45 protein-coding genes are annotated in these 57671 nt (G+C 70.7%); 24 read left to right on the plus strand and 21 right to left on the minus strand.

Annotated features, from left to right (window positions below; genetic code table 11):
* Window positions 1–481: 481 nt before the first annotated feature.
* Complete coding sequence (locus ACY0PA_RS19340) at window positions 482–787, minus strand: hypothetical protein (RefSeq protein ID WP_473085790.1); 306 nt, start codon at window positions 785–787, stop codon at window positions 482–484.
* A 1014-nt stretch (window positions 788–1801) separates the two neighbouring features.
* Here ACY0PA_RS19340 and ACY0PA_RS19345 point away from each other — a divergent pair.
* Entirely contained in the window at window positions 1802–2122 is a 321-nt protein-coding gene (locus tag ACY0PA_RS19345; RefSeq protein WP_473085791.1) for a GYD domain-containing protein, read from the plus strand.
* Window positions 2123–2304: 182 nt separating this feature from the next.
* On the opposite strand, the gene ACY0PA_RS19350 is transcribed toward ACY0PA_RS19345, so the two are convergent.
* Together ACY0PA_RS19350 and ACY0PA_RS19355 are read right to left on the minus strand one after the other, a co-directional pair.
* Window positions 2305–3321 carry a hypothetical protein gene (locus ACY0PA_RS19350; RefSeq protein WP_473085792.1) on the minus strand — a complete coding sequence of 339 codons (1017 nt, stop codon included), beginning with the start codon at window positions 3319–3321 and terminating at the stop codon, window positions 2305–2307.
* A 394-nt stretch (window positions 3322–3715) separates the two neighbouring features.
* Complete coding sequence (locus ACY0PA_RS19355) at window positions 3716–5071, minus strand: FAD-binding oxidoreductase (protein ID WP_473086365.1); 1356 nt, start codon at window positions 5069–5071, stop codon at window positions 3716–3718.
* 309 nt (window positions 5072–5380) lie between these two features.
* Here ACY0PA_RS19355 and ACY0PA_RS19360 point away from each other — a divergent pair, with 309 nt between their 5' ends.
* Window positions 5381–6514 carry a sulfite oxidase gene (locus tag ACY0PA_RS19360; RefSeq protein WP_473085793.1) on the plus strand — a complete coding sequence of 378 codons (1134 nt, stop codon included), beginning with the start codon at window positions 5381–5383 and terminating at the stop codon, window positions 6512–6514.
* Between the two features lie 45 nt (window positions 6515–6559).
* Here the strand turns inward: ACY0PA_RS19360 and ACY0PA_RS19365 are convergent, their stop codons facing one another.
* Complete coding sequence (locus tag ACY0PA_RS19365) at window positions 6560–7807, minus strand: globin domain-containing protein (protein WP_473085794.1); 1248 nt, start codon at window positions 7805–7807, stop codon at window positions 6560–6562.
* Window positions 7808–7934: 127 nt separating this feature from the next.
* Here ACY0PA_RS19365 and ACY0PA_RS19370 point away from each other — a divergent pair, with 127 nt between their 5' ends.
* From ACY0PA_RS19370 to ACY0PA_RS19385, 4 genes are all read left to right on the plus strand, one after another.
* Window positions 7935–10211, plus strand: a complete 2277-nt coding sequence (locus ACY0PA_RS19370) for a serine/threonine protein kinase (protein ID WP_473085795.1) — start codon at window positions 7935–7937, stop codon at window positions 10209–10211.
* Window positions 10208–11434: a hypothetical protein gene (locus ACY0PA_RS19375; RefSeq protein ID WP_473085796.1), complete on the plus strand. Its 1227-nt coding sequence runs from the start codon at window positions 10208–10210 to the stop codon at window positions 11432–11434. Before ACY0PA_RS19370 ends, ACY0PA_RS19375 begins: the two co-directional genes overlap by 4 nt.
* A complete protein-coding gene (locus ACY0PA_RS19380; protein ID WP_473085797.1) occupies window positions 11431–12735 on the plus strand; it encodes an extracellular solute-binding protein in 1305 nt (434 codons plus the stop codon). The genes ACY0PA_RS19375 and ACY0PA_RS19380 overlap by 4 nt, the downstream gene beginning before the upstream one ends.
* Before the next feature lie 127 nt (window positions 12736–12862).
* Window positions 12863–14569 (plus strand): hypothetical protein, encoded by a 1707-nt coding sequence (locus tag ACY0PA_RS19385; RefSeq protein ID WP_473085798.1) that lies wholly within the window; start codon window positions 12863–12865, stop codon window positions 14567–14569.
* Between the two features lie 100 nt (window positions 14570–14669).
* On the opposite strand, the gene ACY0PA_RS19390 is transcribed toward ACY0PA_RS19385, so the two are convergent.
* Window positions 14670–17117, minus strand: a complete 2448-nt coding sequence (locus ACY0PA_RS19390) for a D-alanyl-D-alanine carboxypeptidase (protein ID WP_473085799.1) — start codon at window positions 17115–17117, stop codon at window positions 14670–14672.
* A gap of 195 nt (window positions 17118–17312) precedes the next feature.
* Between ACY0PA_RS19390 and ACY0PA_RS19395 the strand changes: the two genes are divergently transcribed.
* The 3 genes from ACY0PA_RS19395 (at window position 17313) to ACY0PA_RS19405 (ending at window position 19723) form a co-directional block, all read left to right on the plus strand.
* A complete protein-coding gene (locus ACY0PA_RS19395) occupies window positions 17313–18044 on the plus strand; it encodes a GOLPH3/VPS74 family protein (RefSeq protein ID WP_473085800.1) in 732 nt (243 codons plus the stop codon).
* 354 nt (window positions 18045–18398) lie between these two features.
* Entirely contained in the window at window positions 18399–19268 is an 870-nt protein-coding gene (locus ACY0PA_RS19400; RefSeq protein ID WP_453455758.1) for a helix-turn-helix domain-containing protein, read from the plus strand.
* 245 nt (window positions 19269–19513) lie between these two features.
* Window positions 19514–19723 carry a DUF397 domain-containing protein gene (locus tag ACY0PA_RS19405; RefSeq protein ID WP_473085801.1) on the plus strand — a complete coding sequence of 70 codons (210 nt, stop codon included), beginning with the start codon at window positions 19514–19516 and terminating at the stop codon, window positions 19721–19723.
* 114 nt (window positions 19724–19837) lie between these two features.
* Here the strand turns inward: ACY0PA_RS19405 and ACY0PA_RS19410 are convergent, their stop codons facing one another.
* Window positions 19838–20677, minus strand: a complete 840-nt coding sequence (locus ACY0PA_RS19410) for a hypothetical protein (RefSeq protein ID WP_473085802.1) — start codon at window positions 20675–20677, stop codon at window positions 19838–19840.
* An 81-nt stretch (window positions 20678–20758) separates the two neighbouring features.
* On the opposite strand from ACY0PA_RS19410, the gene ACY0PA_RS19415 reads away from it, so the two are divergent.
* Both ACY0PA_RS19415 and ACY0PA_RS19420 read left to right on the plus strand, forming a co-directional pair.
* Entirely contained in the window at window positions 20759–21541 is a 783-nt protein-coding gene (locus tag ACY0PA_RS19415) for an SDR family oxidoreductase (protein ID WP_473085803.1), read from the plus strand.
* Window positions 21542–21774: 233 nt separating this feature from the next.
* A complete protein-coding gene (locus ACY0PA_RS19420; RefSeq protein ID WP_473085804.1) occupies window positions 21775–23358 on the plus strand; it encodes a sodium:solute symporter family protein in 1584 nt (527 codons plus the stop codon).
* 59 nt (window positions 23359–23417) lie between these two features.
* Here ACY0PA_RS19420 and ACY0PA_RS19425 read toward each other — a convergent pair whose 3' ends face one another.
* The gene (locus ACY0PA_RS19425) at window positions 23418–24557 is read right to left on the minus strand and encodes an ADP-ribosylglycohydrolase family protein (protein WP_473085805.1); all 1140 of its coding nucleotides are present in this window, start codon (window positions 24555–24557) and stop codon (window positions 23418–23420) included.
* Window positions 24558–24890: 333 nt separating this feature from the next.
* Between ACY0PA_RS19425 and ACY0PA_RS19430 the strand changes: the two genes are divergently transcribed.
* Window positions 24891–24989, plus strand: coding sequence for a DUF397 domain-containing protein (locus ACY0PA_RS19430; RefSeq protein WP_473086366.1), 99 nt, complete (start codon window positions 24891–24893; stop codon window positions 24987–24989).
* On the opposite strand, the gene ACY0PA_RS19435 is transcribed toward ACY0PA_RS19430, so the two are convergent.
* Window positions 24968–28696, minus strand: a complete 3729-nt coding sequence (locus ACY0PA_RS19435; RefSeq protein WP_473085806.1) for a tetratricopeptide repeat protein — start codon at window positions 28694–28696, stop codon at window positions 24968–24970. The two genes, ACY0PA_RS19430 and ACY0PA_RS19435, sit on opposite strands and share 22 nt — an antisense overlap.
* A gap of 188 nt (window positions 28697–28884) precedes the next feature.
* On the opposite strand from ACY0PA_RS19435, the gene ACY0PA_RS19440 reads away from it, so the two are divergent.
* Window positions 28885–30330 carry an FG-GAP-like repeat-containing protein gene (locus tag ACY0PA_RS19440; protein ID WP_473085807.1) on the plus strand — a complete coding sequence of 482 codons (1446 nt, stop codon included), beginning with the start codon at window positions 28885–28887 and terminating at the stop codon, window positions 30328–30330.
* Window positions 30331–30406: 76 nt separating this feature from the next.
* On the opposite strand, the gene ACY0PA_RS19445 is transcribed toward ACY0PA_RS19440, so the two are convergent.
* A complete protein-coding gene (locus ACY0PA_RS19445) occupies window positions 30407–33004 on the minus strand; it encodes a bifunctional FO biosynthesis protein CofGH (RefSeq protein ID WP_473085808.1) in 2598 nt (865 codons plus the stop codon).
* Between the two features lie 148 nt (window positions 33005–33152).
* Window positions 33153–33983: an LLM class F420-dependent oxidoreductase gene (locus tag ACY0PA_RS19450; RefSeq protein WP_473085809.1), complete on the minus strand. Its 831-nt coding sequence runs from the start codon at window positions 33981–33983 to the stop codon at window positions 33153–33155.
* 167 nt (window positions 33984–34150) lie between these two features.
* Between ACY0PA_RS19450 and ACY0PA_RS19455 the strand changes: the two genes are divergently transcribed.
* Complete coding sequence (locus ACY0PA_RS19455) at window positions 34151–35680, plus strand: CehA/McbA family metallohydrolase (RefSeq protein WP_473085810.1); 1530 nt, start codon at window positions 34151–34153, stop codon at window positions 35678–35680.
* 149 nt (window positions 35681–35829) lie between these two features.
* Window positions 35830–36600 carry a hypothetical protein gene (locus ACY0PA_RS19460; RefSeq protein WP_473085811.1) on the plus strand — a complete coding sequence of 257 codons (771 nt, stop codon included), beginning with the start codon at window positions 35830–35832 and terminating at the stop codon, window positions 36598–36600.
* Between the two features lie 19 nt (window positions 36601–36619).
* On the opposite strand, the gene ACY0PA_RS19465 is transcribed toward ACY0PA_RS19460, so the two are convergent.
* From ACY0PA_RS19465 to ACY0PA_RS19490, 6 genes are all read right to left on the minus strand, one after another.
* Window positions 36620–38098, minus strand: a complete 1479-nt coding sequence (locus tag ACY0PA_RS19465) for an aldehyde dehydrogenase family protein (RefSeq protein WP_473085812.1) — start codon at window positions 38096–38098, stop codon at window positions 36620–36622.
* Entirely contained in the window at window positions 38095–39834 is a 1740-nt protein-coding gene (locus tag ACY0PA_RS19470) for an N-acyl-D-amino-acid deacylase family protein (RefSeq protein WP_473085813.1), read from the minus strand. The genes ACY0PA_RS19465 and ACY0PA_RS19470 overlap by 4 nt, the downstream gene beginning before the upstream one ends.
* Window positions 39835–40115: 281 nt before the next feature.
* Complete coding sequence (locus tag ACY0PA_RS19475) at window positions 40116–41234, minus strand: LLM class flavin-dependent oxidoreductase (RefSeq protein ID WP_473085814.1); 1119 nt, start codon at window positions 41232–41234, stop codon at window positions 40116–40118.
* Window positions 41235–41407: 173 nt separating this feature from the next.
* Window positions 41408–42187 carry an SDR family NAD(P)-dependent oxidoreductase gene (locus tag ACY0PA_RS19480; RefSeq protein WP_473085815.1) on the minus strand — a complete coding sequence of 260 codons (780 nt, stop codon included), beginning with the start codon at window positions 42185–42187 and terminating at the stop codon, window positions 41408–41410.
* Between the two features lie 53 nt (window positions 42188–42240).
* The gene (locus tag ACY0PA_RS19485; protein ID WP_473085816.1) at window positions 42241–43182 is read right to left on the minus strand and encodes a TIGR03619 family F420-dependent LLM class oxidoreductase; all 942 of its coding nucleotides are present in this window, start codon (window positions 43180–43182) and stop codon (window positions 42241–42243) included.
* A gap of 4 nt (window positions 43183–43186) precedes the next feature.
* Window positions 43187–44443 (minus strand): amidohydrolase family protein, encoded by a 1257-nt coding sequence (locus ACY0PA_RS19490; protein ID WP_473085817.1) that lies wholly within the window; start codon window positions 44441–44443, stop codon window positions 43187–43189.
* 165 nt (window positions 44444–44608) lie between these two features.
* Between ACY0PA_RS19490 and afsR the strand changes: the two genes are divergently transcribed.
* Window positions 44609–47611 carry an SARP-family global regulator AfsR gene (gene afsR, locus ACY0PA_RS19495; RefSeq protein ID WP_473085818.1) on the plus strand — a complete coding sequence of 1001 codons (3003 nt, stop codon included), beginning with the start codon at window positions 44609–44611 and terminating at the stop codon, window positions 47609–47611.
* A gap of 194 nt (window positions 47612–47805) precedes the next feature.
* Window positions 47806–47988: a hypothetical protein gene (locus tag ACY0PA_RS19500; protein ID WP_473085819.1), complete on the plus strand. Its 183-nt coding sequence runs from the start codon at window positions 47806–47808 to the stop codon at window positions 47986–47988.
* Window positions 47989–48302: 314 nt separating this feature from the next.
* Here the strand turns inward: ACY0PA_RS19500 and ACY0PA_RS19505 are convergent, their stop codons facing one another.
* Genes ACY0PA_RS19505 through ACY0PA_RS19515 form a run of 3 tightly spaced genes read right to left on the minus strand, consistent with a single transcriptional unit; the run spans window position 48303 to window position 49833 of the window.
* Entirely contained in the window at window positions 48303–49145 is an 843-nt protein-coding gene (locus ACY0PA_RS19505; protein ID WP_473085820.1) for a DUF3626 domain-containing protein, read from the minus strand.
* A 23-nt stretch (window positions 49146–49168) separates the two neighbouring features.
* The gene (locus ACY0PA_RS19510; protein ID WP_473085821.1) at window positions 49169–49408 is read right to left on the minus strand and encodes a hypothetical protein; all 240 of its coding nucleotides are present in this window, start codon (window positions 49406–49408) and stop codon (window positions 49169–49171) included.
* A complete protein-coding gene (locus ACY0PA_RS19515; RefSeq protein ID WP_473085822.1) occupies window positions 49408–49833 on the minus strand; it encodes an ATP-binding protein in 426 nt (141 codons plus the stop codon). Before ACY0PA_RS19515 ends, ACY0PA_RS19510 begins: the two co-directional genes overlap by 1 nt.
* 139 nt (window positions 49834–49972) lie before the next feature.
* Between ACY0PA_RS19515 and ACY0PA_RS19520 the strand changes: the two genes are divergently transcribed.
* The 4 genes from ACY0PA_RS19520 (at window position 49973) to ACY0PA_RS19535 (ending at window position 52819) form a co-directional block, all read left to right on the plus strand.
* On the plus strand, window positions 49973–50869 hold the full coding sequence (locus tag ACY0PA_RS19520) for a helix-turn-helix domain-containing protein (RefSeq protein WP_473085823.1): 897 nt from the start codon (window positions 49973–49975) through the stop codon (window positions 50867–50869).
* The gene (locus ACY0PA_RS19525) at window positions 50820–51011 is read left to right on the plus strand and encodes a DUF397 domain-containing protein (RefSeq protein ID WP_473085824.1); all 192 of its coding nucleotides are present in this window, start codon (window positions 50820–50822) and stop codon (window positions 51009–51011) included. Before ACY0PA_RS19520 ends, ACY0PA_RS19525 begins: the two co-directional genes overlap by 50 nt.
* A 197-nt stretch (window positions 51012–51208) precedes the next feature.
* Window positions 51209–51682 carry a GNAT family N-acetyltransferase gene (locus ACY0PA_RS19530; protein ID WP_473085825.1) on the plus strand — a complete coding sequence of 158 codons (474 nt, stop codon included), beginning with the start codon at window positions 51209–51211 and terminating at the stop codon, window positions 51680–51682.
* A gap of 216 nt (window positions 51683–51898) precedes the next feature.
* Entirely contained in the window at window positions 51899–52819 is a 921-nt protein-coding gene (locus ACY0PA_RS19535; RefSeq protein WP_473085826.1) for a hypothetical protein, read from the plus strand.
* 27 nt (window positions 52820–52846) lie between these two features.
* On the opposite strand, the gene ACY0PA_RS19540 is transcribed toward ACY0PA_RS19535, so the two are convergent.
* Window positions 52847–54433, minus strand: coding sequence for a FadD3 family acyl-CoA ligase (locus tag ACY0PA_RS19540; protein WP_473085827.1), 1587 nt, complete (start codon window positions 54431–54433; stop codon window positions 52847–52849).
* Window positions 54434–54556: 123 nt separating this feature from the next.
* On the opposite strand from ACY0PA_RS19540, the gene ACY0PA_RS19545 reads away from it, so the two are divergent.
* The 3 genes from ACY0PA_RS19545 to ACY0PA_RS19555 all read left to right on the plus strand — a co-directional run bounded on the left by ACY0PA_RS19545 (window position 54557) and on the right by ACY0PA_RS19555 (window position 57054).
* Entirely contained in the window at window positions 54557–55708 is a 1152-nt protein-coding gene (locus ACY0PA_RS19545) for a lipid-transfer protein (protein ID WP_473085828.1), read from the plus strand.
* Between the two features lie 123 nt (window positions 55709–55831).
* Window positions 55832–56284, plus strand: coding sequence for a Zn-ribbon domain-containing OB-fold protein (locus tag ACY0PA_RS19550; protein ID WP_473085829.1), 453 nt, complete (start codon window positions 55832–55834; stop codon window positions 56282–56284).
* Window positions 56281–57054, plus strand: coding sequence for an enoyl-CoA hydratase/isomerase family protein (locus ACY0PA_RS19555; protein ID WP_473085830.1), 774 nt, complete (start codon window positions 56281–56283; stop codon window positions 57052–57054). Before ACY0PA_RS19550 ends, ACY0PA_RS19555 begins: the two co-directional genes overlap by 4 nt.
* 22 nt (window positions 57055–57076) lie before the next feature.
* Here the strand turns inward: ACY0PA_RS19555 and ACY0PA_RS19560 are convergent, their stop codons facing one another.
* Complete coding sequence (locus ACY0PA_RS19560; RefSeq protein ID WP_473085831.1) at window positions 57077–57670, minus strand: hypothetical protein; 594 nt, start codon at window positions 57668–57670, stop codon at window positions 57077–57079.
* Between the last annotated feature and the right edge of the window lies 1 nt (window position 57671).

Here is a 57671-nt window from a genome sequence, read left to right on the forward strand (position 1 = left end):
CAGCGAATCGGCGTCGCGCCTGCCGTGCGCGTGTGCGACTTTCCGCTCATCTGTCATGCGGGCCCTCTACGAGTCGAATGACGGCAGCCTCTGACGGCAACGACGTAGACCGGAGCGACCGCAAGACAGTGTCCGGCACGTTCGTGCGTTTGACCTTCACTCCTGCCTAGCATCAAGCGGCCCGGCTGGTGGTTGCCGACCAGCCGGGCCGCTTGATGCTCAGCCTCGCGGAGGCAGAGAGGGCGAACCCCCTCACCGGCACTCCGCATGGCCGTTCAACTATGCGGGCACCATCCCGATGCCGGAGCAAGCAAACCCCCGGATCAGGTCGAACCCGTACACCACTTCCCTGGACGCAACCGCGGACCATCCGGAGCCGCGAAGACGACATCACGGCGGCGGGCAGGGAGTTGAGTGGGCGTCAGCCACTGGCGGCGAACGTTGTCTGATGTGGCACTGGTTCGCCTCTCCCCGAGTTGGCTCAGAAGACGCCGTAGCCGCCGTAGCCGCCCACCACGACGATGGTTACGCCGCCGTAGCCGTTGTCGTAGCCATACCCGTTGTCGTAGCCGTAGCCGTAGCCGTAGCCATAACCGTACCCGTTGTCGTAGCCGTAGCCGTAGCAGTCATCCCGCCAGCCGCACCGGTCGTAGGAGTGGCTGGCCGCGGAGGTCGCGTGGGCAGGGGCGGCCGCAGCCGCGCCTGCGGCACCAACAGCGGCGCCACCACCCAGCATCAGACCGGCGGCGGCTACAGCGAGGGAACGCTTGATATGAGGTGCTCGCATGAGTCTCTACCTTTCCTTCCGCCACCGAAGATCGAAGGCGGGTGGCCACAGCGCATGCAACGCATACGGTGCGGTTCGCAGAGGTCACAGGTCCGAGCGGGAGCACGTCTCGCCGCTCATTGGTTCCGGTCGTTCCGGAATCTTGCCGCCCGGGCGTACCCCGGTTGCGACTCTCACAGGAATTACGTTAGTGGCACATACCCTCCCCAGCATCTTGAGGAGAAGTCTGCTCATTTCCGCAGGTCAGCGTTTCCGCGGTCAGGCCCGAGCCATGACATCCCCCTGGCGCCGTACCTCTTCGACGGTGATGCCCCAGAGGCCACACCACCCGCATGGAGTATGGGCAGCCAAGTGGGGTTGTCCCGGCCCTCGATGAAGCGAAGACCGCGGCGCGGGCGGCGGCCGGCTGGGCCGGGCGGCGGTGTGAAGCAGCTCCCGTTCGAGGGTGGCGAAGAACGACTCGGCGAGTGCGTTGACAGTCCCAGCACCGACCGGTGCGGCCGACCGAGAGTCGCACTCCCAACTCATCGGTGAGTACGGCGAATTGATGGCTGGTGTACTGCCCAGGACGTCCTCGATCCGAGTGGAAGATCACCGGACCGGTGGGGGCGACGCTGCCGGCAGGCGGCCGTGAGGGCATCGGCGACCAGATCGGTCGTCAGGTGGTCGGCCGTCGCCCAGCCCACTGTCAAGCGGTCAAGCGGTCAAGCGGTCAAGGCGCGGTCCCCAGACCGTGCCATTCTCGTGCCAGAACGGACGGGAACTCACGGGGACCCGGGGTCAGAGGTGAGTTCGACCCGCTCTACCCACGGTAGGGAACCCACTGGTCACGCACGCGATCGCCCAGCCTCGCTCCTGAAGCGGAAGCGGGTGTCGCAGGGCAGTTCATGATGCCGCTGTCAGCGGAAAAGTTCAGGTTCTATCGAGTGAACCCAGCCGTTCCGCGCGTAGCGGCCGATGTGACAGCGGGAAGGCCATTGCACACCGGACAAACGATGGGCAGGAAGCATCCCTATGCCGAAGTTCCTCATCCAGGCCACCTACACGCCCGAGGGCACCAAGGGGCTGCTCAAGGAAGGCGCGAGTAGCCGGCGTGCCGCCGTCGACCATGTCGTCACCAACCTCGGCGGGCAGGTCGAGGCCATGTACTTCACCTTCGGGGAGGACGACATCATGCTGATCGTCGACTTCCCCGACCCGGTATCCATGGCCGCCGTCAGCCTCACCGTCAAGGCCAGCGGAGCCCTCCACACCCGGGCCACCCCTCTCCTCACCCTCGACGAGATCGACGAGGCCGCCCGTCGGCAAGTCACCTTCCGCTCCCCCGGCACGTGAGCCGCGGAGCCCGGTGCCCGGCCCCGGTACCGGCACCGGCACCGGCACCGGCACCGGACTCTCCGCGCAGAGCGTGACGAGCGCGCGCTACTCAGCCTCCGGTGAGACGGCACAACTCGGACCTGGCCTCCCGCCGGCCCGCAGTGGCACGTCCGTGACACGGCCTTCACCTTGACCGTGGGTCAGGTGGTCACCCGAGTGCGCCGCCGCCTCAGATGGGGGCGCAGGCTCACCAGGACCGCGGCGATCACCGCCCACAGCGCGAGGGTGGCCAATGGCTGCACCGCCTGCGCGCCGTGGAAGTAGCTCAGGTCCGTCACGGCGCGGACGGCCGCGCCCGGCGGCAGCAGGGCGGAGACGGCGCGAGCGGCGGAAGGCAGGAGGTCCGGGCCGATGGTGGCTCCGCTGGTGGAGTTGCCGACCGTGAGCAGCAAAAGGGTGGCGACCGGCACGCCGACCGGGCCGAGGTAGGTGCCCAGCAGCTTGGTGGTGAACGCGGCTGCCGCGGCCAGCAGGGTCAAGCCGAACGCCAGCGGCATCACCGGCGCGGGCACCGCCCCGAGGATGGGTCCGGCGATGACGGTGGCGACGATGCCGATGGCCACAGAGGCGCCGGACAGCAGCCAGAACCGGTGGCGCAGGCGCAGATGGTTCGCGAGCCCGAGGGCGTTCTGGGCGAGGACGAAGCCGGCCAGCGTGACGCCGAACGCCACGTAGAACCCGGCCAGTCCACGGGAGTCGAAACGGGCGAACGGGACGACGTCCACCGTGGTCAGGTGCTGGCTCGACCCGTGGGCATAGGCGCCGATCAGGCTCCTGACGGCCGTCGTCGTCGACTGCCCGTTGGCCCCGCCGACCTCCAGGCGCAACCGGTCGGAGTCCGCACTGCCGCTGAGCGCGGCCACGACATCGCGGCGCTCCAGCTCAGCGCGCCCCTTGGCGGCGTCGGCGACAGGACGGACGTCGACGCTGTCACCGAGGACCTGGCGTATCTCGCCCGAGAGCTCCTGCCCGGCGACAGCCACCGGCACCCGGTGCGGCTGGGGGTCGCGCTGCAGACCGACATAGCAGCCCACGAAGGCCGCCACGAGGATCAGGGCGATCACGGCCGGCTGGAGCCAGAGCCGGACCGGTGGCGCGGTCGAGGAGGAGGCGGTGGTCAGGTCGGCTTCTGCGGCCGGGCCGAGGCGAGTGGCCATGCAATGTCTCCCGTGAAGGGGACGCGCCCTTGGATGAGAGGAGGGGAGCGCCCACAATAGATGATGCGGGTGATCTAAAGAGAAGCGTACGATAGATGTCGTACGACATCCAAAAAGGGGCGCCTTATGGGTCGCGTCTCACATGCACGGCACAGGCACAGGCACAGGCGAACCGGCGGCGGGTCGTGGAGCGGGCCTCGCATGTCTGAGATCCACCGCCGACATCAACGACACCGGACGGGGCACGCACCAGCGCCTACGTGGCGGCCGGACGCCCGTACGAGGCGAGCCGCGCGTTCCAGGCCGTACTCGACCTGCCCGATGGCCGTGCGCGGCGCGACGGTGGCCGGACGGCGGTGACGCAGGCCGTCACCGAGGGAGCGGTCCCGAGTTCCTACGCCGCCGGTTCGATGTTCTGGTTGGCGTGGAACAGGTTCTTCGGGTCGTACTTGCGCTTGACCTCCGCCAGGCGGTCGTAGTTGTGGCGGTACGTCGCCCGGACGCGGTCCTGGTGCTCGTCCTCGCCGATGAAGTTCACGTACGAACCGCCCATCGAATACGGGTGCAGGTCGTGCCAGTACGCCCTCGCCCACTGCTTGACCGCCTCCGCGTTCGCCGGGTCCGGGTCGATGCCTGCGATGACGCCCGACCAGACCGCGTCCCGGTAGCCCCAGGCCGTCGCGTCCTCGGAGACCCGGGACGCGGCCGCGTTCACCGGATAGAGGTGCATCGTCGACAGCGGTGTGGGGAGGTTCGCGGCGAACTTGGCGTGTACGTCGATCGCCTCGTCCGTGATGCGGTCGAAGAAGTCGCCGCGCCAGTACCACTGCAGGCCCTTGGGGAGCAGCTCGTCGAACATCGTCTGGAGTGCCGGGTACGGCATCGGTGCGGTGAACTGGAAGGCGGGCGGGCCCACTTCCGCCGCCGCCGCGATCGCCTCGTTCGTACTGCCCAGGTCTCCCGTCCAGCACCACACCACCCCGCACATCTTCCGGCCGTGGATCTCCTCGGGGAACGGTGGTCCCGGCGGCACGGTCAGCGCGGCGAAGAAGCCGTTCAGGTCCTCGGGCGCCCGGGGCAGGAACTCCCGGTACCACTCCAGGACTTCACGGGTCTTCTCGACCGGCCACAGCGTCAGCGCGACGCCCACCGCGTGCACCGGATGGAGCTCGAACTCGAACGCGGTGACGATGCCGAAGTTTCCGCCGCCGCCCCTCAACGCCCAGAAAAGGTCGGAGTGTTCGGTCTCGCTCGCCGTGACGAAGCTGCCGTCCGCGAGGACCATGTCCACGCTGCGGAGGCTGTCGATCGTCAGGCCGTACTTGCGCGTCAGGTGGCCGTGCCCGCCGCCGAGGGTCAGGCCCGCGATGCCGGTCGTCGACATGATTCCGGCGGGTACCGCCAGGCCGAACGCGTGCGCCGCGTGGTCCAGGTCGCCGAGTTGGCTGCCGCCGCCCACCCACGCCGTCTTCTGCGCGGGGTCGACGCGCACCCAGCGCATCGGTGACAGGTCGATCGTGATCGCGTCGTCGACGAGGCACAGGCCGCCGCCGCTGTGGCCACCGCCGCGTACGGCGAGTTCCAGTCCGTGGTCGCGGATGAAGTCGACCGCCGCCATGACGTCCGCCGCGTCCGAGCAGCGCACCATCGCGGCCGGCCGGCGGTCGATCATCCCGTTGTAGATCTTGCGCGCTTCGTCGTACTCGCGGTCGCCCCGCGCAATCACCGGGCCACGCAGCTCAGTTCGCATCAGACCGACGAGGTCCGTGGTGGCGGCGTCCGGGGCGATGGTGCCAGTGCCGGTATCGGTATCCGTGTCGGTGTCGGTGTCGTTCATGGCGCTCCTCGACGGGACGCATCGCTCCGCGGACCGCTGTCCCCCCGTCCCGTCCTTCCGCCTCCCGGCGGCGTCGGTGAGCGGTTTGTGCGCCGGCGTGCGGGCCCCCGTCAGCCACCGACACACCTCATCGAGCGCCGGCTGACACTTCCAGGATCCGCCCGCCCGGCAGGCCCCGCAATCGCGGAGCACCATGAAGACATGGAGGGATCGGACTGAGTCATGGACGAACCGGACCACGTCATGGAAGGGCCGGACGGCCTCGGCGGCGTCAGCCGTCCCGGCCGGCTCGCCGCCCTGGGCGAAGGCATCACCCCCGATGAACTCGCGCTCGCCGCGCGTAATCACGGCCTCCCGCTGGAAGCCCTTCGCTACGACGTCACCCCGCCCGGTCTGCACTACGTCCTCGTCCATTACGACATTCCGGCCGCAAGCGCCGACGACTGGCAGCTCAGGGTCGACGGCCTGGTCAGGACGCCGCTGACCCTCGGCCTTGCGGCCCTGCGGTCCCTGCCCGCCGTCACGCGCCGCGTCACGCTGGAGTGCGCGGGCAACGGCCGCGCCCTGCTCACGCCCCGGCCGATAAGCCAGCCCTGGCTGGTCGAGGCGGTCGGCACGGCGGACTGGACCGGAGTGCCGCTGCGCGTCCTCCTCGACGAGGCCGGGGTGGACCAGGGCGCCGTCGAGGCCGTCTTCACCGGCGCCGACCACGGTGTCGAGCGCGGTGTCGAGCAGGACTACCGGCGGAGCCTGCCCGTCGCGGTGGCCTGCGGTGACGTACTCGTCGCGTACGACATGAACGGCGCGCCCCTGCCGCCGCAGCACGGCTACCCGCTGCGGCTCGTCGTCCCCGGCTGGTACGGCATGGCGCATGTGAAGTGGCTGCGCGGGATCACGCTGGTCGACGCCCCGTTCGACGGGTTCCAGCAGGCGGTCGCCTACCGCTTCCGGTGGGACGCCGACGATCCCGGCGAGCCCGTCACCAAGATCCTGCCGCGCGCCCTGATGATCCCGCCCGGGTTCCCCGACTTCATGTCGCGGGCCCGCGTCGTCCGCCCCGGGGCCGTACTCCTCGAAGGCCGCGCCTGGTCCGGGCACGGCCCCGTGACCAGGGTCGACGTGACCACGGACGACGGCGCCACGTGGAGCGAGGCCGCGCTGGACGGGGCCCCGTCTCACCGGCAGGCGGCGGCCTGGCTGCGCTGGCAGGCCCCGTGGACCGCCGTGCCAGGCACCCATGTCCTCGGAGCCCGCGCCACCGACGCCACCGGCCGCACCCAGCCGCTCACGCAGCCGTGGAACCGCGGCGGCTTCGCCAACAACCTGGTCCAGCGCATCCCTGTCCACTGCCTCTGACCGCCGGTCCCGTCACGGACGAGGCCGGCGGCACGGACGAGGCCGTCACGGACGAGGCCTGATCCAAGGAACCTCACGCTTCATCAGGAACCACTCCGCCGCCGTCTCCGGGCGCTCCCCCGTGCCGTGGCGGACCAGCGGGTCGTGGTGGACGCGGTCGGGCGGTACGCGGTGCAGCACGGCCAGTTGGGTCTCCACCGCGTCGACCATGGCCGAGGGGCCGCTGACGTAGACGTGAGGCCACTCGGCGGGCGCGTGCCGCGGGCTCTGGGCGGTGGCGTATCGCGTCAACTCCCGCAGGAGCGTTGCGTCCGCGTCGGGCCCCTCGCGCCGAGGCAGCGCGCCCACCAGCCGCAGCCACGGGCGCGCGCCGCCGAGGAGTTCCAGGACACCGAGGTCGTACACGTCGTCTTCCGTGCGGGCGCCGATGAGCAGCGTGGCGGTCGCGGAGCCGCGGCGGACGGCGAACTCCTCGATCAGCGCCTTGATCTGCGCCCAGCCCGTCCCCCCGGCGACGAAGAGCAGCTCCCCCTCCGGCGCTTCGGGGAGCGTCGTCGTGCCCAGGGGCGGGCCGAGGCGGACCGACCCGCCCGGCGCGACCTCGTCGACCAGGGCGCTGCTCAGGAGGCCCCCGTCGACGCGGCGTATGTGGAAGTCGAGGGTGCCGTCGGCGCGCGGGGCGTTCGCGATCGAGTACGGGCGCCAGACCTGCGGTGCCTCGGGGGCCGTCAGCGTCGCGTACTGCCCGGGTATGAAGGGGTACGGCCGGCCGGGGCCGACCGTGAGGACGGCGATGTCCTCGGCGCGGCGCTCGTGGCGGAGCACCTCCGCGTCCCACCAGGCCGGTTCCGACTCCGGCACGGACTGCGCTCCGGCGATCATGATTTTGGAGATGAGTTCGTAGGCCGCGCGCCAGGCGGCCTCCGTCTTCGGCGTCCAGGCGCTGCCCGAGAAGAACCTGAGGGTCGCTATGAGGCTGTCCCCGACAGCCGGGTAGTGCTCGGCGCGGGCCCCGAACTTGCGGTGGTCGAAGCCGAGCGTACGCAGATGGTCGACGAGCGCGTCGGTGTCCTCGAGGTTCGAGATCGCCGTGGTCAGGGCGGCGAAGAGGCGGTCGCGCTGTTCCTCCATCCGCTCCGGGAACATGGCCCGTAAGCCGGGGTGGTGCTGGAACAGATGGGCGTAGAAGTACTTGGTCAGCGCCTCCGCCCGGCGTTCCACGACGGCGAGGCTGGAGCGGATCAGGGCAGGGTTGAGGGCGGCGTACCGTCTCGCGCCAGTACTCGTCGTCACTGGCCGGGGCCTCCATTTCACGATCAGGCCGGAGGCCTACACACGGGCGCCATCCGGACGCCGCGCCTCTATCCTGAGGCAGCATGCAGGGGGACGCGGGAGCAACCGGAGAATTCAGGGGCGGCCGATGACGGCGTCCTCGGGTCCGCTGTTCGTCATGCCGCCTCCGGACGGGCCGCGGGACGCCTGGGTCACGCTGCCCGACGAGGGGCCCGATCCGACGGCGCTCCCCGAGGTCAGACCGCGCGACGACCGGGGCCGGGCCGAGGGCCCCGGCGAATCCGCCCTGGAACAGGGCGAGTTACTGGCCGGCCAGTATCAGGTCGTACGGCGTCTCGGGCGCGGCGGCATGGGCGACGTGTATCTCGCGCTCGACAAGAAGGTCGACGACCGCGAGGTCGCCGTGAAGACCCTGCGGCCGGAACAACTCACCTCACGGCTCGGCTCGTTGGAGGACGAACGGCAGGCGTTCGCCGACCTCCACCACGACGGGATCATCCCCGTCTTCAACTACGGCCGCCACGCCCGCGTCGGCCCGTTCCTCGTCCTGCCGTACGTCGACGGGCTCAACCTCGACGAGATCCGGGCGCTCGCCCGGCACGACCCGGACCGGTTCGGCGGCGCCCGCTTCCACGAGTTCGTACTCGCGTACGGGCTGCGCATCCTGTCCGCGCTCGACCATCTGCACGCGCGGCCCGCACCTCGGAAGGTGTACGGCGACCTGAAGCCGCAGAACGTGATGCACGACGGCGCCACCACCAAGGTCATCGACGTGGGGTCCATCCGCGAGGAGGGCGCGCCCGGCCTGACCACCGAGGGCTTCCGTGCGCCGAACGTGCCCCTCGCCCCGCCCGCCCTGGCCGGCGCGTCGACGCCGCGCGACGACCTGTTCAGCCTGGGCGAGACGCTGCGCACGCTGAGCGGACTCGGCATCGGACCCCACTCGCCGGCCGAACTCGGCGCCCTGGACCGGATACACGAAGGCGATCCGGTGACGGCGCAGGCCGCCGCGCTGACCACCACCCCGGCGCCGGAGGGCCTCGGCCTCGTCTCGCTGGCGCGCGCCCTGCGCCGCGCCACCCGCCCCGAACCCGCCGACCGGTACGCGGACGCGGACGAGATGGCGGATCAACTGCGGGGAGTGTTCCGCGAGTTGAGGTCGCTGCGGACCGGGCAGGAGACGTTCGAGCCGTCGCCGCTGTTCCTGCAGTCGCCGTACGCCCTGGACGGGGCGCTCGGCGTCGCGCCGGTCCTGCCACGCTGGGCCACCCCCACCGGAGGCACCCCGCCCGCCCCGCTGCACGAGCCGCCGTCCGCCGCCGATGTCGCGGGCCGGCTGCCCGTGCCGCGCCCCGACCCGCACGACGCCCACCACGACAGCCTCAGCCGCCTGGCCGACGCCGACCCCGCCGCGCTCCTCCAGCACACCGGGGACTGGCGCGATTCCCCCGAGGTACGGCTCCTGCGGTGCAGGCTCCGGCTGCGCGTCGCCGTACGCGCCGAACGCGCGGAGGGCGAACGGCCGGACCTGGAGGCCGCCGCCGAGGAGCTGCGCGGCGCCGTCGACGGCATCGGGCGCGAACGGTCGAGGCACGACTGGCGCATCGACTGGCACCGCGGCCTCCTCGACCTCGCCAACGACGACGTGGCGTCCGCACGCGACTACTTCGACCAGGTCTACGGCGCGATCCCCGGCGAGTACGCGCCCAAGCTCGCCCTCGGCCACTGCGCCGAGCGGCTCGGCCACTGGCACGAGGCGCTGACCTTCTACGAGGCCGTACGGCTGCGCAACCCCTCGCTCGGCAGCGCGGCGTTCGGCGCGGCACGGGCCCGCCTCGCGCTCGGGGGCGCCACCCCCGACACCTACGCCATCGAGGCGCTCGACGCGGTGCCGCAGCACTCGCGGCACCGCACGGGGGCGCGGACCGCGACCGTGCGCATCGCCGTCGAGTACGCGACGGCGGCCGACGGCCTGCGCACCGCGCTCACCCGGCTCGCCCGGCTCTTCAACGAGCACGGGCTCACCGACGAGCAGGCCCGCGTACGGATGAAGGCCGAGGTGTGGGAGGCAGCGCAGCGCCTCGTGGCGCACGGGAAGGTGGACAAGGAGGCGCTCGCGCGGCTCTCGGAAGCGGCGGACCGGCGTGACAAAGACGCGCGGGACTCGGGCGGGCGGCTCGAATTCCCGTCTACGGAAGCCACGTTGAGGCGTCAGCTCTCGCAGTTCTACCGGGCACTCGCCCGGCAGGCCGCCCGCTCCGACAGCCCGCACGGCGAGGCAGTCGCCGAACGCCTCCTGGACCGCGCCTACTTGGTCAGGCCGCTCGCACTGTCGCACCGCCGCGACAGGACCTGGCCGACCCGCCTGCGGCTCACCGGGCGGCGACCGGCGGCGGACCGGTGACCCCCACGCCGAGGCGGGCGGGCGAGTGGGCCAGGCCCCTCGCGAGCGCCGCGCTCAAGGGCGTACGCGTGCTGTGGCGGTACGTGTGGGCCCCGCCCGCACGGGCCACGAAGCCCGCGGCGGCCCCGCCCCGTAACCGCGCCTACCTCCACGACCGCCTCGTCGCCCTCCCCCTCCTCGCCGCCGTCGCCTTCTGCGGACTCGGCTTCACCGTCACGTCCCTGCGCGACGACTCCGCCGCGATCCGCACGCACATCGCGCCCGCGCTCAGAGACCTGGCCGACGCGCGGATCTCGCTGCGGATCGCCCAGCGGGAGGCCGAGGTGAGCCTCGGCGCCGGGGACGCCGTCGAACTGAGCGGGCTCAGCCCCCGCTACGGCTCCCGGATCACCGGCGCCGCCCAGGACCTCAGCCAGGTCTCGCGCAGCGGCGCCCTGACCGCGGCCGAGCGCCAGGAGCTCGACGTCGTCTCCGGCCTCGTCGACGGCTACGAGCGCTGGATCGCCTGGGCCCAGACGAACGTCTCCGACGGGTCCCTGTACAGAGCCGGACTCTCCTACGCCCAGAGCATGCTCTGCTCGCCCGATCGCCACGATCCCTACGAACCCGCCACCGGCCGCTACGCCCCCTACCCCCGCTGCGCACCCGTCACCGGCAGCGAGGCGACGACCGTCGTCGACCGCATCTCGGATCTCGAACGCGCCCTGCGCCACCGCCTGGAGGCGCGCGCCACGCTCGGCCCCGCCGCCGTCACCGCCGCCGCCGTGTCGGCCGTCGCGTTCGTGCTCCTGACCGCCGGCCTGTGGCGCACCCTGCGCTTCCTGCGGATCCGCTTCCGCATCCTGGCCAGCCCGCCGCTGCTCGCCGCCGCGCTGCCGCTGCTCGCCGTGCCCGCGATCGCCCTCAACGGGCTGTACGCGTACGCCGCCCAGGAGGACACCGTGCCGATCGCCCGCCGCCTGTACGCGGTGACCTCGCCGTCCACGGAGGTCGCCTTCGAGGAACGCCGCACCGACCCGCTCGACCCGCACCACCACCGCGCCATCGTCACGCTCGCCGACTCGATGGACGACGTCCTGGACAACCGCCGGCTCGCCGCCCTCGACGCAGTGGCCCCCTGGGCGGCGCCCGCCGGCCTCCTCGTCGCCGTCGTCATCGGCGCCACCCTCCACGCCTACCGGCGCGAGTATCTGCTCGTGGGGCGCCCGGGGACCGCCGTATGAGGCGCCGGAGCAGGGTGCTGCGGCTCGCGCTCGCCGCCTGCCTGCTCGCCCTCACCGCGCTCACCGGCGGCTGCGCGGGCGGCGACACGCACCGGACCGTCGTCGTGCTCGGGCCGTGGACGGGCGACGAGGGCGCGGCGTTCGAGGCCGCCCTCGCCCGCCTGTCGCACCATAGCGGTGACCACTACGTCTACAAGGGCACCCGCTCCCTGCGCGAAACCCTCGTAGCGCAGTTGGAGGCCGGCGCCCCGCCCGATGTCGCGATCCTCAACAGCATCGGCGAGCTCACCGAGTACGCGGCCGACCGCAAACTCAAGCCGCTGTCCCCAAAAGCCGCCGAACGCGGCTACCCGCCCTGGTTCCCCACCCTCACGCTCGACGGCAGGCGCCGCACCTACTGGGTGCCGCTGCGCGTCAACCTCAAGAGCATCATGTGGAGCAAGCGCAGCACCGGGGCAAAGGCACCCAACTGGTGCGTGGGCCTGGCCGCGGACGCAACCTCCGGCTGGCCCGGCACCGACTGGATCGAGGACATCCTCCTCCACCAGGCGGGCCCCGGCACATACACGCAGTGGGCCACCGGCCGCCTCGACTGGTACAAGAACCCGGACGTGCGCCGGGCCTTCACGACCTGGTCCGAGATCCTCGGCCCACGGACGCCGGAGTCCGTCGAGGACTCCCTCACCATGTCGTTCGAGGGCACACCCGACCCGAAGGACCCGAAGGCCACCAAGCGCGGACTCCTCGGCGGCTCACTGCCGGGCTGCACCCACGAACACCAGGGCTCCTTCATCCGCTCCCTCTACCCGGGCGCCATGGGCGACCACACCCTGCGCGTGGAGCCGGCCGCCCGGTTCCTGCACGGGCAGCCCGCGTACGACAACGCGTACGAGGTGTCGGGCGACATGGCCGCCGTACTCACCGACAACCAGGCGGCGCAGGACCTCGTCACGCGCCTGACCAGCGAGGGCGGCCGCACGACGTGGTCGCAGGCCACGCAGCCGCACCTGCGGCCCTTCTTCCCCGACGCGAGCGACCCCCAGCCGGACGACCCGACCGGCAAGACCGTCGCCTCGCATCTGACCGATGACGCGGACACCCTGTGCTTCGACGCGTCGGACGTGATGCCGCCCGTGCTGCGCGACGCGTTCTACCGGGCCGTCCTGACGTACTTCCAGGACCCGCGTACGAGCACGCTCGACACGCTCCTCAAGCAGCTGGAGACCGTCCGCAGCCGGATCGCCGGACCGCTGTCGGGCCCTTCGGGGCAGGCGCACGCGCCTGACGACATCTGCGCGTAGCCGCGTCGCGGACCGACGGCCCTGCGTAGATTTGCCGTGAATAGCAGAGGCGCGTCAACCAACTCTCGGGCCACGGCTAGCGTCTATCCGAACACAATTGCCCGTCCGACCGGAACGGAACGCCGCAGTGGCCTCTGCCGAACTGTCTCCACCCCCTGCCGCACGCGCGCGCCGGTCCCCGGACATCCCCGAGCCCTGGCACGACCGGCACCGGACGGCCCTGCTCGTCACCGCCTGCATACTGCCGCTGCACGTCCTGTGGCTGGCGTTCCTCGCCACCGGCGGCGGCGACCTCGCGGCGCAGGTGGCCTGGGCCGAGTTCGCCAAGATGTACCCCGGCTCCGCGTACAACCTGTTCTGGTACGGCGGCCTCCACATCGCCAACTACAGCCTCATCTCGCCCTACCTGATGGCGTTGTTCGGCGTCGTCCCCGTCACGCTCCTGTCCGGCGTCTCGTCGACCTGGCTGGCCGCGTCGATCGTCGAGCGCACCGGCCTCCGAAGACCACTGTGGCCGGCCCTCGTGGTCGGGTTCTCGCTGTGGTGCCAGGTCGTGTCGGGGCGTTCGACGTTCATGCTGGGCGTGGCCTTCGGGCTCGCCGCCGTCCTCGCGCACATGAACGGCCGGCGCATCGTCATCGCGACGGTGTGCGCCGCGCTGTCCACGATGGCGAGCCCCGTCGCCGGGCTCTTCCTCGTCGTGGCCGGCGCCGCGTGGCTCCTGAACCGGCAGTGGGGCAAGGCCCTGTCGCTGATCCTGCCTCCGGTCCTCATCGTGGGCGTGACGACCTGGCTGTTCCCGTTCAAGGGGGAACAGCCCATGCCGTTCGGGCGGATCTTCCCACCCCTCATCGTGTGCGCGGTCGTCCTGCTGTGCGCGCCGCGTGCCTGGCGCGTGGCGCGCCTGGGCACCGCCGTGTACGCGCTCGGCGTGGTGCTCACCTATCTGATCGCCACCCCGATCGGCACGAACGTGGAGCGGCTCACGGAGATCGTGGCGCCCGCGCTGATCCTCGCCGCCGTGATGAACCGGGACCGCGGGCCCCGCTACGACGGCCGACCCGGCCGGTACTTCCCGCCCCACCGGCAGCGCGTGATGTGCATCGTCGCCATCGTGCTCTCCCTGGGCTGGCTGTCCGGCAAGACCATCGCCGACGTCGTCGCCAACACCGAGATTCCCGAGTGGGCCGTCAAGACGGACGGCGTCGTCTCCAAGCTGAAGGAACTCGGCGCCGAACGCACCCGCGTCGAGGTCGTCCCCGCCCGCGACCACCGCGAGGCGGCCGTCCTCGCGCCCTACATCAACATGGCGCGCGGCTGGAACCGGCAGGCCGACGTCGAGCGCGGACGGCTCTTCTACGAGGGGCACGGCGGCACCGACGTACCCGAGGGCGCCTTCTCCTCCGCGTCGTACCACGCCTGGCTCTCCGAGTGGGCGGTCGGCTTCGTCGTCGTCTACAACGGCGAGCCGGACGGCCCCGCGGAGCTGGAACACAAGCTGGTGTCCAGCGAGCCGGACTATCTCGAATCGGTGTGGCAGGACGCCAACTGGCACATCTACCGCGTGAAGAACGCGGTTCCGCTGGTGGACTCCCCCGGCTCGGTGGTCCGCTCCGACGGCGCCCACCTCGTCGTACGGATGCCGGAGGCCGGCTCGGTCATCGTGCGGATCGCGTACTCGCCGTGGCTGTGGGCGGACGACGGGTGCCTGCGCGAGGAGGGCGAGTTCACGCGCCTGACGGTGAAGGAGCCAGGCGACGTCCGGATCAGCTCCCAGTACGGGGGACCGTCCGGCAAGACGGCACCCAAGTGCGTGCCGCCGAAGGAGAAGTGAGCGGGTCCCTTCTGAGGGGGCCTGCAATGAGAAGCGCCCCCACGGCTGTGCTTGAGTTCTGGTGCCGTGGGGGCGCTTTCGCGTGAGACCGACCGAGACGTCAGCCGACGCGGGTGAGCTTCTCGCCGAAGCCGGGTTCGGTCAGGTCCTTCTGGAGGGCGACCGGGACGGTGACCGCGCCACCCGAACCGTCGCCGACCTTCAGCTCGCCGACCTGCGTACCGGCCTTCGCGGTGTGCGGGATGACGGCACCCTTGGCGCCGTCCGCCAGCTCCAGCTTCACGGTCAGGCCCGCCCAGCCGACCGCCGAGACGTTCTCCGTCACCACGACCGGGGTCTGCCCGCCGAGCCCGTCGTCCACGTACCCGACGACGTCGCCCTTCTTCAGGATCGTCGACGCCTTCACCGCGTCCTGCGCCGCGAGCATCGCCGTCTTGCTGACCGCGTTGACGGTGTCGATGATCGGCGCCCGGTGCTGGCCGAGGATCGCGCCGACGACCGTCACGGTCTCGCCGCCGGCGTCCTTCGTCGCGGCGAAGAGCAGGTTGCCGCCGGCCTTGGTCGTCGAACCGGTCTTCACGCCGACCGCGTTGTTGTACGGGACGAGGCGGTTGTAGTTCTGCCACGTCTTGCCCGACGGGTCCTTCCACGTCGGCAGCTTGGTGATGTCCATCAGGGCCTGGATCTTCACCAGCTCGTTGCCGAGCTTGACCTGGTCCCGAGCGGTGGAGACGGTCGTCTCCTTCAGCCCGGACGGGTCCGTGTAGGTCGTGCCGGTCATGCCGAGGTCCTTCGCGGCGGCGTTCATCTTCTTGACGAACGCCTCCTCGGAACCGGCGTCCCAACGGGCGAGGAGCCGCGCGATGTTGTTCGCGGACGGAATCATGATGGCCGACAGGGCGTCCTTCTGGCTGAGCTTGTCGCCCTCCTTGACGGTGTTCAGCGTCGACTCGCCCTCGGAGTCGTAGCCGCCCTCCTTCTCCGCCTTCGCGTCCACGTCGATGGACGGTCCGTCCTTGCCCGGCTGCAGCGGGTGGTCCTTGAGCACGACGTACGCCGTCATGGCCTTGGCCACGGACCCGATCGGTACGGGCTTCTGCTCGCCGAACTGATCCATCGAGCCGATGCCGCTGACGTCCATCGAGCCCTGGCCCTCGGCGGGCCAGGGCAGCGACACCTTGTCCCCGTCGAACGCGAACGTCGACTTGGCGGTCAGCGCCAGCGTGGGCGCGGGCAGCGGCCGTACGGTCTGTACGACCGCAAACAGGACGGCGAGCAGCAGGACGATCGGCGTCCAGATCTTCACCCTGCGCACGACCGTACGGACCCGGGTCTCCGCGGGCGGCGGCGTGTTCGTGAGCTCGGCCAGGAGGTCGAGCGGGGGCAGCGGCGGGAGCGGCTGCTGGGTGGTGCGCTCGGGGCCGACGTAGGGCTTCGCCGGCGGCGCGGTGGGCTCCGCCTTGGGCTGTGCCTCGGGCCTGGCCGGGGCCCCGGAGTCGAACCCCTTGAGCGGTACGAATTTGCTGGTGCGCTCGGCATCGGACTCGGCCTTGCCCGCACCGGCGGGCCTGGACCCGAGCGACTTGAGCATCTGGGTCGGCTGGTCGACGGGCGGCTTGACGGCCTTGAAGACGGCGGTGGCCTGGTCGACGGCCGGGGGCCTGGCTTCCGCGTCGGCGGGCCCGGCATCGTCGGACGGCTTCGCCTTGTCGGACGGCTTGGCGTCGGCGGGTGCCTTGGCCTCGTCGGCCGGCTTGGCGTCGGCCTTCGCCTCGTCGGACGGCTTCGCTTCGCCGGTCGGCTCTGCGTCGTCGGTCGGCTCGGCGTCAGCCTTCGCTGTATCGGCCGGCTCCGCGTCGGCGTCGGACGCCTCGGCTTCCGGTGCCTCAGGTTCCGGTGCCTCAGGGACATCGGAAGGCTCGGCGTCGTCGACGGTTGCCTCGGCAGCGTCGGCCGACTCGGCGTCCGCGTCGGACTCCTCGGGCGCGTCCGTGGCCTCGGCGTCGGCCGAGTCCTCAGCGGCGTCCGCCTCGTCGTCACCGGAGTCGGCCTCAGCGGCGTCGTCTGCCGCCTCCGGCCCGTCCGCCTCGTCCGCCTCGGGGGCGTCCGCGTCCCCGCCGTCCTCCGCCGCGTCAGCGGCACCCGCACCGGCCGCCTCGGGCTCATCGGCGGAGTCGTCCCGCGGACCCGCCACCCAGGCCGCCACCGCGGCACGCAGGCGTGCGTCGCCCGGCTCGTCGCCGGAACCCGGCTCCGTGCCGTCCCCGGAACCCGCCTCGGGCTCCGGGTCCGCCCCGGAATCCGATGCGCCCGAGCCCTCCGCGCCGGAGGCGTTCGCGCCCAAGTCGGAGTCCGGGTCAGGCGCGGAATCCTCCGCCGAACCGGATTCCGTCCCCGCCGCCGGAACATCCCGTACGGAGAACACCGCCGTCGCCTGATCGACCCGCTCCGGCGACTGCCTCGCCATCGCGAGCCTCGGGTCCCGTTCCTCCGGGGTCGGTCCTCCCGACGACTCCTGCTGCTTCGACCTGTCGGGGGTCCCCGCCACCGATGCCTCCTCGCTACGCGCCACGCGCTACGCCGCTGCTGTCCGAACCATGTACCAGTGTCCTGTGTGGGGGCTTCACTCAGGTGGTAGACGAGAACGACATACCTACTGGTTCCCGTACAAAGCACCCACGCACCCTCGACAGACCAATGTGAGAGGGGTCACCCTGTCATTCATCCACGCGGGGAGGCATGGATGGGCAGGAGCCGCAGAACAATTCCGGAGGAGCTTCTGCTGCTCGCTCTGGACCCGGCCACGGGTACCACAGCGCAGCCGCAGTCGCTCGACCTAGGTCTGGCCGGAGCACAGCTAGTAGAGCTGGCGCTGGCCGGACGGATAGCCCCAGACGGGGATCGTATCGCCGTGGTGGCACCACGGCCGACCGGAGATCCGACTTTGGACTGCGCACTGGAGTTGCTGCGAAGGCGCGGCACCCCGGTACGCGCGGTGCACTGGATCGGCGGGCCCCGACTGGGGCTGCGCCAGACGTATCTCTCGCATCTGGAAAGGTGCGGCATGGTCCATGCCGTGGCGGGCCAGATGTGCGGAGTGCTTCCGACGACTCGCTACCAAGCGACGGAAACGGAGATCAGCCGGGAGATCAGGGCCCGGCTGGACAGCGCGATCCGTACCGGCGTACCGCCGGACCCACGGACCGCGGCGCTCGCCGCACTGGCCCACGCGGTCGGACTCGGCAAGCATCTGTATCCGGGGAACGAGGGACGATCGTCCCGCTCCCGGCTGCGGGACCTGATCAGGCACGACCCCATGGGCGGCCTCGTGGCGCACGCCGTGATGGACGTCCAGAACGGTGTGGCCGCTCAGCCACGCCGCAGCCCGGCCCCGCCGGGCAGGGGAGCGCCGGAGCCCGGCAGGGTTCCGATGCAGCCGCATCACGGGTCGATGGCCCGTGCCGTGGCGCACTGAGCGAGAACTCGGCAGGACCGCGAGTATCAGCACCGCACCAACTGAACAGCCCGCACCGCAACAGCGCCGCACCGCAGTCCCCAAAGACCGGTCCGGGAGCCGCTGAGCCGCGCGGGGTGCCGGATCCGGACGTCGGGACGACGACACGGGCCGGCACCCCGCGCGGCCGCATGTCCGGCCACTGCCACACGTCCCGCCACGGCCGCATGTCCGGCCACGTGCCCAACTGTCGTGTCCGCTGCGCATATCCGCCGTTTCCCAGCGGTATGAAGCCCAGGGTGGCAATCTGCTGAGCAGCAGATTCGCAAGATACGCAAAGAATCACAGAGGCACGCAGCCGGAGGTGCACGTCCCGTGGCGTCCAACGTCAATCCCACCGTCAGGCGGCGCCGGTTGGGCCAGGAGCTGCGCCGGCTCCGCGAGCTCAAAGGCATGACCGCCGAAGAGGTGGCCGAGCGGCTCCTGGTCTCGCAGTCGAAGATCAGCAGACTCGAGAACGGGCGGCGCAGCATCAGCCAGCGCGACGTCCGCGACCTGTGCGGGGTCTACGAGGTCGAGGACCACCGCATCGTCGACTCGCTCATGCAAATGGCCAAGGACTCCCGTCAGCAGGGCTGGTGGCACTCCTTCGGTGACATCCCGTACAGCGTCTACATCGGTCTGGAGACGGACGCGGCGAGCCTGCGCGTCTACGATCCGCAGGTCGTGCCCGGTCTGCTGCAGACCCGGGCGTATGCGGAGACGCTGATCACCGGCGCGCTCCCGGAGACCACGCCGACCGACATCGACAAGCGCGTCCAGGTCCGCGTCCGCCGCCAGGAGCGCATCGCGGCCCCGGACAACCCGCTGCGGTTGTGGACCGTCCTCGACGAGTCGGCGCTGCGCCGCGTCGTCGGCAGCCGGGCCGTCATGCGCGAGCAGTTGGAGCACCTGGTCGAGCAGTCGCAGCTGCCCCATGTGACCGTGCAGGTCATTCCGTTCGACATGGGCGCGCACCCGGGCCTGAACGGCCAGTACGCGATTCTGGAGTTCCCGGACGCCGCGGATTCGAGCGTCGTCTACATCGAGGGCGTCACCAGTGATCTCTATCTGGAAAAGGCCAACGATGTGCAGAAGTACAGCGTGATGTACGAGCATCTGCGGGCACAGGCGCTGAATGTGGAGCAATCCCGACAGTTCATCGCGAAGATCGCCCAGGATTACGCGCTCCAGGAAGCGGTCTAGGGAAGACCCAAAGGCGGTCCAGAGGGACAGAATCCGCCCCGCGCGAGAAGAGTGCCGCACGGTACACCTTCGCCGCGGCGGGGCGGAAGACCCTCATGGAATATGCCATCCGGTCGAGTGAATGGCCTCTTCGCGCACCGATGTTGGCGAGTAGCGTCGATCACGCCATCAAGCACCACGTTGGCGCAATCCGCTTCACAGGAGCGGTGGCAGCACATTCGACCACTGGCTAAACCGGAGCAAAAATGGCAATTCAGCAGGGCGGCACGAATTCCTGGACCAAGTCCTCCTATTCGACGGGGAACGGCGCGTGCGTCGAGGTCAAGTCCCCTCTCCTGCACGCGATCGCAGTGCGGGACTCGAAGGCCCCCGAGGGGCCTTCGATCGGCTTCGCCCCCGAATCATGGAACTCCTTCGTGGCCGAGGTCGGCCAGGGAACCTTCGACGCCGACTGAGGGATCGGAGCGGAGCCTCATCACTGCACAGCAACACCGCACCACTGACAGAGCCCTCTCGACTGGCCCGCCGTCCTAGCCGAGAGGGCTCGGCCTCTTTCATGGGCCATTCGCCTACCGCAACCGGTCCACGTACGTGTCCGTGCCGGGGATCGTCGGGATGAACGGCGCCACCAGCTCGACGTGGCCGAGGCCCGACTCGTGAACCGCCGCGTCCAGCCCCGTGAAGTGGTCCTCCCAGCAGTCCGCCGGGTCCGCCTCCAGGAACCACAGGAGCGTCAGACGGGTGTCGACGCCCTCGACCTGCTTCACGTACGACATCCGGTCCCCCGGCAGCGGCGTCGGGCGGAAGACCGTGACCATCGCCGCCGGTGAGCCCGCGATCCGCTTCGGCAGGTGGCGGGAGCGCAGCCACTCCAGCAACTCCTCGCGCTGCTGGGGCCCTTCGGTGTCGATGACCTCCACCACCAGACCCCGGTAAGGGTGGTCGAGTGCGTGGTAGTCGCGCGGTCCGGCCGCCCCGTCGCGGTACACGGTCGCCGCGTGGTCCTGGAACGCGGTGAAGACGTGTGTGCGGTCCTGATAGACGCGCCCGTCCCGGTTGAGCCGCTTGTTGATGCCGACGGTCCACTTCATGTGGTCGTCGTAGCGGCCGTCGGTGATCCAGTACGTGGAGATGTAGCAGCCCGCGGTGACCGGCTGCGCGACCGCCGACTTCTCCGGGTAGCGCAGCAGCTGGAGTTCGCGCGTGGCCACCCAGCGGCGCCCCGAGTACATCCAGGGCATGGCCATCGCGCCGGCGTAGTAGTGGTCGTCCTCGTACCAGCGGTTGTACGCGTACTCATGGCCCGGGTGCGGCTCGACCATGGTGATCAGGGCGTGCCCGGGGCGCACCCCGTACGGGCCGACCGATGCCAGCTCCGCGTACACCTCGCTCCTCGTGTCCTCGCTCACGACGCTCCCCTTCCTTCCTCCACCGGACGGGCCTACTCTGACGCCCCGTCAGAAGAACTGCCATAGCCGGGAGGCGACCGGATGCTCCTGAACGGAAAGACAGTGGTCGTGTCGGGGGTCGGGGCCGGGCTCGGCCACCAGGTCGCCGCGGCCGTGGTGCGCGACGGCGGCAACGCCGTGCTCGGCGCGCGCACGGAGGCGAACCTCGCCAAGTCGGCCGCGGAGATCGACCCGGCCGGTACGCACACCGCGTACGCGGCGACGGACATCACCGACGAGGGCCAGTGCGAGGCGCTGGCAGGGCTCGCGCGCGAGCGGTTCGGCTCGGTCGACGCCGTGGTCCATGTCGCCGCCTGGGACAGCTACTTCGGAGGCCTTGAGGACGCGGACTTCGCGACGTGGCAGCAGGTCATCGACGTGAACCTGCTCGGCACGCTGCGCATGACGCGGGCCTGCCTGCCCGCACTGAAGGAGCGGGGCGGTTCCGTCGTCGCCATCGGCACGCAGTCGGCCGTGGCCGCGCCCTCCCAGGTGTGGCAGGCGGCGTACGCGGCCTCGAAGGGCGCGCTGACCTCCGCGATGTACTCCATGGCCCGCGAGCTCGGCCCGCACCGCATCCGGGTCAACACCGTGCTGCCCGGCTGGATGTGGGGGCCGCCGGTCGAGGCGTACGTCCAGTTCACCGCGCACACCGAGGGCGTACCGCAGGACGAGGTCCTCGGGCGGCTCACCGAGCGGATGGCGCTGCCCGAACTGGCCACGGACGGGGACGTGGCGGACGCCGCCGTGTTCCTCGCGTCCGACCGGGCGCGGGCCATCACCGGACAGTCGCTTCTGGTCAACGCGGGTGAGCTGATGCGGTAGTTGCGAACGAGCAGCCCTGACGGGCAGCCCGGACAGGCAACGCCTCCCGACCGCACGGCACCCACTGCCGTGCGGTCCTTTTTGCCCCCATCTCGATTCATGGACCTGAACGCAGGTCAATAAGTAGAACGATTTTACTGTCCCTTGACTCTCCGGTGCGTTGTCCTGGCCCTTCGGCTCCCCACACCATGAACGGCGTTCATAAGTAGGACCAGACCCCTGGAGGGGGCTCAATGAACAGTCTCGACTGGGCCGTGCTCATCGGCTATTTCGGCGTGATGATCGCGATCGGCGTCTGGTCCCACAAACGCGTGGACAACGTCTCCGACTTCTTCACCGCCGGCGGCAAGATGCCCTGGTGGCTGTCCGGCATCTCGCACCACATGTCGGGCTACAGCGCCGTCATGTTCACCGGCTACGCCGGCATCGCGTACACCTACGGCGTGACGTCCTTCGTCACCTGGTCGTTCCCCATCGCGCTCGGCATCGCGATCGGCTCGAAGCTGTTCGCGCCGCGCATCAACCGGCTGCGGTCACGCCTGCATGTGGCGTCGCCGCTCGAATACCTCAAGAACCGCTACAACCTCAAGACGCAGCAGGCGCTGGCCTGGTCGGGCATGCTCCTGAAGATCGTCGACGTCGGCGCGAAGTGGGCCGCGATCGCGACCCTGCTGTCCGTCTTCACCGGCGTCTCCCTCAACCAGGGCATTCTCATCACCGGCGCGATCACCGCCGTCTACTGCACCATCGGCGGGCTGTGGGCCGACGCCCTCACCGAGCTCGGCCAGTTCATCATCCAGCTGATCGCCGGAATCGCCATGTTCGTGGCGGTCGTCGGCAAACTCGGCCCGCACGGCGGCTTCTTCGGCGTCTGGGACGAGCCCGCGCTCCAGGGCCACGGCAAGCCGCTCGTCGGCCCGTACGGCACGATCTTCCTGCTCGCGTTCCTCTTCATCAAGCTCTTCGAGTACAACGGCGGCATGCTGAACCAGGCCCAGCGCTACATGGCCACCGGCAGCGCCCGCGAGGCCACGCGCTCGGCCCGCCTGTCCGCCGTGCTCTGGCTGGTCTGGCCGGTCGTCCTCTTCTTCCCCATGTGGGTGTCGCCGCTCCTGGTGCACGCGCAGAAGCCGGACGGTTCGGACAGTTACGGCCTGATGACCGAACAGCTCCTGCCGCACGGTCTCCTCGGCCTGGTCATCGTCGGCTTCTTCTCGCACACCATGGCCATGTGCTCGTCGGACGCGAACGCCATCGCCGCCGTCTTCACCCGTGACGTGGCGCCCGCGTTCTCGAAGAAGGCGCGGCAGTGGAACGAGCACAAGGGGCTGATCGCCGCGCGCCTGACGACGGTGGTCTTCCTGGGGCTTTCGATGGCGGTCGCCACCCAGGTCAACTCGCCCACGTTCAAGGACATCATCACCGTCGTCATCAAGTGGGTCGCCGGTCTGATGGGCCCGATCGCGATCCCGATGATGCTGGGTCTGCTGCGCACCTTCCGCAAGTCCGGTCCCACGGCGGCGCTCACCAGCTGGGCCGCGGGTCTGTTCGCCTTCTGGCTGGTCAACTACCCGATCAACTGGAACGTCGAGGGCGGCGTACCGCTCGAGTACCAGGTGTCGATCCCGCTGGCCGTCTCGCTCGTGCTGTACATCCTCATCGGCTACGTGAAGCCGGAGGACACTCCGGAGCGGGACGCGCTCATCGAGCGCATCAACACGGACAACGACGGGTCCGCCGCAGCGGCGGCCGTTCCGGCGCCGGCGGAGCCGCAGGACGGGGCGGTGGGCTCGCAGCCGCCCGGCCGGCTCTCGTAACGGCTGTTCCTCACCGGGCGCCGGGCGGGCTGATCACAGCCGGTCCGGCGCTTCGGCGTTCACGCCCTCGGGTAGCGGGCCAGCCACCCCGGCGAGGATGCCGCGGGGCTGTGCAGGGCTGGCCCCTGCGTCATCTCCATCGCGAAGTCGTCGGCGAGCTCCAGGACGGTGGGGCGGCCCTCCAGCTCGGTCACCCAGCCCGGCGGCAGCGCGGTCTCGCCGTGCAGGGCGCCGAGCAGGCCCCCGCACAGCGCGCCCGTCGCCTCGGACGGGCCGCCGTGGTTCACCGCGAGACACAGGCCGTGCCGTATGTCGTCGCCCACCAGGGTGCAGTACACCGCCACGGCGAGCACGCCCTCCGCGAGCCCGTCTCCCACGAGTTCGTCGACGCGGGCGGCCGACGGCATGCCCTGGCGGACCGCGCCGAGCGCGTGCTTGAGCGCGTCCGTGACCGGCTGGTGCCCCGGCCGCGCGGCCAGCAGGACGAGGGCGCGCTGCACGGCGCCGTCCAGGCTCTCGCCGCGCGCGAGTCCGTGCACCAGGACCGCGTACACCCCCGCGGAGAGGTAGGCGGCGGGCGCGCCGTGCGTCTGGACCGCGCACTCGGCGGCGAGCTGGAAGACGAGCTGCGGCTCCCAGCCGACGAGCAGGCCGAACGGGGCCGAACGGGCGGCCGGCGCGGATCCGGCGGCGCCCGGGTTCTTCGGCTTCTCCAGGGTCCCCATGACGTCGTTGCCGAGTCCGAGGAGGCAGTCGCGGGAGGCGCCGCGGCGCGAGTACAGCCACTCCTCGCGGGCCAGCCAGCCGTCCTCCTTGCGGCGCTCGTCCGGGCCCCAGTCGCGCTGGGTCGCGGCCCAGCGGAGGTAGGCGCGGTGCACGTCGGTCGGCGGATGCCAGGCGCCCGTGTCGCGCCGCACCTGCGCCCTTATCAGGCCGTCCACGGTGAAGAGCGCCTGCTGCGTGGCGGCGGTGACGGCGCCGCGGCGCCCGTAAGCGGGAGCGAGGTCGGTGAGTCCCTGCGGACCGTGCGCGGCCCTGACCTCCTCGAGGGAGAGCCCGGCCAGCGGCGCCCCGAGGGCATCGCCGAGCGCGGCCCCGATGAGCGTGCCGCGGACCCGGCTGCGGAAATCCTGCTGCTCGGCGCGGCCCCATACGGCCGATGAGGGTCCCCCCTGCTTGGGGGTCAGTGGGGCTGCCACGGGGAGCTCCCCTCCGGGTCTCGTTACGCGTGCGACGGCTGCGCAGCACTGTAATCGACGGGGCGTACCCGGTTGAGAGCCGAAGTGGCACAGGCGAAGTCGCCCTTGAGACCAATTCACCCGCTTTTCTTCCGCAAACCGGACGATGTCCCGAGGCGCGGCCCGGGGACCTGCGGCGCGCCGCCGCTCGACCGCCGTCCGACGTGCGGTGTGCGGTGTGCGGCGACGCTCGCCGCGATGTCGCCGGGCCAGGCCGCCGTGTACAAGCCGATGCTTGACGTCCGCCCGTAGTACCTGCACTCGGGCTGCCGGTCGGCTGACATCGTCCAGGCCATCCACGTCCGTGACTCCAAGAACCGGCGAGGCCCTCGACCGGCCTTCTCCGACAGCTTCTGGCGGGGATTCGTCGCCTACGCCGCGTACCGTTCCTGAACGGCGTCCCTTGCTGCCACGACCCGCGCCAGACGGGGGGCGAGGCGGGTGCGGTCCGCGCCTTGGCTGTTGAGGAGCTCCGTCAGGGCGAGTGCGATCTCGGTGAGATCGTCCCAGGCCGCTCCGGAGGCCAACAGCTCGGCGAGACGGCTGTCCAGGGCGGGCCAGTCGGCGAGAGCCGCGGAACTGAGCAGCAGAAGGTTCTGATCCTTCACGCGGGTGGAGAGTTCCGGGACCGCCGCAAGCTGCTCGGCGTCCCGCCACAACGCTTCCGCCGCGTGCACGTCACCGACGCCGGCGGTGAGGGCGAGTTCTATGCTCCCGGCCACGACGTCCTGTGTGCGCAGCCGCGTCGCCACTTGCCGTGCCGCGGCCAGGTTCCCGAGCAGGCGCAGCGCGTAGACCTCGACCTGAAGTGCGGGGCCGTCCGTCCCGTCGCCGGCCGCTCCCCGCTGCCCCAGCTCCGCCAGGGTCTGCTCCGCATGCCCCTGGTACAGATGGATCACGGCGCGAGCGAGATGGTTATGCCCCTGGTCTCCGCCCAGCTCCACGTGCCGGGCGAGATCCTCCCAGGCCTGGTCCAGGCGGCCCACGGCCAGGGACACGCTGATGCGAATCTCGAGATACTCGGCGGACGACGGGGCGAGCTCGACTGCCCGATCGGCGTCCGCGAGGGCCTGGGGGAAGTCACGCAGATACCGGTTCACCTCGGCTCTCTGCGCCCGCCCCCAGGCGTAGTCCGGGTCCAGCTCCAGCGACCTGCTCAGCGCGGCCAGCGCCTCGTCGTCACGGTCGAGCCGGTAGAGGATCACGCCTCGGCACGCGTGGGCCTGCACGTACTCCGCGTCCAGTCCGATCGCCCGGTCGAATTCGGCGAGAGCCTCCGCGTACCGCCGGGTCAGGCGCAGGACCTCGCCGCGCTCGACGGCCACCCAGGCCAGATCCGGCCCCAGTTCCTTCGCGCGGTCCAGGTCTGCCATCGCGCGGTCCGGTGCGTCCAGGCGATACGACGTCTTCGCCCGTTGGACCAGTGCCCATACGTAGTCGGGGTCGAGTTCGACGGCCCGGTCGAGAGCCGTAAGCGCCTCCGCGGCGCGGTCGAGGCTCCTGAGGGTCACTCCCCGGCGGGCATGCGTGACCTCGTCCGTACCGTCCAGGCCGAGAGCCACGTCGAAGTCGGCCAGGGCCTCCTCGTACCGGCCCTCCTCGCGAAGGGCCTCCGCCCTTTCCCTGCGGTACCAGGCGTTGTCCGGCTGGCTCTCCACCGCGCGGTCGAGATCCGCCAGGGCCTGCGCCGTCTCGTCGCGCGCGTTCCTCACCCCGGCCCGCTGCACCAGCGCCCACCCGTAGTCCGGGCTGAGTTCGATCGCCCGGTCCAGGTCGCGCAGGGCCAGTTCGTCGTGGTCCGTCGCGTGATGGGTCACGCCCCGGCTCGCATAGGCGGCGGCATACGCGTCGTCGATGCTCAGGGCCCGGTCGAACTCCGCGAGAGCTTCCGGGTAGCGGCCGGCGATGCGCAGGTATTCGCCGCGCTCGAGAGCCACCCAGGTGTCGTCCGGGCCCGCGCTCAGCGCTCGGTCCAGGTCCTCCCAGTGCCGCGTGCCGTCGCCCCGGTCCCTCCACACCTTGGCCCGGTAGATCAGCGCCCGCGAGTCGGTCGGATCCATGGCGATGGCCCGGTTGAGCGCGTCGAGGGCCTCGTCGCCGCGCCCCAGCTCGTACAGCGAAAGCCCCTTGATCACCAAGGCCTCGCACCCGTCCGAGCCGAGTTCCAGGGCGCGGTCGGCGTCCGCCAGCGCCTCTTGGAGGTGGTCCAGGAGCCAGTGCGCCTCCGCCCGTCCGATCAGGAAGTCGACGTCACCCGGCTCGAGTTCCACCGCCCGGTCCAGATCGACGAGGCCGTCCGCGAAAAAGATGCGGCCCTGCATGAGTCGGGTGTAACCGCGCCCGTAGTACGCCCTCGCCTGCTCGGCGTCCAGCTCGATGGCGCGGTCGTACTCGGCCACCGCGCGCTCGAGCTGCCTCTCGTGGCGCAGGTCCCGGCCCCGTACCGTCCGGATGAGCGCCCTTGTCCGGGGGTCCTGCGCCGCCCGGTCGAGGAGCAGCCCCAGGGCCGCGACGGTCCCTCCCGCTTCCAGGGCGCCGAGCAGGTCACGCCCCCACTCGGCCACGGTGTCCGCGCCCGCGTCGTCCCCCGCCTCCGCGATCATCTGCGCCCAGGCCCGTCCGACGGACTCCCCCTCGTCGATCGCGTCGACGACCTCCCGCAGGACGCCGGGCAGCGCGGCGCGGGGGCCCGCGCACAGCAGGTGGTACGACTGGGCGAGGCGCAGCTCGCGCCAGCCCCTCGCCGACCACGGGTCGGACCCGGACAGTCCCGCCTCCGCCTCCGCCCGCCATGCGCCGAACGTCTCCGCGAGCCGCGTCTGCCGGTCCGCCCAGTCCCGCGGCGACTGATGGCGCTGCAGCCGCAGCATCTGCGAGCGCACCACCCCGTGGTACTGGACCCGGTCGCCCCGGTCGCTGACGAACGCGAGCCCGCGCAGCCATCCGTACAGCGTCGCGGCGTCGTCGTCCGGGCTCCCCACGGCGGCCCGGAAGACGTCCGCGTCGAGGCGGCGCGGAAGAGCACAGGCGAGGGCGACGGCGCGCCGCACTTCGTCCTGTTCCCACTTCAGGAACCGCTCGACGGCCGTGGGGCTCGGGTCGCCGACGTCGTCAGGGTCGGCGGGCCGGCTCTCGGCAAGGGTGGAGACCAGGACGGGGAGGCCGCCCGTCAGCCGCAGCACCTCTTCGACGACAGGCTCGGCGACCACTCCCCTGTCCGCGAGCAGGCCCCGCGACTCGGCCTCCGTGAAGGGTTCGAGCGGGATGTTCCCCACGTAATCGGCGTAGCCGCCCCATCGCGACGCATCGAAGTCACGCTGGCCGGCGGTGGTCACCACGACGTTCGCGGGAAGCGTCCCGTACCGCTCCGTCGTCATCACATCCCGCAGCCACCCGTCCAGGAACGGCCCGGTCCGCTCGTACGTGTCGAAGAACAGCACGACCCACGGCACGCAAGCGGCGATGTGTGCCAGCTCGGTGAGCAGGACCGGGGTCAGGGACTTCTCCGGCGCCAGGACCAGTTGCGCGTCCTCCTGGCTGCCCAGCCGAGCGCTGAGGCCCGCCTTCAGCCGGTCGGCTCCACGTGCGAGCGGGGCGGGGTCCACGGCCCCGGCGAACGCTCCGACGCCCGGCACGAGTCCGAGACCCACCAGGCCCGCCCGTGCCACTGCCATGCTGCCCGCCGAGGGCGAGGCGGGCTCGGGCTGCTCCGGAACCAGGGCCGCGGCGGACGCCGACTCGGCCTCGTGACGGCGCTCCCGGTGTGCGGCGAGCCGCCGGTCGAGGTCCTTGAGGCGATGCCCCTGCGCGGCGAACTGGGAGCCGAGCGCCGCCAGAGCCTCCGGAACGCTGCCCACCGCCTCGTCGACGTACGCCGTCAGCGCGCCGCGCTCGCGCGCCACCTGCTCGAGTTCCCGCACCAGGAAGGTCTTGCCGACCCCGGCGTTTCCGTGGATATGGAACAGGAACCGATGCCGCTCGTCGTCCACCGGTATCTCGAAGTTGCCCCGGAACGCGGAGAGTTCGTCACGTCGGCCCACGAATCCCGCGCGCCTGCGCCGACGAATCAGCTCCTGCATCGACGGCCCTGAAGCGCCCACGGCGCACACCCCTCCCCGTCACCGCCAGATCCCTGCCCCTCAGTGTGCCGCACGTCCCGAACGAGGGCCGCTTCATGCGCTGTTACAGGCTTGGGACGTGCGTACTCCGGGGGCGCGTACAACGTTTCCCTCGGGTGGCCCGTCTTTCTTCACGTAACCAGGAACACCCCCACAGGACACCAAGAAGGATGGGAACAGTGCGCCGCACACTTGTCACAGCCCTCGCCGTCACCGCGCTCGCCGTGCCGCTCGGACTCGCGTCCGCCGCCGGCACCGCCGCCGCCGCCGCCGCCACACCCGTTCCGCCTCACGTCCCCGCCACGGACTTCAACCACGACGGGTACCAGGACCTCGTGCTCGGGGCGCCGGGCGCGACCGTGTCCGGGAAAGAGACCGCCGGGGCCGTCTCCGTGGTCTACGGCGGGAAGAACGGGCCGGACATCGCGCACGCCAAGGTCTTCAGCCGCTCCACCACCGGGATTCCCGGGGCCGCCGAGGAGGGCGGCTACTTCGGGGAGCGCGTCACCAGCGGCGACCTCGACGGGGACTCGTACACCGACCTCGTCGTCGCCGGGCTCGGCGGCGCGCCGAGCGTCGTGCTGTGGGGTTCGGCCGCCGGGCTGAGCGGGCAGGGCAGTGTCGCGCTGCCCACGTCGACCGGGATGTTCGCCGTCGGCGACTTCAACGGCGACGGGCACCGCGACCTCGTCACCGACGACTACCCGCGCAGCGACGACCCGGACGACGACACCGCCGGGATGACCCTCTCCTACGGCCCCTTCGACCGCGCGAGCGGCAAGCCGGCGAGCCAGGACACCATCGCCACCAGCCAGACCTTCGGCCCCTCCGACATCGTCGTCGGCGACATGACCGGGGACGGGGCCGACGATATCGTCACGAGCCACGGCTTCGAGGAGTCCGCGTACGCCAGCAAGTTCTGGAAGGGCGGCAAGTCCGGTGTCAGCCACACCGCGAAGTCGCTGACGTCGTCGTTCCGCGGCGCCGTCGGTGACGTCGACGGCGACGGGTACGGCGACCTCGTCGTCCACGACATCGGCGACAACTACGAGGACATCCCGTACGAGAAGGGCACCGTCCTCGTCATGTACGGGACCGCGGACGGACCCTCGACGACCCGCACGAAGACCATCACGCAGGACACGGCCGGCGTGCCCGGGGTCGGCGAGAGCGGCGACATGTTCGGCACCGACCTCTCCGCCGGTGACGTGAACGGCGACGGCTACGCGGACATCGCCGTCGGCGTGCCCGGCGAGGCCATCGGCAGCATCAAGGACGCCGGCAGCGTCGTCCTGCTCAAGGGCGGCCGCGGTGGCCTGTCCGGCACGGGCTCGCAGGCCTTCAACCAGTCCACGACGGCCGTGCCCGGCGCCTCGGAGACGGGCGACGGCTTCGGCCAGAAGGTCCTCCTGTCCGACCTGAACGGCGACGGCAAGGCCGACCTGACCGCCACCGCTCCACTGGAGGACGGCACGTACACCGACTCCGGCGCCGCCTGGGTGCTGCGCGGGGCCACCGGCGGGCTCACCACGAGCGGCATCACGTCGTTCGGCGCCGCCGCCGTCCATGTCCCGGAGAAGAACGCCCAGTTGGGGCAGGACCTCATCGGTCACTGACGGACCAGGGTGGGTGGGCCCATGGGCTCACCCACCCTGGCCTCGCACAGAGCCGCGCAGTCCCGCGCAGTCTCGCTCAGTCCCCCAGCACCGGCAGCAGTTCCGGCAGGTGGCCGTCCGAGGCCGTCGCCGCGCGCTGCCGCTCCTGGGGGACCTCCCCGTACAGCGTCGTGCGCGGCTTCGCCGGGCGGCCCGCTTCCTCCGCGATCGTGATGAGGTCCTTGACGGAGCGGTACGAGCCGTAACTGGAGCCCGCCATACGGGAGATGGTCTCCTCCATCAGCGTGCCGCCCAGGTCGTTCGCCCCCGAGCGCAGCATCTCCGCGGCGCCCTCCGTGCCCAGCTTCACCCAGCTCGTCTGGATGTTCGGGATGTGGGGGTGCAGGAGGACGCGGGCCATGGCGGTGACGGCCCTGTTGTCCCGGGTCGTCGGGCCAGGGCGCGCGATGCCCGCCAGATAGACCGGCGCGTTGGTGTGGATGAACGGGAGGGTCACGAACTCCGTGAAGCCGCCCACGTTTTTGGACAGGGCGGCCTGCTGAATACCGGCGAGTGTGCGGAAGTGGCCGAGCCAGTGGCGGGGCTGGTCCACATGCCCGTACATCATCGTCGACGACGAGCGGATGCCCAGCTCGTGGGCCGTCTTGATGACCTCGACCCATGTCGCCGTGGGGAGCTTGCCCTTGGTGAGGACCCAGCGGACCTCGTCGTCGAGGATCTCGGCGGCCGTGCCGGGGATCGAGTCGAGGCCGGCCTCCTTCGCCGCGGTCAGCCAGTCCCGGATCGACATGCCCGTGCGCGTCGCGCCGTTCACCACCTCCATCGGGGAGAACGCGTGCACATGCATGCCGGGGACACGCTCCTTCACCGCCTTCGCGATGTCGAAGTAGGCCGTGCCCGGCAGGTCGGGGTGGATGCCGCCCTGCATGCACACCTCGACCGCGCCCACGTCCCACGCCTGCTCGGCGCGGTCGGCGACCTGGGAGAGCGAGAGCGTGTACGCGTCCGCGTCGGTGCGGCGCTGCGCGAAGGCGCAGAAGCGGCAGCCGGTGTAGCAGACGTTCGTGAAGTTGATGTTCCTCGTGACGATGTACGTGACGTCGTCGCCGTTCACCGTCTTGCGGATGTCGTCCGCGATGCCGCAGAGGGCGTCGAGCGCCGGGCCGTCCGCGTGCAGCAGCGCGAGCGCCTCGTCGTCGGTGAGCTTCGTCGGGTCGTCGGCCGCCGTCGCGAGCGCGGCGCGCACATCGCTGTCGATGCGCTGCGGGACCATGCCGGGCGCGGCCTGCTCGCGCAGCGCCTCCCAGTCGCCGTACACGTCGTCGAAGTCGTCGCGCCGGTCGGAGGTGCGGCCCGTCGTGTCGATGGTGCGGTGCAGGTCCGTGCGGCCGGTGGCGGTGAAGCCCTCGTCGGGCTCCTGCCAGGGCAGGCCCTCGGGGCGCGCGCCCTCGTCGGCGAGGCCCGTCTCGGCACGGGCGAGGGCCCGTACGTGCGGAAGGAGGCGCGGGTCGAGCCACGGTTCGCCGCGCTCGATGAACTCCGGGTAGATCGTGAGGCGTTCGCGCAGCTCGAAGCCCGCCTCGCCGGTCTTCGCGGCGAGCTCGTCGATGTGCGGCCAGGGGCGCTCGGGGTTCACATGGTCCGGGGTCAGCGGGGACACCCCGCCCCAGTCGTCGATTCCGGCGCCGATCAGGAGCGCGTACTCCTCGTCGACCAGGTTCGGCGGGGCCTGGATGCGGGCGGAGGGGCCGAGGATGTGGCGGGCGACCGCGATGCACGCGGCCAGCTCCTCCAGCTCGGCGTCCGGCATGCCGCGCATCGCCGTGTCCGGCTTGGCGCGGAAGTTCTGGACGATGACTTCCTGGATGCCGTGGTAGCTGCGCTGGATACGGCGCAGCTGGAAGAGCGAGTCGGCCCGCTCCTCGTACGACTCGCCGATGCCGATGAGGACGCCGGTGGTGAACGGGACGTTCGACCGGCCCGCGTCCTCCAGGACCCGCAGCCGGACGGCGGGTTCCTTGTCGGGCGAGCCGTGGTGCGGGCCGCCGGGCTCGGACCACAGGCGCGTCGCCGTCGTCTCCAGCATCATCCCCATGGACGGCGCGACCGGCTTGAGGCGCTGGAGGTCGGTCCACGTCATGACGCCGGGGTTGAGGTGCGGGAGCAGGCCCGTCTCCTCCAGGACGCGGATCGCCATGGCGCGCACATAGGCGAGCGTGTCGTCGTACCCGTGCGCGTCCAGCCACTCGCGGGCCTCGGGCCAGCGGTCCTCGGGCCGGTCGCCGAGCGTGAACAGGGCTTCCTTGCAGCCCATCTCGGCGCCGCGGCGGGCGATGTCGAGGACCTCGTCCGGCGACAGGTACATCCCGTGGCCGTCCCGGCGCAGCTTCCCGGGGACGGTCACGAACGTGCAGTAGTGGCACTTGTCCCGGCACAGCCGGGTCAGCGGGATGAAGACCTTCTTCGAATAGGTGATGACGCCCGGACGGCCCGCGGCCTTCAGGCCCGCGTCGCGCACGCGCGCGGCGGACGCCGTCAGGTCCCGCAGGTCGTCGCCGCGGGCCTGGAGCAGGACCGCCGCCTCGGCCATGTCGAGGGCAACGCCGTCGCGGGACCGCTTCAACGCGCGGCGCATCGCGTTGGCAGTGGGTCGTACAGCCTCCGGATCACTCATGCTCCCGAGGATACGAGCGCCCGCCGACAACGTCTGCGCCGCGCCGACGTGCGCGGGATCACGCGACGTACACGTTTCACCCGCGCCCGCCGCCCGTCCTGGACAGATGCTGGACAGGCTGCCTACAGGTACTGCTTACAGATACTGCCTACAGGTACTGCTCGTACTCGTCGAGGATCTTGAGGACCGGAGCCTCGTCCGCCGGGGGCAGTTGGAGGACGACCTCGTCTATGCCGAGCTCCTCGTAGTGCGCGAGCTTGCCCGGGCTCGGCAGCACCGCGTACGGGACGACGTGCAGGTCCGCCGGGTCGCGGCCCGCCTCCTCCCAGCCGGCCCGCAGCACGGGCATCGACTCGGTCAGGCCGCGCCCGCCGATCGGCAGCCAGCCGTCCGCGTACTCGGTGATGTGCGCGAACAGCTTCGGGCCCGCCGCTCCCCCGATCAGCGTGCGGGGCGCGCCGCCCGCCGGCTTCGGGTAGGCGTGACTGGCCCGCACCGACACCCCGAACTCGCCCTCGTACGCGGTCGGTTCCTGCGCCCACAGGGCCCGCATGAGGCCCATGCGCTCCCGGCCGAGCTCGCGCCGCGTGCGCCATGCGACGCCGTGGTCTGCGGCCTCCTCGACGTTCCAGCCGAAGCCGAGACCCAGCGTGAAGCGGCCGCCGGAGAGGTGGTCGAGGGTGGCGATCTGCTTCGCCAGGTCGATGGGGTCGTGCTGGGCGATCAGGGTGATGCCGGTGCCGAGCCCGAGCCGCTCGGTGACGGCCGCGGCCTGCCCGAGCGCCACGAACGGGTCGAGGGTGCGGCCGTACTCGGCGGGCAGATCACCCCCGGCCGGATACCGCGTCGCCCGCTCCACCGGGATATGGGTGTGCTCGGGCAGATACAGCCCGGCGAACCCGCGTTGCTCCAGCTCACGTGCGAGCCGCACGGGCGTGATGGTCTCGTCGGTCAGGAAGATCGTGGTCGAGATCCGCATGGGGCATTACTACCCGGCCCTCCTCCAGGAGTCCACGGACTCCCCGGCAGGGACAGTCGTAAGACTCCGATCCCCTTCCCTTACAGGGGAGTTCACGGCTCAATACGAGAGTTGCCTGCACCACCCACGTCACAGACGGAACGTCACGACACTCTGGGAGCCGCAGTATGTGCGACGACGACCACACGACGACCGGCCTAGGCAGACGCGCGCTGTTCGTGACGGGAGCGGCTACCGCGCTTACGTTGAGCAGTGTGAGCTTCGCGAGCGCGGCCGACGGCCGCACACCGGCGGACGGTACGCAGAAGACGAGGACGGTCAGGGGGACGCTGCCGCCCGGCTCCCCCGACTTCGTGTACGTGCCGGTCGAGGTGCCGCGCGGGGTCCGCGAGATCCACGTCGCGTACACCTACACGAAGGCGACCGTCCCGGCCGGCACGCAGAACAACGCCCTGGACATCGGGGTGTTCGACGAACGGGGCACCGCGCTCGGCGGGAAGGGCTTCCGCGGCTGGTCGGGCGGCGCGCGCACCGAGTTCTTCGTACGGGCCGACGACGCGACGCCGGGCTACATCCCGGGCCCGGTCCGCGCGGGCACCTGGCACATCGCGCTCGGCCCGTACACCGTGGCACCCGAGGGCCTCCCGTACGAGCTGACCGTCACGCTCACGTACGGCGAGCAGGGCGAGACCCCGAAGCCCGTCTACCCGCCCTCGCGCGCGAGGGGCCGGGGCCGCGCCTGGTACCGGGGCGACTGCCATCTGCACTCCTGGTACTCCGACGGAAAGCGCACCCCCGCCGAGATCGCGGCCCTCGCCCGCGCGGCCGGCCTTGACTTCATCAACACGTCCGAGCACAACACGCACTCCGCGCACGCCCACTGGGCCGACCAGGCGGGCGACGACCTGCTCATCATGCTCGGCGAGGAGATCACGACCCGTAACGGGCACGTGGTGGCGCTCGGCACGGACCCCGGCACGTTCGTCGACTGGCGCTACCGCGCCCGCGACAACCGCTTCGGCAAGTACGCGGCCGAGATCCGCCGCGCCGGCGGCCTCGTCGTCCCCGCCCACCCGCACGCCACCTGCGTCGGCTGCAACTGGAAGTTCGGCTTCGGCGAGGCGGACGCGGTCGAGGTGTGGAACGGCCCGTACACCCCGGACGACGAGGTCTCCCTCGCCGACTGGGACAACACGCTGGTGGCGTCCGTCCGGGGTTCGCGTCAGTGGATCCCGGCGATGGGAAACAGCGACGCCCACCGCGACCCGGACCGCATCGGCGGCCCGCAGACGGTGGTCCTCGCCGACGACCTGACCCGCGAGGCCATCCAGGCGGGCATCAAGGCGGGCCGCTCGTACGTCGCCGAGTCGAAGTCCGTGGAGCTGACGTTCACGGCGTCCGGCTCGCGGGGCGAGCACGCGGGCATCGGCGAGCGCCTCCACGTGGACCCCGACGCGCCAGTCACCGTCCGCCTGGAGGTCAAGGGCGCCCCGGGCTGCACGCTCCACCTGGTCACGGACCAGGGCACCCTGTTCACCGCGCCGGCGCTCCCCGAGTCCGGGTCGGGCACGGCCGAGTGGCGCACGACGGCGTCGTACGCGGCCTACGTACGCGCCGAGGTCCGTCACCCGGCGACGGCCCCGGGCCTGCCGGGGGCGCTCACCGCGTTCACGAACCCGGTGTTCCTGGGGGCGTAGGAGTCCAACTTCCCTGAAGACGAGCGGAGCCCGGCCCCGGGGGTGGGGGCGGCCTGGACAGCATGGCTGGCTAGGCTGCCCCTCCTGAATGTTTGCCACAGCGGCGGGTGCGGCAGTGCCGGGCGCGCCAAGACGGGGGCGGAAGACGCATGGCAGATCGCCAGACGGTCCAGTTGTTCGACCACATGCGCAGGGGCATGCCGTTCGAGTTCACGACCAAGATGTCGATGATGAAGCGGCTCGCGACGCTGGTGTCCACTGCCGAGCTCTTCGGCTATCAGTACGCCGGGGCCCGCCAGGAGATCTTCTCCATCAAACTGCTCTTCACCCCCGACCCGAACCCGCAGGCGCAGGCACGTGCCGCGCAGTACTGGCCGTACGCGCCGCAGGTGCCCGGGATCCCGCCGCAGACGCTGGAACTCAACAAGAAGCGCGTGCTGTTCGACCTGAGCAGCAAGGCCGCGCTGCTGAAGCGGCTGCCGGTCGTCGGGGTGGTCGTCCTCCTGGCGTTCCTGCGCTCGTTCACCTTCCTGGGCAGCTCTCCGGGCCTCGCCGTCGGCTATGTGTGCGGCATGGCCGTCCTGGCCGGCGTCGGCATGTGGATCACCTTCCTGCGCCACAAGAAGGCCGGCGCGTACCTCCAGGCGGCAGGCTTCGTACGCCACGAGCCCTCACCCGGCCAGGTCTTCCACCTCCCGCCGGGCTCCCAGCCGCAGTACGGCCAGTCGCAGCAGCAGTACGGCGGGCAGGCGCCCGGGTACGGCGGCCAGGCCCAGCCCCCGTACGGCGCACCGCAGCCCCCGCAGTACGGGCAGCAGCAACCTCCGCAGTACGGACAGCAGCAACCTCCGCAGTACGGACAGCAGGCGCCCCCGCAGTACGGACAGCAGGCGCCCTACAGCGGCTGGCCGCCGCAGTAGGAGGAGGGGCAGGAGTCAGTCACCCCTGCCACACGATCGACTGCAGCTCGCTGTACGCGTGCAGCGCGTACGAGCCCACGTCCCGGCCCACCCCGCTCTGCTTGAACCCGCCGAACGGGGCCTCCATGTTCCGGCCGACCGTGTTCACGCCGACCCCGCCGGCCCGCAGCCGCCGCGCCACCCGGAACGCCCGCGCCACGTCGCCCGACCACACGTAGTCGATGAGCCCGTACTCGCTGTCGTTGGCAAGGGCCACCCCCTTCTCCTCCTCGTCGAAGGGCACCACCACCACGACCGGGCCGAAGATCTCCTCCCGCACGACCCGCATGTCGTTCGTGCAGTCCGCGAGGAGCGCCGGAGCGACGTAGAAGCCCTTGTCGAGGGCGGGCCGCTCGCCGCCCGCGACGACCCGCGCACCCTCCTTGCGGCCCAGCTCGACGTACGACTCGACGCGATCGCGGTGCGCCGCGGAGATCACCGGCCCGACGACCGTCCCCCGCGCCCTCGGATCCCCGACCTTCATGAAGCCGATGTACTCGGTGAGCTTCGAGACGAGCGCGTCGTACACCCCGCGCTGCGCGATCACCCGCGTCGGCGCCGTGCAGATCTGCCCGCTGTAGAAGGCGTACGTCGTGCCGATGCCCGCGACCGCCGAGGCGAGGCCCGCCTCGTCCAGGTCGTCGAAGACGAGCGCCGCGCCCTTCCCGCCCAGCTCCATCAGCTGCCGCTTCATGCCCCGCCCGCACACCTCGCCGATGCGCCGGCCGACCGCGGTGGAGCCGGTGAAGCTGACCATGTCGACGTCCGGCGAGTCGACGGCCGCCTCACCCACGTCCACGGCCGTCCCGCTGACCACGTTCACCACACCGGGCGGCGCCCCCGCCTCCTCCAGAGCGGCCGCCATCCGGTACACCGACAGCGGGTCCTGCGGGGCCGGCTTCACGACGACCGTGTTTCCCATGGCGAGTGCCGGGGCGACCTTGCCCGCCGGATTCGCCCACGGGTTGTTGTACGAGGTGATGCAGGTGACGACACCGACGGGCTGCCGTACGGCGAGCGCCCCGAGGACGCCCGCCTTCCCCATGGGTCCGGCCTCGCTGATCTGCGGGGGCAGCGCCTGCTCGACCGGTTCGAGCGCGCCCTTCGCATAGCGGCGGAACCGCGCCACGCCCACCGCGACCTGCATGCCGCGCGCGGTCCCGCTCGTCGCGCCGCTCTCCGCCTGCGCGAGCTCCGCGTTCGCCGCGAAGTCGCGCTGCATCACGTCGGCGGCCCGGTCCAGGATCGCGGCGCGCTCCTCCGGCTTCGTACGCGACCACGAGTCGAGGGCCTCGCGGGCCGCCGACGCCGCGTCGTGGACCTGCGCGCGGGACGCCTCGGGGGCGAGCCCCACGACCTCCTCCGACGCCGGGTCGACGACCTCGTAGTGCCCGCCGTCCGGCTCGGTCCACTCGCCGCCGATGAACAGCCGCTGGGAATCGTCCACTTGACGCGTCACTTGGTGGACACCGTCCTCGTGTCGCGCCCCGACCGCAGCACCGTCCCGGGCACGGACCCGGTCACGACGTCCTCGCGGATGACCTCGACGCCGTTGACCCACACGGCGTTGACGCCGATCGCCTTCGAGTCGAGGCGCGGGCTGTCGCCGGGCAGGTCGTGGACGAGGGTGGCCTTGCCCGCGTCGATCCGCTCCGGGTCGAACAGGACGAGGTCCGCGTGCCAGCCCTCCTCGATCCGGCCGCGCTCGCGCAGCCCGAAGAGCCGCGCCGGATCGTCGGTGAGCATCTTCACCGCCTCCTCGATCCCGGCCAGCTTCCGCCCGCGCAGGCAGTCCCCGAGGAAGCGCGTCGTGTACGGCGCCCCGCACATCCGGTCCAGGTGCGCCCCCGCGTCGGACCCGCCGAGCAGCACGTCCTCGTGGCTCCAGGTCTCGGCGCGCAGCGCCCACGAGTCCGGGTCGTTGTCGCTGGGCATGGGCCAGAGCACCGTCCGCAGACGGTCGTTGGCGCAGATCTCGACGAGGCACTCGAAGGGTTCCTGGCCGCGCTCGGCCGCGATGTCTTTCACCACGCGCCCGGTCAGGCCCTCGTTCGCCTCCGAGTACGTGTCCCCGATGACGTACCGCCCGAAGTGGGCGAGCCGCCGGAAGACACCGGCCTCCTTGCTGTCAGCTCGCCGCAGCATCTCGGACCGCACGTCCGGGTCGCGCAGCTTCGCGATCCGCTCGTCGACGGGCAGGGAGAGGACCTCGCCCCAGCCGGGGATGAGGTTCAGGGCGCAGAACGTGCCGAGCGACATGTTCATGGGCGTCAGGATCGGCATGGTCAGCGCGACGATCCGGCCGCCGGCCTTGCGGGCCCGCTCGCTGGGGATCAGCTGGCGCGGCACCCGCTCGGGGACGGCCGCGTCGATGGTGAGGACGTTCCAGTTCAGGGGCCGCCCGGCGGCGGCGCTCATCTCGACGAACAGGTCGATCTCGTCGTCGCTGAACTGGTCGAGGCACCCGGCCACGATCGCCTCGATCTGCGTGCCCTCGTGCTCGGCGACGGCCCGGCTCAGCGCGAGCAGCTCCTCGGGCCGCGCGTGCCGCGAGGCGACCGGCTGCCCGTCACCGTCCGAGTGCGTCGAGGACTGGGTGGTCGAGAAGCCCCATGCGCCCGCGTCCATCGCCTCGTGGAACAGAGCGAGCATCTGCTCCAGCTGCTCGGGCGTCGGCTGCCCGCCGACCGCGTCCGCGCCCATCACGTACCGGCGCAGCGCGCAGTGCCCCACCATGAAACCGGCGTTGACGGCGATCCGCCCGTCGAGGGCGTCGAGATACTCACCGAACGAGTTCCAGCTCCAGGGCGCGCCCTCCTCAAGCGCGACCAGCGACATGCCCTCGACCTTGGACATCATCCGCCGCGTGTAGTCGGCGTCCTCGGGCCGCTCCGGGTGCAGCGGCGCGAGCGTGAAGCCGCAGTTGCCGCCCGCGACGGTCGTCACGCCGTGGTTCAGGGAGGGCGTCGCGTACGGGTCCCAGAACAGCTGGGCGTCGTAGTGGGTGTGCGGGTCGACGAAGCCGGGCGCGAGAATCCGTCCCCGCGCGTCCTCGACGCTGCCCGCGGGCTCGGTCACGGCCCCCGGCTCGGCGATGACGGCGATGCGCCCGTCACGTATCCCCACGTCGGCGACGTAGGCGGGGGCTCCCGTCCCGTCGACTACGGTCGCTCCCTTGATCAGATGATCGAGCACGAGGTCGTCCCCCTCCTGAAGGGTGAGTGGTGGCGGATTCGCGGGCGCCTGTCCAGCCGGTCGGCGCGCTGAGGATTCGGGGCGCCGATCCAGCCGGTCCGCGCGTCTGAGGTCTCGGGCACCGATCCAGCCCGTCCGGCGTTTGAGGACGAGCCCGAAGGGCGACAGGGGGTCCGGGGCACAGCCCCGCGTCGGTCACCCAAAAAACCCGCGCCCCCGGAAGGCCCCGGCCCCCGTCCGGGAAAGGAGGGGCCGGGGCGGTCCATGGGTGAGCGGCCGGATCAGACGGCCTCACGGAAACGCGTGGTCCGGTGCACCGGATCCGTATCGATCTTCGGAATGACGTGCTCGCCGATGAGCCTGATCGACTGGAGCGTGTCCTCCTTGGAGATGCCGATCGGCATGCCGAACGACAGCTGGTCGGCGCCCGCCTGCTCCCACCGCTTGCACTGCGTGAGCACCTCGTCCGGGTCGCCGCAGATCAGCAGCTCCTCGGCGATGAGGAGTTCGATGATCTCCTCGTTGAACTCGGGCAGCGTCTCGGGCCATACGGGGAAGCCCTCGGGCCGAGGGAACGTGTCGTGGTAGCGGAAGACGAGCGACTGGAGATAGTGCAGCCCGCCGTTCGCGGCGATCCGTACGGCCTCCGCGTGGGTCGGCGCGCAGATCGCGGTCGAGGTGACCATGACGTTGTCGTTGACGAAGGCCCCGACGGGCTCCGCCTTGCCGATGTTCGACTTGTACTGCTCCAGCACCCATTCCATGTCGGAGACCTTCTGGACGCTGAAGCCCAGGACGCCGAGGCCCTTCCTGGCGGCCATCGCGTACGAGGGCGGGGAGCCGGCCGCGTACCACATGGCGGGGTGCGCCTTCCCGTACGGCTTGGGGAAGATCTTGCGCGGCGGCAGCTGCCAGTGCTTGCCCTTGAACCCGACGTACTCCTCCTGGAGCCACATCTTCGGGAACTCGGCGATGGTCTCTTCCCAGATCTCCTTGGTGTAGTTCATGTCGGTGACGCCGGGGATGAAGCCGAGGATCTCGTGGCTGCCGGCGCCGCGCCCGCTGCCGAACTCGTGCCGCCCCTCGCTGAGATGGTCGAGCATGGCGACCTTCTCGGCGACCTTCACCGGGTGGTTGACCTGGGCGAGCGGGTTGAAGATGCCGGAGCCGAGGTGGATGCGCTCGGTGGCGTGGGCGAGGTAGCCGAGGAAGACATCGTTGGCGGAGAGGTGCGAGTACTCCTCCAGAAAGTGGTGCTCGGACGCCCAGGCGTACTTGAAGCCCGACTTGTCCGCCTGGATGACGTACTCGGTCTCCTCCATCAGCGCCTTGTGCTCGGCGAGCGGGTCGGTCTCGGCCCGCTTGCCCACATATCCCTGTACAAAGAGCCCGAATTCCAAGGAGGTTCACCGTCCCCTGTCTGTGACCGGCGGCTGCGTCAGAAGTTCCTGCGCTCTTTCTGACGTACCGTCAGATTCGATGTGCCGACTGTTCCACCGTGCCCGTACAGCGTCAATACCTGATGCAGCGTCAGATCTGGAGAGATCGCAGCACGCTGACGCGTCCTGAAAGATCACAGCACGCTGACGCCCGCCAGCCACCCGCCGTCGATCACGAACGGCTGGCCCGTGATGTACGCGGAGTCCTCCTGCGAGGTGAGGAACAGCGCGAGCCGCGCCACCTCCTCGGGCTGCCCGACCCGCCCCAGCGGCACGAGCTTGCGGTACAGCTCGTCGAGCGCCTGCGAGGCCTCCTCGGTGTCCGCACCCGGGTCCAGTTGCGACGGATTGCTCATGGCGGTGTCGATCGCGCCAGGACAGACGGCGTTCACGCGGATCTTCTTCGCGGCCAGCTCAAGGGCCGCCACCTTCGTCAGCCCCACGATGGCGTGCTTGGTGGCGGTGTACGCGCCGACGTACGCCATGCCCGTCACCCCCGTGTAGGAGGCCGTGTTCACTATCGAACCACCGCCGGCGGCCTCGATCTCGGGCGCGACGGTCTTGATCCCGAGGAACGCGCCCACCTGATTGACCTGGATGATCTGCTGGAACTCGTCCAGGGGCGTGCTGACCAGCTCGTTGAACCGCAGGATCCCCGCGTTGTTCACGAGCCCGTCGATCTTCCCGTACGCCTTCTTCGCGGCGGCGACGGCGGCCACCCAGTCGTCCTCGCGGCTCACGTCCAGATGGACGTACAGCCCGCCGATCTCCTTGGCGAGCGTCTCGCCCTGGTCGTCCAGGACATCCCCGAGCACCACCTTGGCGCCCTCCGCGGCGAACAGCCGCGCCTCCTGCTCGCCCTGCCCGCGCGCCGCGCCCGTGATGACGACGACGCGCCCGTCCAGCTTGCCCATGCCGGTACTCCCAATCGGTGAGGTGCCTGGTCGTTGCCTGGTCGTTCAGATGCTCAGTCGTTCAGGTGCGGAGCGATGTCGGCGCCGAACGCCGCCATCTGGTCGGTGAGTTCGCCGAGGCTCCGGGAGCGGAACCGGACCTGGATCTGGTTCACGCCCATCGCGCCGTACGCGCGCAGCGACTCGGCGAGGGCCTGCGGGGCGCCGGACAGAGTGCGCCGCCCGACATGCCACGCGGGCTCGCCCACGTACAGAGGCTCGGCGATCGCGCCCACGGTGACGGGAGCCTCGATGCCCGCCTCTTCCCGCAGACGCTTCAACTTCGCGATCTGTCCGGGCAGTTGCTCGCGAGTGTCCCCCTGTGGCAGCCACCCGTCCCCCTTCACGGCGGCGCGGCGCACAGCGGGAGCCGAGGAGCCGCCCACCCACACGGGGACGCGGCTCTGCGCGGGACGCGGCCGCTGCCCGAGCCCCTCGAACGCGTACCGCTCCCCCTTGAACGACGGATACTCCTCAGGCCCGAGCGCCGCCTTCAGCGCGTCCAGGGCCTCGTCGAGCACGGCCCCGCGCCGCGCGAAGTCGACCCCGAGCGCCTCGAACTCCTCCTGTACGTGCCCTGCCCCGACCCCGAGGATCAGGCGGCCGCCACAGAGATGGTCGAGGGTGGCGTACTGCTTGGCGGTGGCCAGCGGATGGCGCAGGCCGACGATCGCGACATGGCTCATGAGGCGCACGTTCTCGGTGATGCCCGCGAGGTAGGCGAGCGTGGCCACCGGGTCGTACCAGACGGTGCTCATCGCGTCGGCGAGGCGGCGCGGGATGGCGACGTGGTCGCAGCAGGCGATGTAGTCGAAGCCGGTGCGGTCGGCGGTGCGGGCGATCTCGGCGAGGTCGGCGGCGCCGGCCCCGGCCTCCCAGCCCTCGGCATACATCGTGGACTGGGACTGGACGGGGAGCTGGATGCCGTAGGCGAGGTGCGACGTCCCGGACGTCATGGGGTCACTCACCACCCTGCCCCGCCCAGAGCCCGTCGTCGGTCAGCCCCAGCAGGTCGATGGCGTTGCCGCGCACGATGCGCTCGACGACATCCGCGTCCAGGTGCCCCATCTGCGCCTCGCCGACCTCCTTGGACTTCGGCCAGGTGGAGTCGGAGTGCGGGTAGTCGGTCTCGTAGAGCACATTCGCGACGCCGATCGCGTCGAGGTTCCTGAGCCCGAACGCGTCGTCGAAGAAGCAGCCGTAGACGTGGTCGGCGAAGTACTCGGAGGGCCGCTTGCGGACCTTGTCGGCGACACCGCCCCAGCCGCGGTTCTCCTCCCAGACCACATCCGCGCGCTCCAGGATGTACGGGATCCAGCCGATCTGGCCCTCGGCGTACATGATCTTCAGGTTCGGGAAGCGCTCGAACTTGCCGCTCATCAGCCAGTCGACCATCGAGAAGCAGCAGTTGGCGAAGGTGATGGTCGAGCCGACGGCGGGCGGCGCGTCGGGCGAGGTCGACGGCATCTTGCTGGACGACCCGATGTGCATGGCGATGACGGTGCCGGTCTCGTCGCAGGCCCGCAGGAAGGGGTCCCACTCGTCCGTGTGGACGGAGGGCAGGCCCAAGTGGGGCGGTATCTCGGAGAAGGCGACGGCACGGACGCCACGGGCGGCGTTGCGCCGCACCTCTGCCGCGGCCAGCTCGGCGTCCCAGAGGGGGACGAGGGTGAGCGGTATGAGCCGCCCCTGGGCCTGCGGCCCGCACCACTCCTCCACCATCCAGTCGTTGTACGCGCGCACGCCGAGCAGCCCGAGCTCGCGGTTCTTGGCCTCGGTGAACGTCTGCCCGCAAAAACGCGGAAAGGTGGGGAAACAGAGCGCGGACTGGACGTGGTTGACATCCATGTCGGCGAGCCGGGCGGGCACGTCGTACGAGCCCTTGCGCATCTGCTCGTACGTGATGACCTCGAGCTTGATCTCGTCGCGGTCGTATCCGACGGCGGTGTCGAGTCGGGTGAGGGGCCGGTGCAGGTCTTCGTAGACCCACCAGTCACCTATCGGCCCCTCCTCCCCAGGTGCGCCCATGACGGGGGCGAACTTGCCGCCCAGGAACGTCATTTCCTTCAGGGGCGCGCGCACGATACGCGGACCTTCCTCCCGGTATCTGGCCGGGAGGCGGTCCTGCCAGACGCCGGGCGGTTCCACAGTGTGGTCATCCACCGAAATGATCCGGGGGATGCCCTGCGGGCTCTCCTTGGTCTCCATGGTCTCCATGTCGACCACGGTAGCGCCGATCTGACGACCCGTCAGCTCCCCGGACGGCCGGGACATGAGGTGAGGTGTCTGTGATGGCTGTCTCGCGCGGCTGACGCATCCGCCATGAACAAGGCAAACTGGCCTCGTCGTCTTTGGATCCGACGCGTGCGGCAGGGGGCAGCGATGGACGGTGTACCGCGAGTACCGGAGCAGCGGTACGCCGGGACCTCCAAAAGCACCGGGAGCACTGAGCTGCCCGAGGCCATGGAGGTCCCGGCGGGCCTGCGCTTCAGTGTGCTCGGCCCGGTGCGCGCCTGGCGCGGCGACGAGCCCCTGACCACGGGCTCACCACAGCAGCGCGCCCTGCTCGCGGCGCTCCTGCTGCGCGAGGGCCGCACCGCGACGGCCGCCGAGCTGATCGACGCCCTGTGGGGCGACGACCCCCCGTCGCAGGCCCTGGCCGCCGTCCGTACGTACGCCTCCCGCCTGCGCAAGATCCTCGACCCCGGCGTCCTCGTCAGCGAGTCCGGCGGCTACGCGATCCGCTCCGTCAGCGGCGACGCGCTCGACCTGGCCGCGGCGGAGGCGCTGCGCGCGGATGCCGAGAAGGCGCGCGGCTCCGGCGACCTGCGCAAGGCGCGCGAACTCTGCAACAGGGCCCTGGCCCTGTGGGACGGCGAGCCTCTCGCGAACGTCCCCGGGCCCTACGCCGAGACCCAGCGCGCCCGCCTGGAGGAATGGCGCCTCGGCCTGCTCGAATACCGCCTCGACATGGACCTGGAGCAGGGCTGCCACGCGGAGGCGGTCTCCGAACTCACCGCCCTCACCGCCGCTCACCCCCTGCGCGAGCGCCTGCGCGAGCTCCTCATGCTGGCCCTCTACCGCTCCGGCCGCCAGGCCGAGGCCCTCGCCGTCTACGCCGACACGCGCCGCCTCCTCGCCGACGAACTCGGCGTCGACCCGCGCCCCGGCCTCGCCGAACTCCAGCAGCGCATCCTCCAGGCCGACCCGGCGCTCGCGGAACCCTCCACCCCGACGGCGGAACCTTCGGCGGCCACCCTCCGCCCCGCCCAGCTCCCGGCAACGGTCCCGGACTTCACGGGCCGAGCATCATTTGTCAGTGAGCTGAGCGACGTCCTGTCCTCCGCCTCCTCCCCCGACGGGGAGGGCCAGGTCATGGCGGTCTCCGCGGTCGCGGGGATCGGCGGCGTGGGCAAGACGACCCTCGCCGTCCACGTGGCCCACGCCGCGCGCCCCTCGTTCCCCGACGGCCAGCTGTACGTCGACCTCCAGGGCGCGGGCCCGCGCGCGGCGGAGCCGGAGACGGTCCTCGGCTCGTTCCTGCGCGCGCTCGGCACGGCCGACTCCGCGATACCCGACTCCCTGGAAGAACGCTCGGCCCTCTACCGTTCCACGCTCGACGGCCGCCGCGTCCTCGTCCTCCTGGACAACGCCCGCGACGCCGCCCAGGTCCGCCCCCTGCTCCCCGGCACGGAGGGCTGCGCCGCGCTCATCACGGGCCGCGTACGGATGGTCGACCTGGTGGGCGCACATCTCGTGGACCTGGACGTGATGTCTCCGGAGGAGGCGCTCCAGCTCTTCACGAAGATCGTGGGCGCGGAGAGGGTGGCCTCGGAACGGGAAGCGGCCCTGGACGTGGTCGCCGCCTGCGGCTTCCTCCCCCTGGCCATCCGCATCGCGGCGTCGCGCCTGGCGGCCCGCCGCACATGGACGGTCTCCGTCCTCGCGGCGAAGCTCGCCGACGAGCGCCGCCGCCTGGACGAACTCCAGGCGGGCGACCTGGCGGTCAAGGCGACGTTCGAACTGGGCTACGGCCAGCTGGAGCCGGCCCAGGCCCGAGCGTTCCGGTTGCTGGGGCTCGCGGACGGCCCGGACATCTCCCTGGCAGCGGCAGCAGCGGTCCTGGACCTCCCGTTGGAGCCGACGGAAGACCTCCTGGAGTCGCTGGTGGACACATCCCTCCTCGAGTCAGCAGCGCCCGGCCGCTACCGCTACCACGACCTGGTCCGCCTCTACGCGCGTGCGTGCGCGGAACGGGACGAGCTGCCGCCGGAGGAGCGGGAGGCGGCGATGTCGCGGCTTCTGGACTTTTATTTGGCTACTGCGGCCAGGGTTTATGCGATTGAGCGGCCGGGGGATCGGCTGGTGGATCACTTGGAGGCGACCCGACGTTCAGGGCTGACCTTCAAGGACCGTCACGGAGCACAGGACTGGCTGTACGCCGAGGCCAACGCGCTCCTGGCCTGCGTCCAGCAGTGCGCCGGCAGCGCCACGCTCCGACGGTCCGTCGACCTGTTGTGGGCCGCCAAGGACCTCGCCGAGTCCGGCGCGAACTCCAAGCAGTACGAAGCGGCAGCCCTCGCTCTTCGAGATGCCGCGGAACAGAGCGGCGACACACGCTCCCAGGGCCGCGCGCTGACGACTCTCACCAACGTCCACCTGGTCGCCGGACGCTTTGACCAGGCGGACGAGGAAGCCCGCCACGCGATGCAGTGCGCCATGACCGCGGGCGACCTCGCGCCGAGCTGCTGGGCAGCGAACGACCGAGGGATCATCGCCCTCTACCAGAACCGCAACGCCGAAGGAGAGGCATACCTCCGGCAGGCGATCGAAAGCTTCAGGCTGGACGAGAACCTCGCGGGCGAAGCAAGTGCGCTGTGCAACCTCTCGCGGATCCACCTGGCGATGGGCCACTCGGCCAGCGCTGTGGACCTCGCACAGCAAGGCATCACCATCTACGACCGGCTTGGGCACACCCTGCGTGGCGCGAACGGCCGCTACGCACTGGGACTCGCTCTCACCGGGCGCGGTGAACTGACCCTGGCCACGGCCAGGTTGACCGAGGCGCTGGAAGTCTTCCGTGACAGCAGGCAGAGGCTGTGGGAGGGCATGACACTGTTCCGTCTCGCGGAAGCCCACTTGATCGACCGCGAACCGGCGGCATCGGCGGCGCTCTCGGAGCAGGCTCTCGCAGTGCTGCGCGGGATCGGCGGCGAATGGCGGCGTGGCAACGTACTGACGGTCCTCGGACGGGCACTGGAGTCCCTGAACCAGAGAGGCCGGGCCCGGGTCTGCTGGCAGGAAGCACTGTCGATCTACGAGCTGCTCGGCTCCCCGGAGGCCTCCCACGTGCGAGATCTCCTGACGCCTGCCGCCGCCGCGTAGACGCCGTCCGCACGTTCATCGTTCGTTTATCGGCGCTCGGCATTCTCATCTCTGTCGATCCGTCGCGTCGGGGGGCAGACGGATCAGCGGTGGGACCTCGCCGCTAGGGTGAACGACCCTGATACGCCCGTCCAGCGACCCACGGGGGAGTTGCTGGACGGGCCACCCAATCACTTTCACGGGAGATGAAGAACATGAGCGAACCCAAGAAGGCAGTGACCGAGGTCAAGCCGCTCGACAACCACGCCACCGGTGAAGAAGAGATCACCACGCTCGACAACCACGCCACCGGCGGCGACATCACCACGCTCGACAACCACGCGACGGGCGACACCATCGCCCCCTTGGACAACCACGCCACCGACGAGAAGGCCTGAACAAGCCACTCCGGACGGGGATCGGCCGCGGCGGCGCGGAGGGGGAGCCGTCGCGGCCGAGTCGTGTCCGGCCGAGGGCGGCTCACTCAGCCAAACTCGTCGGCGTCGCAGCGGGCGCGGCAGCGCCCGCACTGGCGGACCAGCATTCACCCGTGTCCCCGCAGGACAGCCACGCGACCGGCACCACCGGCTGACGCACCGGGCGCACCGACGATGGGGCCGAGCCCACCAAGCTCGGCCCCATCGTCGTACCCGCCGCGCGGGGGCGCCGGAGCGGTCCTGGAGACATGCTGGCGGGGAACCATAGCCAGGGCCTATGGACTTCGCGTCCCGAAGCGCGCCAGGTAGTGCCACACCTTCTTGAGCGACTGCGGGGCATAGTGGCCGGCGCGGGCCGCTTCTCCGATGATGCGGGGATCGAGTACACCGTCGATGGCGATCCGCGCGGCCAGGTCGACGTACTCCTGACCTCGGTAGTCGGGGTGACGGCGGAGTTCCTCGACCCCGAGGCGGAAGCCGCCGTGCCACTCCACCGGGCAGCCGAGGCGCAGCGCCGCCACCTCGACACGCGTACCTCGGTAGCACGGGTCCAGAACCAGCGCTTCCGCATCGCAGTCCGGCCGGACCGGCCCATGCACCTGCGCCTCTATGTAGTCGTCCAGATCGTCCTGGCTGTCGGACAAGGCGAGGTCGATGAGCCCCATACGATCCGCGACACCGAAGTCCGAGGGCTCAAGGAAACTGTCCGGGTAGCAGAACGTGGTCCGCTCCACGGTCTCGGCAGTCAGCCGGAAATGGGCGGAGCCGAACCTCGGCGCCCCGCCGACCGCCTTGCGGCGGAAGTTCAACGCCCCGTAGACCGGCCGCTCGCGAGCAGGCGCCCCGTCGTACGACCCGTCGAAGATCCGGCTCTCCCAGCGCCACCGGTCCCCACCGGGATGCGCGGTCAGGCCGCCGTTGCTCGTACCCGTCACGAACTGCGAGTGGTAGAGGCCGTCGTCCGCCAGAGCGTCCAGGATCGGCTTGCAGTGCAGCAGGCGGTCCGGGTGGAAGTTGAGCGTCACCCGCAGCGACGGGTCCACCGGAGGGCCCGACGCCACTGACGCGACATGATGAAGGGCCCGTTCCTGCGGTGTCCGGGAGGCTTCGGAGCTCACCCACGCAGTGTTCCCCAGGCCGATCAGCCGGCGCACATGTATTCCGACGCGCGGTAGTAGCGGTAGTAGGGCCGGGTCAGCGGCTCGTCGGTCACGTCGACTCGGTAGTCCGCCGCCGCCTCACGGGCGTACGGGCTGCGGGGCCGCCCCCGCGGGGGCGGCGGCGCGACCGGCCCCGACTCCGTCGCCGTGACGACCCGGCGCCGGGTGCCCCCTCCCGGCAGCAGCCACGTAAGCACCCGCCCGAGCAAGGCCACCAGCACTACGACTCCCCCGCTTCGACTTCGACCTCGCACCACACCGTTTTCGTCGCGGCACCCTGCTCCACGCCCCATCGCCGCGCCACCGCGTCGAGCAGTACGAGGCCCCGCCCCGACTCGGCGTCGCCCGTCGCATGCAGCAGCACGGGAAGGACGCGTGGGTCGGGGTCCGTGACCTCGACCCGGATCCCGACGCCCTCCACCCGCGCCACCCGCACGCGAACCGGAGTCCCCTCCCCCACATGCCGGATCACATTGCCCATCAACTCGCTCACGCAGAGCTGCACTTCGGGGCACGCCGTACCCAAGTGCCCCCGCACCGCTCTACGTAGCTCGGGCACGGCCTTCGGGATGGCGAGCAACTCGACCTCCAGTTCAGGCGGGGTCACTACCTTCGCGCCGACGGCGGTGGGGGGTTGGCGGTGCATGCGTACGCCCTTCCTGTCGAGTGCACTCCGTGATGAATCAGTCACACAGTGACGCGGGGCGGCGTACCGTAAAAGGGTTTGGGTTCCCGGACCCGAACTGTGGAACTGGGCCCGGCAGTTGTGGAATCGGCGGTAGCGAATGGTGCGACGCAAGGACATCGACGGCTCGGAGAGCGTCCCCTGCTTCTACGGCAAGGAGTTGCGGTGGAAACGGGAGGCAGCCGGGCTCACGCTCCAACAGCTCGTGGAGGGCAGCTTCTACGGCCAGAGCCACCTCAGCGAGATCGAACGCGGCCAGCGGCGCATGCCCCGGGACCTCGCCGAGCACGTGGACCGGGTTCTGAAATCCGACGGCTTCTTCGCCCGCCGTTGTGAGGACGTGCGGAAGGCGAAGGCCAAGGGACACGCCGACTACTACGCCGAAGTCGTAGAACTGGAGGAACGGGCCCAGGACATCGAGGAGTGGACGCCCGACCTGATTCCCGGCCCGCTGCAACTGGAGCCGTACATCCGTGCCGTCGTCCACGCGGCGCACCCGACCGAGGCCGAGGAGCGGGTCGCGGAGAAGGTCTCCGCCCGAAGGGAGCGCGCCTGGCTGTTCGAGGATCCCAAGAGCCCTGAGACTTGGCTGGTCATGAGCGAGCTGGTCTTCCTGCGTCCGATCCTCGGCCCCGCAGAAATGGCCGAACAACTCGCCCACGTCATCGAAGTCGCCCGGCACCACCGCTTCATTCCACAGATCCTTCCGTGGAATGTCGGCACCCACCCGTTCACGATGGGCATGACCAGGCTCCTGACCTTCGACGATGCTCCGCCGCTCATGTACACCGAGGGAATGTACAGCGGACAGGTCATTGACGATCCGGGCGCCGTGAGGCAGTACTCCAAGGCCTACGATCGACTCAGGGCTGCCGCTCTGCCGTCGGACCTGTCCCTGAAGATGATCGAGAAAGCAGCAGAGGACTACCGGAAGGGCAACCACCCCCGTGGACTTGAGCAAGGCCAAGTGGCGCACGAGCAGCTACAGCAACGGTGACGGCGGCTACTGCGTCGAAGTTGCCGAAGGTCACCCGACCCTCATCCCCGTCCGCGACTCCAAGACCGCCCCCTCCGGCGGCCCCGTCCTCCTCTTCCGCACCCCGGCCTGGGCAGCCTTCGTATCCGACCTGAAGCGCTGACCCGGCCCAGAAACCCGGTCATTGGCACATCCCGGCCACCCACCCCCCGCCCCAGCGCACCCTCCCCGCCCCATATCTGCCAATCCCGCTGGCCCAGCGCCGCACCAAGAGGGGCCCACCCCGCAACGGCTCTCCGACGCCCCGCCTCAGCGGGATAACCGCTGGATCGAGCCTTACCGGCCTTGTAGGTTCCCGACGTGAGCGATGACGGCAAGACTCGTATCCGATGCGCGGCGGAGGCGGATGCAGGCGTGATCGCGCGCATCCACCTGACCTCTCGGTCGGCGACCATGCCCTATCTGCCCCCGCAGAAGCGGAGTGACGAGGAGGTGACCCGTTGGATCCGGGACATCCTGCTCAAGCAATGTCGTACCTGGGTCGCGGTGCGTGATGCGGAGATCACCGGCTATGCGGCCCTTGACGGTGACATGCTCGAACACCTCTATCTGCGTCCGGACCTCCGTCGGCAGGGAATCGGCACGCTACTGCTCGATGAGGTCAGGCGGCACAGCCCTGACGGGGTGTCCCTGCACGTCTTTCAGCAGAACACCGATGCCCGCGCCTTCTACGAGCGCCACGGTTTCACCGTCTTCGACACCAGTGATGGTGACCGCAATATGGAGAACCTGCCCGACATGACGCTTCGCTGGACACCGGGCGGCGCGCGGTAGCCGTGCCGCCGTCCAGGGAGCCGAAGGCTCAGGCGGCGTTGCAGGTAGCGGTGCAGGGCGGCCTGGGTCTGCCTTGTTGTCGCTGCCCGGCGCAGGGTGCGCCAGTTCTCGATCACCGGGGCGTTGCCGCCGCCCGTCGAAGCGAGCGGGCGGCAGCCATGGCCTCGTTATCCACAGGCCGGAGCGCCAGATCCCCCGTTCCGGCAGAGTCGTCGCATGGCGGGGACAGAATTGCGGGCGTTGGTGCAGGGCGGGGTGCTGCTCACCTCCGTCGCGCTTGAGGCCGGGTGGGTGCCGCGTACGCTCACGCGGCGGTTGCGCAGCGAGGGCTGGGTTCGGCTGCATGCCGGGGCGTGGGGCGAGCCCGGGCGCAGGCCCGACCTGCCGCTACGCCTCCGCGCCGTGCAGCTGCTCAAGCCGGGGCTCGTCGTCAGTCACCGCAGCGCCGCCTCGCTCTGGCGGATCGAGACGCTCACCCCCGCGCGCGACGCCCACATCCTGGACTTCACCGACCCCGGGCTCGCGATCCGCCGGGAAGGAACGAGGGTGCGCGTGCACCGGGTGCCCCTCGCGGCGCGCGAGATCGCGGTTCGATGGGGGCTGCGCGTCACGCACGTGAACCGCACCGTCGCCGACCTGCTCCGGGCAGCCGGTCCTCCGGACGACGCGCTGGTCGCCGTGGAGTCGGCCCTCACCCGGCGCACAGTGGACCGCCTGCGCCGCGCCCCGCTCACGACCGCCTCCGCGCTCGCCGCCGAACTGGACGCGCCGCTGCTCGGGGCGTCCCGTGCGCGGGGCCGGCTGAAGCTCGTGGATCCCGGCGCCGGATCCCCCGCCGAGACCATCGCGCGCCTGCGCCTGCACGACGCGGGCCTGCGCCCCGAGAGCCAGGTGGAACTGCGCACGCCGGACGGACGGCGCCGTTTCCTGGACTTCCTGTTCCGGGCGGAAGGACTGGCCGTCGAGATCGAGGGCTACGCGTACCAGGGCTCCCGAGAGGCCCACCGGAAGGACATCGACCGCTTCAACCAGGTCCTCCAGTGCCCCGAGGTCCGCCTCCTCCTGCGCTACACCGCCGCCGACGTCTTCCAGCGGCCCGAGCGGATGATCGAGGAGATCCGTGCCGCCCTCGGATAGCTTCGGATAGCTACTGACTACCGTGACTTACCGGCCCCGCAATTCCCCCTTCACCACCTTCCCGCTCGCGTTCCTCGGCAGCTCGGCCACGAATTCCACGTCGCGCGGCACCTTGTAGTTCGCCATCTCGCGGCGGGACCAGGCGATCAGGTCGTCGGCGGTCAGGACGGAACCCGGACGCCGTACGACGTACGCCTTGCCGACCTCCCCGAGCCGTCCGTCCGGGACGCCGATCACGGCGACGTCGGCCACGTGCGGGTGGAGGCCCAGGAGCTGCTCTATCTCGGCCGGGTACGCGTTGAAGCCGCCGACGATGAACATGTCCTTGATGCGGTCGGTGATGCGCAGGTTGCCGGACTCGTCGAGGACGCCCACATCCCCCGTGCGCAGCCAGCCGCCGTCCTCCGTGAACGCCTCGCGGGTCGAGTCCTCGTCCTCGAAGTAGCCGCTCATGACGTTGAAACCGCGGACCAGGACCTCGCCGGGTTCGCCGGGGCCGGGCGAGTCCACGCGCACCTCCGTGTCGGGTATCGCCCGGCCGGACGTCGACGCGATCACCGACGCCTCGTCGCCACGGCGGCACATCGTCACGATGCCGCTCGCCTCGGAGAGGCCGTATGCGGTCAGGACCGTGTCCACACCGAGTTCGCCGCGCAGGCGTTCCACCAGTTGCAGTGGGACCACCGCCGCGCCCGTCACCACGAGCCGTAGCGCCGACAGGTCGTGGGAGGTGCGGTTCGGATGGTCCAGGAGTGACTGGTGGAGCGTGGGCGGGCCGGGGAGTACGGAGATGCGTTCGGCGGCGATGTTGGCGAGGACCGTGTCCACGTTGAAGACCGGCTGCGGGACCATCGTCGCGCCGCGCATCAGGCAGGCGATGATGCCGGCCTTGTAGCCGAAGGTGTGGAAGAACGGGTTCACGATGAGGTAGCGGTCGCCTTCGCGCAGGCCGGCGAGGTCGGACCAGATCGCGTAGCCGCGCAGGGTCTGGGCGTGGGTGATCACCGCGCCTTTGGGGCGGCCCGTGGTGCCCGAGGTGAAGATGATGTCGGAGGGGGAGGTCGGGGCGATTTCCGCGGCGCGGTCCCGGACCGTCTCGCCCGAGATGCCCTCGCCGCCTGACAGGAAGTCCTTCCAGGTCCGCCAGACGCGCGGGTCTTCGTGGTCGACCGAGGTGTCGGGGGCTGTGTCGGCGAGGACAACCACCTGTTCCAGATACGGGAGTTCGGCGTTCGTCCGGCGCAGGGATGCCACGTACGAGGTGCCGAGGAACGTGCCCGTCACGAAGAGGAGCTTCGCGCGGGAGCGGGCCAGGATGTAGGCCGCCTCCGTGCCTTTGAAGCGGGTGTTGAGGGGGACGAGGACGGCGCCCGCGGTCACCGCACCCAGGGCGGAGACGATCCAGTCGAGGGTGTTGGGCGCCCAGACCGCGACCCGGTCGCCGGGTTCGACGCCGCTCGCGATGCACGCGGCGGCGGCTCGTTCGACGCGGTCGCCGAGTTCCGCGTACGAGATGCGCGTACGGCCCTCGACGACGGCCTCACGCTCCCCGTACCGTTCGGCTGCCGCACGCACCAGTTGGGGAACGGTGCCCCACTCCAGGTCCCCGCGCATCGCCCGACCTCCACACCCGTAGCCGACCCGTAGCTGACTATCCGTCAGATTAACGGTAGCCTGACGCGCTGTCAGCAGACGGGACGATCGTGGTGGCATCACGACGCGCGGAGGTGGCTTGCGATGGCGGGGCTCAAGGACGCGACGGCCATAGTGGGGATCGGGCAGACGGCCTTCGGCAAACAACTCCCCGAGAGTGAGAAGACGTTGGCGTGCCGGGCGATTCTCGCCGCGCTCGACGACGCCGGGATCGCGCCGTCCGAGGTCGACGCCTTCGCCTCGTACACGATGGAGGAGACCGACGAGGTCGAGGTCGCCAAGGCCGTCGGCGCGGGGGACGTGACCTTCTTCAGCAAGGTCGGATTCGGTGGCGGCGGATCGTGCGCGACCGTCGCGCATCTCGCCGCAGCCGTCGCGACCGGACAGGCGAGCGTAGGCGTCGCCTGGCGGTCGAGGAAACGGGGGTCCGGGCCGCGCCCGTGGAAGAACACGGCGGTGCAGCTGCCGACGCCGGCGCAGTGGACCCGCCCGTACGGCCTTCTGCGCCCCGCCGACGAGATCGCCATGCTCGCGCGGCGCTACATGCACGAGTACGGGGCGACCAGGGACCACCTCTTCAATGTCGCGCTCGCCTGCCGCAACCGCGCCAACCAGAACCCGGCCGCGATGATGTACGAGCGGCCGCTGACGCGCGACATGTATATGACGGCCCGCATGATCAGTGAGCCGCTCTGCCTCTTCGACAACTGCCTCGAGACGGACGGCGCGTTGGCGTGCGTCATCGTCTCGGCCGAGCGGGCGCGCGACTGCCGCCAGAAGCCGGTGTACGTGCACTCGGTCGCGCAGGGGCTGCCGTCCCAGCACCACGGGATGGTCAACTACTGGAACGACGATCCGCTGACGGGCCCGGCCTGGACCGCCGCCCGACACCTGTGGAAACAGGCCGACTTCGGGCCTGAGGACGTGGACGTCGCACAGATCTACGACGCGTTCACGCCACTGATCCCGCTGTCCCTGGAGGGGTACGGGTTCTGCGGGCGGGGCGAGGGCGGGGCGTTCACGGAGGGCGGGGCGCTGGAGATCGGCGGACGCCTGCCGCTGAACACGGGTGGCGGCGGCCTCAGCGAGGCGTACGTCCACGGCTTCAACCTGATCAACGAGGGCGTGAAGCAACTGCGTGGCGTCAGCACGGCGCAGGTAGCGGGCGCGGGGACATGCCTGGTGACGGCGGGCGAGGGGGTACCTACGTCGGCCTTGCTGCTGCGGGGGGCGTGAGGGCCGTTGCCGTCGCCCTGGCGGAGATGGACTCACGAAGTCCGGTTCACGGAGTCCGGCTCACGGAGTCCGGTTCAGGGCGTTGCACTGACCAATGACAAAGAGGGAAAGTTGGATTGGCCAATGACAGAATCTGAAATCTGTTATCTGTCACCTGTCATCGACGACGACGGTGCACCCTTCTGGCGCTACGCCGCCCAATCCCAGCTCCGCATCCAGTGCTGCGCCTCCCCCACCTGCGGTGAGCTGCGGTTTCCGCCTCGTCCGTGCTGCCCGCACTGCGGGTCGTTCGAGAGTGAATGGCGGCTCATGAGCGGGCGCGGGCGGATCTGGTCCTACGTCGTTCCGCATCCGCCGCTGCTGCCCGCGTACGCCGCCGTCGCCCCGTACAACGCGATCGTCGTCGAGCTGGCCGACGCCCCGCGGATCCGGCTCGTCGGGAATCTGGTGGCCTCCGCCGACGCGGCCCTGAACTCCGTCGACCCCGCGCGGCTGCGCATCGGCGCCAAGGTGCAGGTCGTCTTCACCGACGTCGACGGTGTGACGATGCCGCGCTGGGTTCTGGAGCGGCCGTGAGCGTGCGCGTCGAGACCGACAAGGAGAGCGGGGTCGCGGTCGTCACCCTCGACCGGCCCGAGCGTCACAACGCGATCGACCTGGCGACGGTCGATGAACTCGTTGCTGCCTGGCGCGAGTTCAGGTTCGACGACTCCGTGCGCGCCGTCGTCATCACCGGCGCCGGTGAGCGGGCCTTCTGCACGGGGCTCGACCGCGACGCCGATGTGCCGCAGCCGCAGTCCCCGTACAGCGTCGACGATCCGCTCGTCGCGGTCGGGCCGAAGGCCAATGACCTGTGGAAGCCCGTCGTCGCCGCCGTCAATGGGATGGCGTGCGGCGGGGCGTTCTATCTCATCGGCGAGAGCGAGTTCGTCGTGGCCGACGAGAGCGCCACCTTCTTCGACCCGCATACGACCTACGGCATGGTCAGCGCCTACGAGACCATCCACCTCGCCCAGCGCATGCCGTTCGGCGAGGTGGCTCGGATGGCGCTCATGGGGACCGCCGAGCGGATCTCGGCCCGGCGTGCTCACGAGACCGGGCTCGTGTCCGAACTCACCGCGCCCGGCGGTGCGTTGGCGGCATCGGTGCGCTGCGCCGAGACGATCGCGTCGTATCCGACCGAGGCGGTGCAGGGCACGGTGCGGGCGGTGTGGGCGGCCAAGGAGGCGGCGCGCACGCAGGCCCTCGCGTACGCGCCGCAGTTGATCGCCCTGGGAAATCTGCCTCCGGAGCGGCAGGCGGAGCTGTTCTCCGCCCGGCGGCCCGGCGGGTTCCGGGTGCGGTGACCGGTGGCGGGAGAGCCGGGGCTCAGCTCGGGGCCTGGGCTCCGTCGAGCTGGCAGTGGTCGATCGACTGGAGCAGGTCCGCCCCGCCGCCGGGCTTCACCTTGGCGACCTTCGTGCCGTTGGCCGGGACGGTGACGGTCGTGCTGCCGTCGATGACGGTGATGTCGTTCGCGTCCTGGAAGTGAAGGGTGAGGTTGTAGCGGCCGTCCCGGCTGCCGCGGTTCCTGAGCTCGACGGACGCGTACGCGGAGTCCTTGCCCGCGCACGTGAGGACCTTCGCCGTGATGTCGGCGCTCCGGCCGCTCCCCGAGGTGCTGGAGGTGCTGGGGGTGCGGGTGGGTCGCCTGTTGTAGCTGCTGCCGCCCGACGTGTAGCCCGAGGAGCCCGAGCTGCCGTACGAGTCGTCGTCATCGTCGTAACTCGAACCGCCTGTCGTGCTCGACGACGATCCGCTGTGGTTCTGCTTCGAGCTGGAGCAGCCGCCTCCGCTGCTGCTGTGGCTGCTGCTGCTCCCCCTGCTCTTGCCCGAACCGTGGCCGCGGCCCGTCGAGAATCCGGTCAGTGCGAGTACGACCACGGCTGCCAGTGCCGTGAGCTTCAGTCCTCGTCGCAGCATC

The sequence above is a fragment of the Streptomyces sp. DS1-CR2 genome, assembly GCF_055760475.1.

Coding starts and splice junctions, on each gene's coding strand:
- ACY0PA_RS19340 (WP_473085790.1), bottom strand. CDS start 787: ATGCGAGCACCTCATATCAAGCGTTCCCTCGCTGTAGCCGCCGCCGGT.
- ACY0PA_RS19345 (WP_473085791.1), top strand. CDS start 1,802: ATGCCGAAGTTCCTCATCCAGGCCACCTACACGCCCGAGGGCACCAAG.
- ACY0PA_RS19350 (WP_473085792.1), bottom strand. CDS start 3,321: ATGGCCACTCGCCTCGGCCCGGCCGCAGAAGCCGACCTGACCACCGCC.
- ACY0PA_RS19355 (WP_473086365.1), bottom strand. CDS start 5,071: ATGCGAACTGAGCTGCGTGGCCCGGTGATTGCGCGGGGCGACCGCGAG.
- ACY0PA_RS19360 (WP_473085793.1), top strand. CDS start 5,381: ATGGACGAACCGGACCACGTCATGGAAGGGCCGGACGGCCTCGGCGGC.
- ACY0PA_RS19370 (WP_473085795.1), top strand. CDS start 7,935: ATGACGGCGTCCTCGGGTCCGCTGTTCGTCATGCCGCCTCCGGACGGG.
- ACY0PA_RS19380 (WP_473085797.1), top strand. CDS start 11,431: ATGAGGCGCCGGAGCAGGGTGCTGCGGCTCGCGCTCGCCGCCTGCCTG.
- ACY0PA_RS19395 (WP_473085800.1), top strand. CDS start 17,313: ATGGGCAGGAGCCGCAGAACAATTCCGGAGGAGCTTCTGCTGCTCGCT.
- ACY0PA_RS19405 (WP_473085801.1), top strand. CDS start 19,514: ATGGCAATTCAGCAGGGCGGCACGAATTCCTGGACCAAGTCCTCCTAT.
- ACY0PA_RS19415 (WP_473085803.1), top strand. CDS start 20,759: ATGCTCCTGAACGGAAAGACAGTGGTCGTGTCGGGGGTCGGGGCCGGG.
- ACY0PA_RS19420 (WP_473085804.1), top strand. CDS start 21,775: ATGAACAGTCTCGACTGGGCCGTGCTCATCGGCTATTTCGGCGTGATG.
- ACY0PA_RS19440 (WP_473085807.1), top strand. CDS start 28,885: ATGGGAACAGTGCGCCGCACACTTGTCACAGCCCTCGCCGTCACCGCG.
- ACY0PA_RS19445 (WP_473085808.1), bottom strand. CDS start 33,004: ATGAGTGATCCGGAGGCTGTACGACCCACTGCCAACGCGATGCGCCGC.
- ACY0PA_RS19450 (WP_473085809.1), bottom strand. CDS start 33,983: ATGCGGATCTCGACCACGATCTTCCTGACCGACGAGACCATCACGCCC.
- ACY0PA_RS19455 (WP_473085810.1), top strand. CDS start 34,151: ATGTGCGACGACGACCACACGACGACCGGCCTAGGCAGACGCGCGCTG.
- ACY0PA_RS19460 (WP_473085811.1), top strand. CDS start 35,830: ATGGCAGATCGCCAGACGGTCCAGTTGTTCGACCACATGCGCAGGGGC.
- ACY0PA_RS19480 (WP_473085815.1), bottom strand. CDS start 42,187: ATGGGCAAGCTGGACGGGCGCGTCGTCGTCATCACGGGCGCGGCGCGC.
- ACY0PA_RS19485 (WP_473085816.1), bottom strand. CDS start 43,182: ATGACGTCCGGGACGTCGCACCTCGCCTACGGCATCCAGCTCCCCGTC.
- ACY0PA_RS19490 (WP_473085817.1), bottom strand. CDS start 44,443: ATGGAGACCATGGAGACCAAGGAGAGCCCGCAGGGCATCCCCCGGATC.
- afsR (WP_473085818.1), top strand. CDS start 44,609: ATGGACGGTGTACCGCGAGTACCGGAGCAGCGGTACGCCGGGACCTCC.
- ACY0PA_RS19500 (WP_473085819.1), top strand. CDS start 47,806: ATGAGCGAACCCAAGAAGGCAGTGACCGAGGTCAAGCCGCTCGACAAC.
- ACY0PA_RS19515 (WP_473085822.1), bottom strand. CDS start 49,833: ATGCACCGCCAACCCCCCACCGCCGTCGGCGCGAAGGTAGTGACCCCG.
- ACY0PA_RS19520 (WP_473085823.1), top strand. CDS start 49,973: ATGGTGCGACGCAAGGACATCGACGGCTCGGAGAGCGTCCCCTGCTTC.
- ACY0PA_RS19535 (WP_473085826.1), top strand. CDS start 51,899: ATGGCGGGGACAGAATTGCGGGCGTTGGTGCAGGGCGGGGTGCTGCTC.
- ACY0PA_RS19540 (WP_473085827.1), bottom strand. CDS start 54,433: ATGCGCGGGGACCTGGAGTGGGGCACCGTTCCCCAACTGGTGCGTGCG.
- ACY0PA_RS19545 (WP_473085828.1), top strand. CDS start 54,557: ATGGCGGGGCTCAAGGACGCGACGGCCATAGTGGGGATCGGGCAGACG.
- ACY0PA_RS19550 (WP_473085829.1), top strand. CDS start 55,832: ATGACAGAATCTGAAATCTGTTATCTGTCACCTGTCATCGACGACGAC.
- ACY0PA_RS19560 (WP_473085831.1), bottom strand. CDS start 57,670: ATGCTGCGACGAGGACTGAAGCTCACGGCACTGGCAGCCGTGGTCGTA.